Annotated in this window: 44 protein-coding genes (1 of these 44 cut by a window edge); 25 read left to right on the top strand and 19 right to left on the bottom strand. The window is 61.0% G+C overall.

Going from position 1 to position 42,825, the window contains the following annotated elements:
• The first annotated feature begins 26 nt into the window (after nucleotides 1-26).
• From KKO72_RS11955 to KKO72_RS11920, 8 genes are all read left to right on the top strand, one after another.
• Complete coding sequence (locus KKO72_RS11955; RefSeq protein ID WP_214938527.1) at nucleotides 27-407, top strand: hypothetical protein; 381 nt, start codon at nucleotides 27-29, stop codon at nucleotides 405-407.
• Between the two features lie 23 nt (nucleotides 408-430).
• Entirely contained in the window at nucleotides 431-808 is a 378-nt protein-coding gene (locus KKO72_RS11950; protein ID WP_214938525.1) for a phage holin family protein, read from the top strand.
• The gene (locus KKO72_RS11945; RefSeq protein ID WP_214938523.1) at nucleotides 805-1,251 is read left to right on the top strand and encodes a hypothetical protein; all 447 of its coding nucleotides are present in this window, start codon (nucleotides 805-807) and stop codon (nucleotides 1,249-1,251) included. The genes KKO72_RS11950 and KKO72_RS11945 overlap by 4 nt, the downstream gene beginning before the upstream one ends.
• A 7-nt stretch (nucleotides 1,252-1,258) precedes the next feature.
• Entirely contained in the window at nucleotides 1,259-2,341 is a 1,083-nt protein-coding gene (locus KKO72_RS11940) for an AI-2E family transporter (protein WP_214938521.1), read from the top strand.
• Between the two features lie 93 nt (nucleotides 2,342-2,434).
• Nucleotides 2,435-3,088 (top strand): BON domain-containing protein, encoded by a 654-nt coding sequence (locus KKO72_RS11935; protein ID WP_214938519.1) that lies wholly within the window; start codon nucleotides 2,435-2,437, stop codon nucleotides 3,086-3,088.
• 93 nt (nucleotides 3,089-3,181) lie between these two features.
• On the top strand, nucleotides 3,182-4,087 hold the full coding sequence (locus KKO72_RS11930) for a DnaJ C-terminal domain-containing protein (RefSeq protein WP_214938517.1): 906 nt from the start codon (nucleotides 3,182-3,184) through the stop codon (nucleotides 4,085-4,087).
• Entirely contained in the window at nucleotides 4,084-4,425 is a 342-nt protein-coding gene (locus KKO72_RS11925) for a chaperone modulator CbpM (RefSeq protein ID WP_214938515.1), read from the top strand. Before KKO72_RS11930 ends, KKO72_RS11925 begins: the two co-directional genes overlap by 4 nt.
• Before the next feature lie 10 nt (nucleotides 4,426-4,435).
• Nucleotides 4,436-7,084, top strand: coding sequence for a cation-translocating P-type ATPase (locus KKO72_RS11920; RefSeq protein ID WP_214938514.1), 2,649 nt, complete (start codon nucleotides 4,436-4,438; stop codon nucleotides 7,082-7,084).
• Between the two features lie 187 nt (nucleotides 7,085-7,271).
• Here the strand turns inward: KKO72_RS11920 and KKO72_RS11915 are convergent, their stop codons facing one another.
• Nucleotides 7,272-7,817, bottom strand: coding sequence for a DUF5680 domain-containing protein (locus KKO72_RS11915; protein WP_214938512.1), 546 nt, complete (start codon nucleotides 7,815-7,817; stop codon nucleotides 7,272-7,274).
• Nucleotides 7,814-8,263: a GNAT family N-acetyltransferase gene (locus tag KKO72_RS11910; protein ID WP_214938510.1), complete on the bottom strand. Its 450-nt coding sequence runs from the start codon at nucleotides 8,261-8,263 to the stop codon at nucleotides 7,814-7,816. Before KKO72_RS11910 ends, KKO72_RS11915 begins: the two co-directional genes overlap by 4 nt.
• Nucleotides 8,264-8,682: 419 nt before the next feature.
• On the opposite strand from KKO72_RS11910, the gene nhaD reads away from it, so the two are divergent.
• Nucleotides 8,683-9,996, top strand: a complete 1,314-nt coding sequence (nhaD, locus tag KKO72_RS11905) for a sodium:proton antiporter NhaD (RefSeq protein WP_251140608.1) — start codon at nucleotides 8,683-8,685, stop codon at nucleotides 9,994-9,996.
• 259 nt (nucleotides 9,997-10,255) lie between these two features.
• Nucleotides 10,256-10,690, top strand: a complete 435-nt coding sequence (locus KKO72_RS11900; protein WP_214938508.1) for a DUF2846 domain-containing protein — start codon at nucleotides 10,256-10,258, stop codon at nucleotides 10,688-10,690.
• A gap of 138 nt (nucleotides 10,691-10,828) precedes the next feature.
• On the opposite strand, the gene KKO72_RS11895 is transcribed toward KKO72_RS11900, so the two are convergent.
• Genes KKO72_RS11895 through KKO72_RS11885 form a run of 3 tightly spaced genes read right to left on the bottom strand, consistent with a single transcriptional unit; the run spans nucleotide 10,829 to nucleotide 16,483 of the window.
• Complete coding sequence (locus KKO72_RS11895) at nucleotides 10,829-12,313, bottom strand: TolC family protein (protein ID WP_214938506.1); 1,485 nt, start codon at nucleotides 12,311-12,313, stop codon at nucleotides 10,829-10,831.
• An 8-nt stretch (nucleotides 12,314-12,321) separates the two neighbouring features.
• Nucleotides 12,322-15,375 (bottom strand): efflux RND transporter permease subunit, encoded by a 3,054-nt coding sequence (locus KKO72_RS11890; RefSeq protein WP_214938504.1) that lies wholly within the window; start codon nucleotides 15,373-15,375, stop codon nucleotides 12,322-12,324.
• A gap of 10 nt (nucleotides 15,376-15,385) precedes the next feature.
• Nucleotides 15,386-16,483: an efflux RND transporter periplasmic adaptor subunit gene (locus KKO72_RS11885; protein WP_214938502.1), complete on the bottom strand. Its 1,098-nt coding sequence runs from the start codon at nucleotides 16,481-16,483 to the stop codon at nucleotides 15,386-15,388.
• A 277-nt stretch (nucleotides 16,484-16,760) separates the two neighbouring features.
• On the opposite strand from KKO72_RS11885, the gene KKO72_RS11880 reads away from it, so the two are divergent.
• The 9 genes from KKO72_RS11880 to KKO72_RS11840 all read left to right on the top strand — a co-directional run bounded on the left by KKO72_RS11880 (nucleotide 16,761) and on the right by KKO72_RS11840 (nucleotide 23,008).
• Nucleotides 16,761-17,819, top strand: a complete 1,059-nt coding sequence (locus KKO72_RS11880) for an AraC family transcriptional regulator (RefSeq protein ID WP_214938487.1) — start codon at nucleotides 16,761-16,763, stop codon at nucleotides 17,817-17,819.
• Between the two features lie 98 nt (nucleotides 17,820-17,917).
• Nucleotides 17,918-19,483: a methyl-accepting chemotaxis protein gene (locus KKO72_RS11875; protein ID WP_214938485.1), complete on the top strand. Its 1,566-nt coding sequence runs from the start codon at nucleotides 17,918-17,920 to the stop codon at nucleotides 19,481-19,483.
• A gap of 114 nt (nucleotides 19,484-19,597) precedes the next feature.
• The gene (locus KKO72_RS11870; protein WP_214938483.1) at nucleotides 19,598-20,089 is read left to right on the top strand and encodes a GNAT family N-acetyltransferase; all 492 of its coding nucleotides are present in this window, start codon (nucleotides 19,598-19,600) and stop codon (nucleotides 20,087-20,089) included.
• A gap of 56 nt (nucleotides 20,090-20,145) precedes the next feature.
• Nucleotides 20,146-20,436 carry a YciI family protein gene (locus KKO72_RS11865; RefSeq protein WP_214938482.1) on the top strand — a complete coding sequence of 97 codons (291 nt, stop codon included), beginning with the start codon at nucleotides 20,146-20,148 and terminating at the stop codon, nucleotides 20,434-20,436.
• Nucleotides 20,437-20,490: 54 nt separating this feature from the next.
• Nucleotides 20,491-20,949, top strand: coding sequence for a BON domain-containing protein (locus tag KKO72_RS11860; RefSeq protein WP_251140607.1), 459 nt, complete (start codon nucleotides 20,491-20,493; stop codon nucleotides 20,947-20,949).
• Between the two features lie 108 nt (nucleotides 20,950-21,057).
• Entirely contained in the window at nucleotides 21,058-21,447 is a 390-nt protein-coding gene (locus KKO72_RS11855) for a VOC family protein (RefSeq protein WP_214938478.1), read from the top strand.
• A 9-nt stretch (nucleotides 21,448-21,456) separates the two neighbouring features.
• The gene (locus tag KKO72_RS11850; protein ID WP_214938477.1) at nucleotides 21,457-22,107 is read left to right on the top strand and encodes a class I SAM-dependent methyltransferase; all 651 of its coding nucleotides are present in this window, start codon (nucleotides 21,457-21,459) and stop codon (nucleotides 22,105-22,107) included.
• 42 nt (nucleotides 22,108-22,149) lie between these two features.
• Nucleotides 22,150-22,509 (top strand): nuclear transport factor 2 family protein, encoded by a 360-nt coding sequence (locus KKO72_RS11845; protein ID WP_214938475.1) that lies wholly within the window; start codon nucleotides 22,150-22,152, stop codon nucleotides 22,507-22,509.
• A 64-nt stretch (nucleotides 22,510-22,573) separates the two neighbouring features.
• On the top strand, nucleotides 22,574-23,008 hold the full coding sequence (locus KKO72_RS11840) for an N-acetyltransferase (protein WP_214938473.1): 435 nt from the start codon (nucleotides 22,574-22,576) through the stop codon (nucleotides 23,006-23,008).
• Between the two features lie 138 nt (nucleotides 23,009-23,146).
• Here the strand turns inward: KKO72_RS11840 and KKO72_RS11835 are convergent, their stop codons facing one another.
• Genes KKO72_RS11835 through KKO72_RS11825 form a run of 3 tightly spaced genes read right to left on the bottom strand, consistent with a single transcriptional unit; the run spans nucleotide 23,147 to nucleotide 24,261 of the window.
• Nucleotides 23,147-23,608, bottom strand: coding sequence for a DoxX family protein (locus KKO72_RS11835; protein WP_214938471.1), 462 nt, complete (start codon nucleotides 23,606-23,608; stop codon nucleotides 23,147-23,149).
• A 3-nt stretch (nucleotides 23,609-23,611) separates the two neighbouring features.
• Nucleotides 23,612-23,818: a hypothetical protein gene (locus KKO72_RS11830; protein WP_214938469.1), complete on the bottom strand. Its 207-nt coding sequence runs from the start codon at nucleotides 23,816-23,818 to the stop codon at nucleotides 23,612-23,614.
• 14 nt (nucleotides 23,819-23,832) lie between these two features.
• Complete coding sequence (locus tag KKO72_RS11825; RefSeq protein WP_214938467.1) at nucleotides 23,833-24,261, bottom strand: DUF2383 domain-containing protein; 429 nt, start codon at nucleotides 24,259-24,261, stop codon at nucleotides 23,833-23,835.
• A gap of 325 nt (nucleotides 24,262-24,586) precedes the next feature.
• Between KKO72_RS11825 and KKO72_RS11820 the strand changes: the two genes are divergently transcribed.
• Genes KKO72_RS11820 through KKO72_RS11810 form a run of 3 tightly spaced genes read left to right on the top strand, consistent with a single transcriptional unit; the run spans nucleotide 24,587 to nucleotide 27,181 of the window.
• Nucleotides 24,587-25,582 (top strand): diacylglycerol kinase family protein, encoded by a 996-nt coding sequence (locus KKO72_RS11820; protein ID WP_214938465.1) that lies wholly within the window; start codon nucleotides 24,587-24,589, stop codon nucleotides 25,580-25,582.
• Nucleotides 25,579-26,397, top strand: coding sequence for a metallophosphoesterase (locus KKO72_RS11815; protein WP_214938463.1), 819 nt, complete (start codon nucleotides 25,579-25,581; stop codon nucleotides 26,395-26,397). Before KKO72_RS11820 ends, KKO72_RS11815 begins: the two co-directional genes overlap by 4 nt.
• Nucleotides 26,387-27,181 carry a phosphatase PAP2 family protein gene (locus KKO72_RS11810; RefSeq protein ID WP_214938461.1) on the top strand — a complete coding sequence of 265 codons (795 nt, stop codon included), beginning with the start codon at nucleotides 26,387-26,389 and terminating at the stop codon, nucleotides 27,179-27,181. The genes KKO72_RS11815 and KKO72_RS11810 overlap by 11 nt, the downstream gene beginning before the upstream one ends.
• A 313-nt stretch (nucleotides 27,182-27,494) precedes the next feature.
• Here KKO72_RS11810 and KKO72_RS11805 read toward each other — a convergent pair whose 3' ends face one another.
• Complete coding sequence (locus KKO72_RS11805) at nucleotides 27,495-28,688, bottom strand: TCR/Tet family MFS transporter (protein ID WP_214938460.1); 1,194 nt, start codon at nucleotides 28,686-28,688, stop codon at nucleotides 27,495-27,497.
• 55 nt (nucleotides 28,689-28,743) lie between these two features.
• On the opposite strand from KKO72_RS11805, the gene KKO72_RS11800 reads away from it, so the two are divergent.
• Complete coding sequence (locus tag KKO72_RS11800; protein ID WP_214938458.1) at nucleotides 28,744-29,382, top strand: TetR/AcrR family transcriptional regulator; 639 nt, start codon at nucleotides 28,744-28,746, stop codon at nucleotides 29,380-29,382.
• 125 nt (nucleotides 29,383-29,507) lie between these two features.
• Here KKO72_RS11800 and KKO72_RS11795 read toward each other — a convergent pair whose 3' ends face one another.
• The 10 genes from KKO72_RS11795 to KKO72_RS11750 form a co-directional block, all read right to left on the bottom strand.
• Nucleotides 29,508-29,909, bottom strand: coding sequence for a hypothetical protein (locus tag KKO72_RS11795; protein WP_214938456.1), 402 nt, complete (start codon nucleotides 29,907-29,909; stop codon nucleotides 29,508-29,510).
• A gap of 342 nt (nucleotides 29,910-30,251) precedes the next feature.
• The gene (locus tag KKO72_RS11790) at nucleotides 30,252-31,487 is read right to left on the bottom strand and encodes an OFA family MFS transporter (RefSeq protein ID WP_214938454.1); all 1,236 of its coding nucleotides are present in this window, start codon (nucleotides 31,485-31,487) and stop codon (nucleotides 30,252-30,254) included.
• Nucleotides 31,484-31,951 carry a cyclic nucleotide-binding/CBS domain-containing protein gene (locus KKO72_RS11785; protein WP_214938452.1) on the bottom strand — a complete coding sequence of 156 codons (468 nt, stop codon included), beginning with the start codon at nucleotides 31,949-31,951 and terminating at the stop codon, nucleotides 31,484-31,486. The genes KKO72_RS11790 and KKO72_RS11785 overlap by 4 nt, the downstream gene beginning before the upstream one ends.
• A gap of 10 nt (nucleotides 31,952-31,961) precedes the next feature.
• Nucleotides 31,962-32,765: a pyruvate formate-lyase-activating protein gene (gene pflA / locus KKO72_RS11780; protein ID WP_214938450.1), complete on the bottom strand. Its 804-nt coding sequence runs from the start codon at nucleotides 32,763-32,765 to the stop codon at nucleotides 31,962-31,964.
• Nucleotides 32,766-32,777: 12 nt separating this feature from the next.
• Entirely contained in the window at nucleotides 32,778-35,021 is a 2,244-nt protein-coding gene (pflB, locus tag KKO72_RS11775; protein ID WP_371736873.1) for a formate C-acetyltransferase, read from the bottom strand.
• 365 nt (nucleotides 35,022-35,386) lie between these two features.
• Nucleotides 35,387-36,607: an ABC transporter permease gene (locus KKO72_RS11770; protein ID WP_214938448.1), complete on the bottom strand. Its 1,221-nt coding sequence runs from the start codon at nucleotides 36,605-36,607 to the stop codon at nucleotides 35,387-35,389.
• Nucleotides 36,607-37,350, bottom strand: coding sequence for an ABC transporter ATP-binding protein (locus KKO72_RS11765; RefSeq protein WP_214938446.1), 744 nt, complete (start codon nucleotides 37,348-37,350; stop codon nucleotides 36,607-36,609). The genes KKO72_RS11770 and KKO72_RS11765 overlap by 1 nt, the downstream gene beginning before the upstream one ends.
• The gene (locus tag KKO72_RS11760; protein WP_214938445.1) at nucleotides 37,347-38,714 is read right to left on the bottom strand and encodes an efflux RND transporter periplasmic adaptor subunit; all 1,368 of its coding nucleotides are present in this window, start codon (nucleotides 38,712-38,714) and stop codon (nucleotides 37,347-37,349) included. The genes KKO72_RS11765 and KKO72_RS11760 overlap by 4 nt, the downstream gene beginning before the upstream one ends.
• Nucleotides 38,711-40,096 (bottom strand): efflux transporter outer membrane subunit, encoded by a 1,386-nt coding sequence (locus tag KKO72_RS11755; protein WP_371736872.1) that lies wholly within the window; start codon nucleotides 40,094-40,096, stop codon nucleotides 38,711-38,713. The genes KKO72_RS11760 and KKO72_RS11755 overlap by 4 nt, the downstream gene beginning before the upstream one ends.
• A gap of 156 nt (nucleotides 40,097-40,252) precedes the next feature.
• On the bottom strand, nucleotides 40,253-40,777 hold the full coding sequence (locus KKO72_RS11750; RefSeq protein WP_214938441.1) for a hypothetical protein: 525 nt from the start codon (nucleotides 40,775-40,777) through the stop codon (nucleotides 40,253-40,255).
• Between the two features lie 322 nt (nucleotides 40,778-41,099).
• Between KKO72_RS11750 and KKO72_RS11745 the strand changes: the two genes are divergently transcribed.
• A complete protein-coding gene (locus tag KKO72_RS11745; protein WP_214938439.1) occupies nucleotides 41,100-41,342 on the top strand; it encodes a hypothetical protein in 243 nt (80 codons plus the stop codon).
• A 9-nt stretch (nucleotides 41,343-41,351) separates the two neighbouring features.
• Nucleotides 41,352-42,825 carry the start of a GH36-type glycosyl hydrolase domain-containing protein gene (locus KKO72_RS11740; protein WP_214938437.1) on the top strand. 6,893 nt of this gene lie beyond the right edge of the window, so the window shows 1,474 of its 8,367 coding nt (coding positions 1-1,474); the start codon lies at nucleotides 41,352-41,354; the stop codon falls past the right edge of the window.

The raw sequence follows: 42,825 nt of genomic DNA, 5'->3' as shown, positions 1-42,825 counted from the left end.
CCACCCACCTATTTAAAGGAACCCCCATGTCCATGACACCTAGCAACGACACATCTGGCAAGCTGATTGACCAGGCCTCCCAGTCTGCGGATCACGCCATCCGCGCCACCCAGCAAGCCGCCAACCAGGCCGTTGACAGTGCGGGCAATGCACTGCAAGACCTGCGCAAACAGACCACACCGGTGCTCGAGCGCGCCAGCGAACAGGTGAGCGCGATGGCCCACCGTGGCCTGGACAGCGTGCGTGAAACCAGCCACCAGTTGCGTCTCAAGGCCGAACACGCCTCGGACAGCACCGTGGGCTATATCCGCCAGGAACCGGTCAAAGCGGTGCTGATTGCCGCAGCCACCGGTGCCGCCCTGATGGCGCTGGTGAGCCTGGTGGCCCGCTCGCGTCACCACGACTGAATAGACCGACAGCGCAACAACTGATGAGCCCGCTTCTGGCCCTGCTGGCCACCCGACCACAACTTCTGGTGGACCATGCGCAGGCATACGCTGCGCTGTTTTCCGAGGAGTTGGGCCTGGCCCGCGTCACTTGGCAGCGCCAGCTGCTGTTGTACGCTGCGGCCTTGTGTGCCCTGGGTGTGGCGGCGGTGCTGGCGGGTGTGGCCACCATGCTGTGGTTTGCCACAGCGGCGCCCACGCAAGCCCTGTGGGTGTTGCTGGTTGTGCCCGCCGTCCCCCTGCTGGTGGCGGTGGTCTGCCTGCTGCTGGCACGCCAACCAGCGCCATCCGCCGCCTTTGCCAACCTGGGCCGCCAGATCAACGAAGACGTGGCGATGTTGCGCGCAGCAGGTGAGCCATGAGCCTGCAAGCCAGCCCCTGCGAACGGCTAGCGGCCTCACGTGAACGTTTGCGCCTGGCTTTGCAACAAAACACCCATACCGCTGCCAGCGCCGGCAGCCAGCCTGAGAGCCTGCTCGGTGGCCTGCTGAGCCATTTGCAAACCGGCCCCGGTGCTGGACTGGTGCTCGATGTGTTGCAAGCCTGGTGGCAAAAACAACCGATGCGCGTGGCCTTGCTGCTGGCGCTGGAGACCACCAAGCTGCTGGTTCAGCCCATCGCCCAACGTCATCCGTACACGCTGGTGCTGGCCGCAGCGGCGGTGGGTGGCCTGACGGTGATGCTGCGGCCCTGGCGCTGGATTTCAACACCCGCCCTGCTTGCTGGTTTGATGCCACAGATCCTGTCCGAGGTCATGAAACACCTGTCACGCAAGCCGCCAGCCAGCGGCACAGCCCCCCCATAACCGGTCCATGCACCCAGAACCCACACCGCTGACACCTCGCGACAACAAGCGCGCCCTGCCCACTCTGCTGTTGCTGGTCTCAGCGGCGCTGATGCTCATCCTGCTGCCGTTTTATGGTGCCCTCATGTGGGGGGTGATCATTGCCTTGTTGTTCACCCCTTTGTTTGTCTGGCTGCTGCCCCGGGTGGGCCAACGGCCCAGCGTGGCGGCGCTGCTGACCATGCTGGTGGTACTGGTGATTGTGGTGCTGCCGCTGGCGCTGATTGCCGCGTCCTTGGTACAAGAGGCCGCGCTGGTGTACAGCCAGTTGCAAAGTGGTGAACTCGACCCGGCGCTCTACTTTCGCGGTCTGTTCAACGCCCTGCCCAACTGGGCCACCAGTGTGCTCGACCGTTTTGGACTGGTCAGCTTCAACACCCTGCAGCGCCGCCTCACCGCCACGCTGACGCAGGGAGCACAAGTCATCGCCACGCAGACCTTCAGCATCGGGCAAAACACCTTTGAGTTTGTGGCCAGTGTGTTCATCACCTTGTATCTGGCGTATTTCCTGATCCGCGACGGCCAGAGTGTGAGTGTGGCCCTGCGCCGCGCCCTGCCGCTGGCCCCAGAGCACAAAACGGTGCTGCTCGACACCTTCAGCACCGTGGTGCGCGCCACCGTCAAAGGCAACCTGCTGGTGGCAGCCATCCAGGGTGCGCTGGGTGGCCTGGGATTCTGGGCGCTGGGTGTCAGTGCTGCGGTGTTGTGGGCGGTGTTGATGGCTTTTTTGTCGCTGCTGCCATCGGTGGGTGCGGCCCTGGTCTGGGCGCCGGTGGCGGTCTATTTTTTGCTGGTGGGTGAACTCGGCAAAAGTGTGGCGCTTGTGGCCTATGGCATGCTGGTGATCGGCCTGGTGGACAACCTGCTGCGCCCGATGCTGGTGGGCAAAGACACCCGCTTGCCCGACTATGTGGTGATGATCACCACGCTGGGCGGCATGGCGGTTTTTGGCATCAACGGTTTTGTGCTCGGGCCGGTGATTGCCGCGATGGCCATGGCGACATGGCAGATCCACATCAGCAACCAGAACAGCACGTTGCCAGAAAGCTAAGACACAAATCCCCCGGCTGCGTGTCGTGGCGCACAGATCAGACCCCAGGTGAGTCTGACACTGGTTGACTATCAACAAGTTTGAAAGCAAGCTATGAAAACCGACAGCCAACTACAACATGACGTGATGGAGGAACTGGGCTGGGAGGCGTCTGTCAACGCGGCGCAAATTGGCGTCTCGGTGAAAGACGGCATTGCCAGCTTGTCGGGTGACGTTGGCAGTTTTGGCGAGAAATGGGATGCCGAGTCGGCTGCCCAGCGCGTAGGTGGCGTCAAAGGTTTGGCGGTAGACATTCGGGTCACTCTGCCCGGATCGGACAAGCGCAACGACGCCGACATAGCACAAGCAGTAGAAAACGTCCTGCAATGGACCAGTTTGTTGCCACTCGATAGCGTCAAGGTGCTGGTTGAGAACGGTTGGGTCACCCTGGCAGGTGAGGTCGACTGGGACTACCAGCGCCGTTCAGCCACCAGAGCGGTGCGCTACCTGATGGGGGTGACCGGTGTCAGCGACCAGATTGCCCTGAAACCAGCGGTGTCTCTGAGTGTGGTGAAGGACGATATTGAAGCCGCCTTACGTCGCCGCGCCAAGGACGATGCCAAAGACATCACGGTGCAGGTGAGCGGCACCGACGTCATCTTGAGTGGCACCAGCCACAGCTGGGCCGAAAGTGAACTGGCCCGCAACGCTGCCTGGAGTGCACCCGGTGTGCGCCAAGTGGTCAACAACATCACGGTGACGCATTGAATTGAACTGGTCAAAACCTGAGCCCGGACGCACCACGACCAGCGCAGGTAGGGGTACGTTCTTCAGCGTTGGGACCAGGAGCACAGTGACACCATGAAATACAAAGACTATTACGACACACTGGGGGTGCCGCGCGACGCCGATCTGGACCAGATCAAAAAGGCCTACCGCAAGCTGGCACGCACCCACCACCCCGACATGTCCAAGGCGCCAGACGCCGAGGCCCGCTTCAAAGAAGCCGCCGAAGCCTACGCCACGCTCAAAGACCCGACCAAACGCGCCGCCTATGACGAGCTGGGCCACCCGCAGCCGGGCGCCGAGTTTTCACCCCCGCCGCAATGGCAACACGATTTTTCAACCGGTGGCCAGTCGTTTGAAGACATCGACCTGGCCGACCTGCTGGCAGCCATGGGCCAGGGACGCCGGGGCGCGGGACGGACCACCATGCCGATGAAAGGCCGTGATTTCGAGACCAGCATCACGATCCCGCTGGCCGACGCACGCCAAGGCACCACCGTCAAACTCACTCTGAAAGACGGCGCAGGTGCGCGCGAACTGGAAGTCACCATTCCGCCCGGCGTGCGGCAAGACCAGAAACTGCGCCTGCGCGGCAAAGGTGGCCCGGGCCAGCATGGCGCACCCGATGGCGACATTTACCTGCACATCAGCCTGGCACCGCACCCCATTTTCCGGCCCGACGGGCTGGATCTGTACTTTGACCTGGCGCTGACTCCCTGGGAGGCCGCTTTGGGTGGCGGGGTGGAGGTACCCACGCTCGATGGCCCGGTGCTGCTGACCATTCCTGCGGGCACCCGTTCGGGACGCAAGCTGCGCCTGCGCGGGCGCGGTCTGCTGGCGGGCCAAAGCGACATTTACGCCCTGGTTCACATTGACGTGCCAGCCACCCTGAGCGCGGCAGAACGCGCGCTGTTCCTGGAGCTGGCGCGTATTTCACACTTCAATCCACGCGCCACCACGCCCAAGGAGAACCCGACATGACACAAGCAACAGCCCAGTGGCGCGCAGCCGACAGTCTGGAGACCATCAGCTTGGCCGAGTTGAGCCATTGCTGCGGCATGACCGAGGCCGAGCTGGATGAGTTGGTGGAGTACTGTGCGCTGCTGCCGGTCAGCCCTGCGACACCCGAGCGCGTTTTCAGCGCCCAGTGGGTGATGCCGCTGCGTCATGCCGCCAAGTTGCGGGTGGACTATGACCTGGACCTGTTCACTGTGGCCATTGTGCTGGACAAGCTGACGCGTATTGAAATACTGGAGCGTCAGGTGCATTCACTACAAGCCCAACTGCCTTCTCACCTGCGCTCCGACATGGGTTGTTGACCGGCACACCATGTCCAACCCGATCCCATGGCACCAGCGCGAAACCCAAGAACTCCTGACCGAACAATCGGTCGACCCGGCCCAGGGTCTGAGTCAGGATGAGGTCACCCATCGCTTAGAGCGCTTTGGTCCCAATGCGCTGCAGAGCCAAACCCGACGCGGGCCCTGGCGCTTGCTGCTGGCCCAGTTCACCGACTTCATGGTGCTGGTGCTGCTGGCGGCCGCCGTGGTGTCGGGCCTGATTGGGGACCTGATCGACACAGTGGCGATTCTGGTGATTGTGTTGCTCAACGCGGTGATCGGTTTTGTGCAAAGCTGGCGCGCCGACCGCGCCATGGCGGCGTTGCAGGTGCTGGCCACCGCCCAGGCTCAAGTGCTGCGTGACGGTCAGGTGCAAACGGTGCCCTCCCCGACCCTGGTGCCGGGCGACATCGTGCTGCTGGAGGCCGGCAACCAGGTCCCGGCCGACATGCGCCTGATCGACATCGCGCAACTGCAGGTAGATGAATCGGCGCTGACCGGCGAGTCCGTCACCGTGGCCAAACAGCCCCATGTGCTGCCGAGCGACAGCAGCAACGCACTGGGTGACCAGCTCAACATGGTGTTCAAAGGCACCACCGTCAGCCTGGGGCGGGCACGCGGGCTGGTGCTGGCCACCGGCATGGCCACCGAGCTGGGCAAGGTCGCGCAGTTGCTGGACCAGGACGACCGCAGCACCCCGCTGCAAAACCGGCTTGCAGCCTTTGGCAAGCGTCTAGCCCTCGTGGTAATTGGCATCTGCGTCATCATTTTTGTAGCAGGTGTGTGGCGCGGTGAAGCCCCGCTGCTGATGGCCCTGACCGCCATCAGCCTGGCGGTGGCCGCCATTCCCGAAGCCTTGCCCGCAGTGGTCACGGTGCTGCTGGCACTGGGGGCCAAACGCATGGTGGCGGTGCACGCCCTGGTGCGGCGTCTGCCGTCGGTGGAAACCTTGGGCTCGGTCACTACCATTTGTTCCGACAAAACCGGCACCCTGACCCAAAACAAGATGTTTGCCGAACAACTCTGGGTCCAGGGCGCCGCATGGTTGCCTGGCGCGCCTGACCCGACGCCGGAGGTTCTGGAAGCCTTGCGTGCCGCCGCCCTGTGCAACGATGCCCACCACAATCCCGGCGACAACAGCGCCGAGGCCTGGCAAGGCGACCCGACCGAAACCGCGCTGGTGCTGGTGGCACAAGGTGCTGGGCTGGACAAAACCCAGCTTGAGACCGACTTGCCACGTCTGCAGGAGCTGCCGTTTGACTCAGACCGCAAACGCATGACCACGCTGCACCGCAGCGGCGAGCGTTTTATCGGCTACACCAAAGGTGCACCCGAGTCGGTATTGGCCTGTTGTGATGCGCAGTGGGCTACGGATGGCGCCCAGCCGCTGGACCCCCAGGTCGTGATCGACCAGGCCAACACCCTGGCGGCACAAGGCCTGCGTGTGCTGGCCCTGGCGCGACGCGATTTTGCAACTCTGCCCGAGGGTGATGCCTTGGCTGGGGTCGAGAGCCAGCTACAGTTTCTCGGGCTCATTGCCCTGATTGACCCGCCCCGGGAAGAGGCCGCCGCCGCCGTGCGCGACTGCATCAGCGCGGGCATCACCCCAGTGATGATCACCGGCGACCACCCGGCCACCGCGCGGGCCATTGCCCAACGACTCGGCATCGTGCCGGACGATCAGGCCGAGATACTGACCGGGCAAGACCTGACCGATCTGGACGATGCCGCGCTCCTGAATCGTGTGGCCAAGGTGCGGGTCTACGCCCGGGTCGACCCGGCGCAAAAAATCCGCATTGTGGAAGCCTTACAAGCCAGCGGTCAGATCGTTTCCATGACCGGTGACGGTGTCAACGACGCCCCGGCCCTCAAACGCGCCGACATTGGTGTGGCCATGGGACAAGGCGGCACCGACGTGGCGCGTGAGGCGTCCAGCATGGTGCTGCTGGACGACAACTTCGCAACCATCGTGGCGGCTGTGCGTGAGGGGCGGCGCATTTTTGACAACATCCGCAAGTTCATCCGTTACGCCATGACCGGCAACTCGGGCGAAATCTGGACGCTGTTCCTGGCCCCGCTGCTGTTGCTGCCGATCCCGCTGCAGCCGATCCACATCCTGTGGGTGAATCTGGTGACCGACGGCCTGCCGGGCCTGGCGCTGGCGGCCGAACCGGCTGAGCGTGGTGTCATGCAGCGCCCACCGCGCGCGCCAGACGAAAGCCTGTTTGCCAACGGCATGTGGCAACACATCCTGGGTGTCGGGCTGCTGATTGCTGTCCTGTGTCTGGGTGTGCAGGCCTGGGCCTTGTCGACCGGCCACGCCCACTGGCAAACCATGGTGTTCACCGTGCTGACCCTGTCCCAGATGGTGCATGTGATGGCCATCCGCTCCGAGCGCGACGCGCTGTGGACACAAGGCCTGGGCAGCAACAAACCTTTGCTGGGTGCGGTGTTGCTAACCTTCTTGCTGCAAATGGCGACCATTTATGTGCCGGTGCTCAACCCGATCTTCAAAACCCAGCCCCTGAGCCTGATGGAGCTGGGCATCTGCCTGGGCGCGGCAGCGGTGGTAGGGGTGGTCGTGGAGATGGAGAAAGCCTGGCGCAGGCGGTCGGCCACACCTCTTGCCATAACCTGATCACGACGAGTCACTTTTATTTGAATAGCAGCCAGTCCTTATTGAATAAGGGATAGAGGCAAAAAAATGCTGAGACTACTCCGAATCAATGCTCTGCTGAAAGTGCACCCGCTCCTGCGGACCAAGCCGTACCGCTCAGCCGTTGGTGCTCCGCTTGAACCAGGGTCATCGGGCCGAGGCCACAAATTCATGCAAGGCAACCACCGCTGAACCGAAGTTCGTATAGCGGCAATCCGTTCTTGGCAATTGTCTCGCTGCCATGAAACCATTCAAGTGAACCTTTGACTTGGCAGGTGTAGAGCATGTCGTCAGACTGAAGTGTGGACGGGCCGCGAATTGGAATGATCTCATTCGGGTCCAGCAATGCTTTACGCAGGAAGGCGTAGATGGGCTGGGCAGAGTCTGGCGCCACGTCAGGAGACAAACCACCGGCATAACCCATCGACCAGATAGCACTCCCGCCGGAATAGACGACCTCGTGACCAACGAAGCGGAGCATTCCGAAATAAATATCCCGATAAAGAAACCTGCCTTCACCATATTCAAGCTGCTTCGCATCTTGCAGAACTGGGGCAACAGACGCTTGGTCTCCCTGAGCGGCGTAGGTCGCGGTTTTTGCAGTGCGGAGAAATCGACCGAACTCGTGCGGTAGTGTGCTCATGGGTGAGATGCCCTTTGCCTGAGTTAGGCCGAACCGCGAAGCAGCTGTGACTCCAGTGAACTGCTGGGTCATCGGATCGCCAGCGCCATGTCCACCCGATGCATGCCTGCACCCCAGCCGTCTGGGATGAATCCGTTGATCACGGCGCCAAACTTGGTGAAGAACGGCGCGGACTTGTGGCTCGCGGCGATCTCCACCAACTCCAGCCCGAGGGAAATGGCGAGCCTGATCAAGCGGGCCATCACCGCCGAGCCAATGCCCATGTCTTGAAAGGATGGGTGCAGCAGCAACCAGCTCACACTGCGGCACAGACGTCCATGGCCCGTCAACCCAAAAGCACCCACCACCTGGCCCTGGACCTGACACAGCTCGTAACAAGCCGAGCCGGTGTCAAGAAAACTCGCATAGTCAAGACGCTCACCCGGCGCAAAAAATTCCGGGCAGTTGGCATCAAAAAGGCCCAGGCAGGTCTCTCTCTCGTTGCGCGAATAGGGCCTGAAGTGAACTTGGATGTCCATAACTTTGTTGATGGTGTCAGAGGTAAGTCAAGTTGGTGCACGCCTGAGCATTCTGCAAACAATCTGCTTGCCGCCAAGAGGTGCTGGCTGGCATCGCCTGTCTGCCCATTCTCAGTGGCTCGGCCCGATTTGGATATCCCCCGTTTGGGGGAAGTGTTGCAAAAAACGCGGATGTGTCTCTGCACCCGCTCCCACAAACAACGCTATTTCTGAAATAGCTGCCAACCCTTATTCCAAAAGGGCTGGAGGCCAATTTCTTATGCAAGGGCTTGGCAACGCCGGGCACGATAGAGCTCAGCCGTTGGCCAAACTTTGTGTGCTCAAGTGCATCTAGAATGCGCCCCGGGTGTTTACATTGCGTGTTGTGGTGTAGCAGGTTGTTAGCGCTGGTCGGGCCGCCACGCGGAGTAACTTCGACCATGTCTCTTGCACCCCAAACCGTCGCCCTGGTGGCCCCGGCCCTGATTGCCGTTTTTGTGGTGGCCTACGCGGCCATTGCGCTGGAACACCCCCTCAAAATCAACAAATCGGGCTCGGCCCTGGTTGGCGCTGGCCTGATGTGGACGCTGTACGCGCTGTCGGTGGGTGACCACCACCTGGTGGGTGAACAGCTCAGTGAGTCGCTCATGAGCACGGCACAGATCGTGTTTTTTCTGATGGGGGCGATGACGATTGTGGAGGTGGTGGACGCCCACAACGGTTTTGAGGTGATCACCTCACGCATCAAGACCGCCAAGCTGTCCACGCTGATGTGGCTGGTGGGCTTTGTCACGTTTTTCCTGAGTTCCATCCTGGACAACCTGACCACCACCATCGTGATGATTTCACTGATGCGCAAGCTGCTGGCCAAACGCGAAGACCGCCTGTTTTTCGCCGGCATCATCGTGATTGCCGCCAACGCGGGTGGCGCCTGGTCACCCATTGGTGACGTGACCACCACCATGCTGTGGATTGGTGGGCAGATCACCAGCCTGGCGATCATCCAGGGCGTGTTGCTGCCCTCACTGGTGAGCCTGCTGGTGCCACTGGCGATCGTGGCTTATATGCTGCGTGGCCGGGCTGCGGTGGCACCCGCCAAGGCGGCTTCAATGGCCGGTTCACACACCACCCTGTTTGAACGCAATCTGATGTTTTTCCTGGGGTTGGGCATTCTGGTGGCGGTACCGGCGTTCAAGACACTGACCCATTTGCCACCGTTCCTGGGCATCTTGTTTGGCCTGGGGCTGTTGTGGGTGGTGGGTGACATCGTGCATCGCCGCAAGGAAGACGAGGCCAAACAGCATTTCACCCTGGTCCATGCCCTGAGCAAGATCGACATGGGCTCGTTGGTGTTTTTCATCGGCATCTTGCTGGCGGTGGCCACGCTGGAGCACACCCACGTGCTGACCTCGCTGGCACAGTGGTTGAGCCAGGCCGTCGGGCGCCAGGACATCATCGTGATGATCATCGGCCTGGCCAGCGCCGTGGTCGACAACGTGCCGCTGGTGGCCGCATCCATGGGCATGTACAGCCTGGAGCAGTTCCCGCAGGACCATTTCTTTTGGGAGTTCCTGGCCTACTGCGCAGGCACCGGTGGCTCGATCCTGATCATTGGCTCTGCCGCCGGGGTGGCCGCCATGGGGCTGGAAAAGATCCAGTTTTTCTGGTATCTCAAGAAAATCGGTGCTCTGGCTCTGGTGGGTTATCTGGCCGGCGCTGGGGTGTATTTGTTGCAGTACCAATTGATGCATTGAGGCCAGCCGCTGCAGCTGGCGCTGCAGTTTTTTTGGGTTGTATTCAGCCTGTTTGACCTGGCGCAAAGAACCTCGCTTTAGCCCTCAGGATGCCACTGACGGCCCATTTTGCCCCGACAAAAGCCCCCTATCATCCTGCGGCCAACCACGGATGGCCAAGTCGTTTGTTCGACGCGCATCCACCCACCGATGACGATGCTCATCCTCAACGTTGCCAGCGTGGTTATCTATTTTCTCAACGACCCAGAAAGTATTTCGCATGAAGAAGTTCATTGCACTCGCCGCCGTCACCCTCAGCCTGGTTGGCTGCGCCTCCGTCAACATGGGTGATGCCAAACAGGACGCCTCGGCCAAGAAGTTCACAGCCCCTAAGGACAATACCGCTGTCTACATTTACCGCAACGAATCCATGGGGGGCGCAGTGAAGATGGATGTCGAACTGGATGGCAAACCCATCGGTCAGACCGCCGCCAAAACCTTCCTGTACAAAGAAGTGGCACCAGGCAAACACACGCTGAGCTCAAAGGCAGAAAACACCGACTCTCTGGAGATCGACGCCAAACCCGGCGCACTGCTCTACATCTGGCAAGAGGTGAAGATGGGCGTGTTGTATGCACGCACCAAGCTGCACCTGGTGGATGCAACACAAGGTCAAAAAGGCGTGCTGGAAAGCAAGCTCGCCAACACCAAGTAAACACCGCTGCCCCCTGCAGAACAAGGACTGGGTACTCTGACGGCTTTGGGGGCGGCTGACTTGTCGCCATCAGCCTGTCCCAGGTGTTTGAGGCTACGCTTGCGTTGAGGCTCACGGAGCTTGTCCACCCAAGCACGCTTACCGCAGGGACACCACCTCCTCTGGCTGCCAGGCACCCAAGGCCAACTGCACTTGGGAAAAACTCTCGATGGCGGTCGCCTGGGCGACCAGGGTGGCGCGCTGGGCTCGCAACTGCTGCACCCAGTGGTCCTGTGCCAGGCTGCCTGGCTCCAGCCCGGCACGGGCTCGCACACCACTGTATTGAGCGGTGGCCCGGGCCGCTTGTTCTGCTTGTTGTGCGCGCTGCAGCATCAGCTGGGCGGCCACCCAGCCACGCAAGGCGGACTCGCTGTCCTCCAGCGCTTTGAGCACCGTCTGCTCCAGACCATGCCAGGCGCGTTCACTGCCTGCCTGCGCCGCTGCGGCCTGAGCTTGGATGCGGCCCATGTCGAGCCAGTCCCATTGCAGCACCGGTCCGGCGGCATAACGCAGTGCACCCGCGCTGCCCAGCTTACCCGCCAGAGCGTTGGCTCCGACGTTAAGGTTGAGGCTCAGCCGTGGCAGGTGGGCCCGCTCAGCCAGCACCACGTTGCCCAGGCTGGCGCGCAGCAAGGCGTCAGCCCGGGCCACGTCGGGCCGATTGGCCAGCAGGTCATTGGGCTGCACCAGACCGGCCGAGCCTGGCACCGCTGGCAAATCAGCGACAGCCAGCAGGGCTTGCCAAGTCGCATCGGTTTGGGTCGGTGCGCGACCTGCCAGCGTGGCCAGAGCCGCTGCGGTGACGTGTGTCAATGCCTGGGTCTGGGCCTGCTGCGCCCGCAGTTGCGCCAGCTCAGCTGTCACAGCCAAGGCTTCGCGCTGATCGGCCAGACCGGCAGCCACCCGCGCCTGCATCTGTGTCTGGCGTTGGCCCAAGGCGGTCAACTCCTGGTCCAGTTGCAGGAGTTCCTGCTGGTGCAGGCGCAGTCGCACATACTGGCGCACAACTTCGGCTTGCAACAAGGCAGTGGCCGCATGGGCCTCGGCGCGGGCCGCATCAGCCTGGCGCTCAGCGACGGCGCTGGCCGTGCCAAGGCGGCCAAACAAGTCAAGCTCCCAGGACACCATCTGTCCCACGCTGGCCAGCGACTGTTCGGGTGGACGTGGCAGCCCCTGTTGATAAGGGTCCACCTCTGCGATGGAGGCGCGTTGGCGCTGCACCTGGGCGCTCAGACTGCCTTGGGGCAGGCTCGCCCGCTCGGCCACACCGGCCATCGCACGGGCTTCCTTGACGGCGGCCAACGCGGCCAGACGCACGTGGTTACCTGCCATGGCCAGATCCATCAGCGTATTGAGCCGGGGGTCAGCCAGGTCTTGCCACCAGCTGCGACTGGGCACGCCCAGTTGCAATCCGGCTGCCGCTGCTGCCGGTGTCAACTGCTGTGCCACGCCACTGCGTTGGGTGATGTCGGGCAAGTGGCTGGCTGGCGCCACATTGGCGCAGCCTGTGAGCACAGCCAGCAGGGTTGACAGGCCAAGCAGTGTTGCTGCGCTGCGCGCGATATCAGGGGGGTTCTTCAACATGGTGTTTCTCACAATTGGTTGGCCGACACCCGGTAGGCAACGGCGTACAGTGCCGGGATCAGACCCAGCGTGATCAGGGTGCCCAGCGCCAGACCGCCCATCATCACCACCGCCAGACTGGTCCAGACCACACCACCAAACAGGCCCAGTGGCACCAGCCCCAGGGTACAAACCAGACTGGTCATGACGATCGGACGCAGGCGCTTGGCCGCCGCTTCTTCAATGGCCCGCGCTGCAGGCAGTCCGTTGCGTCGGGCTTCTTCGATGGCGTCGAGCAACAACACGCCGTTGTTGACGATGATGCCCGACAGCGCCAGCAAACCCAGCGTGCCGACAAAGGTCAGCGTGGTGCCGGTGGCGGTGAGCGCCAGCGCTGCGCCAATGCCCACAAACGGGATGCTGGCCAGAATGATCAGACTCTTGCGCAGGCTGTCGAACTGCCACACAAACAGCAGGAACATGGCAACCACGCAGGCAGGCAGCAGCGCCATGATGGTGGCATTGGCGTCGGCGTTTTCCTCGATCTCACCACCCAGAGCGATCTGAACCTTGCCGCTGGCCAGAATCTCGTCCAGCACCGGCTGCACCCGATCCACAATGCCTTGTGCGGTGAGTTGCGGGTTCTTGGCGCTGACGGTCACCGTGCGCTGCTGGTTGTAACGCTGGATCACCGAGGGCTGACTCACCAGGCGCAACTGGGCCACCTGACCCAGTGGCACGCTGCCACTGCCATCGGCTTTCTGGACGGGCAAGGCCGCCAGTTGTTCCACCCGTGTGCGCAGTGCGCCGGGGCCGCGCAACAGCACCGGCAACACGGTGTCACCGTCCCGGTATTGTGAGATGGCCGAACCGGCCAGCAACAGATTCAGGCTACTGGCGATATCGGCACTGCTGACATGCGCAGCCAGGGCGCGGGCCTGATCGACGCGCACGTCGAGTTGGCGAATCTCGTGCTCGGCATCACTGTTCACGTCCACCATGCCTGGCTGGGACTGCAAGGCAGCCAGCAGCTTTTCGGCGGCAGCGCGGTGGCTGGTGCCGTCCGCACTGGTCAGACGCACGACCGCCAGCCCAGCGTCAGATGACCCCATCGAAAACCGTTTTGGTTCGAACTTCACATCAGGAAAGCGCTGAGCCAGGCCACTGCGCAGGAGCTCCATCGCCGCCGCATGGGTGGCGCCGGGAGCCAGCGTGAGCACCGCATAAGCACGGTGTGCAGCAGGTGTGGGCGGGTTCAATGCCAGGATGAAACGCGGGCCACCGTCACCCATGTACAGCGCATGACTGGCCAGCTCAGGGAAAGCCTGCTTGTCACTGAGTGCACGGCTGATCTCATCGGATATGGCAAGTGTTTTGGCGCGGCTGGCGTCAGGGGACAACTCGATGGACATTTGCAACTGCTTGCGCTCGGAAGCGGGCATCAATTCGGACGGAACCTGGGTGAACAACCAGCCTGCCAGCCCCAGCAAAACGACCATGCTACCCACATACAGGGCTTTGTGGCCCAGCACCCAGCGCACCCGGCCACGGTACCACCCGGTGAGCGCCTCCACCACCCTGGCGGTACGGCTCAACTCGACATGGTGTCGTGCAAAACGCTGGCACAGCAGCGGCGTGACCGTCATGGCCAGCAACAGCGACAACAATAAGGCGATGGCCATCACAATGCCCATGCTGCGCAGGTATTCACCGATCTCGGTTTGACTCAGAACCAGCGGCATGAAGGTCAGGATGATGGCCAGTGAGGACACCAGCAGCGGCACAAACATGGTGCGCCCAGCCTCTGCGGCGGCCGTTTCGCGCGGCTCGCCCAGGCTCAGGCGGCGCTCCATGTCCTCGGCCACCACAATCGCGTTGTCCACAAACAGGCCCAGCGCGATGATGATGGCACCAATTGAGATGATGTGCAGGTCAATGCCAGCGAGCTTCATCAGCCCAAGCGCTCCTAGCACCGTGGTGGGCACGATGGCGCCCACGATCAAGCCGGTGCGCAGCCCCAGGAACAGCACCACCACAGCCATCACGATGACGGTGGTCTCGATGAACACCTGGCCCACTTGTTTGAGCTGTTTGGTGACGATCTGCGCCTGATCGGTAATGGGCACCAGCGCCATACCTGCGGGCAGCGTGGACTCCAGACTTTGTACCTCGTCACGCAGGCGCTCGGCAAAACTGACAACATTAAGCCCGGGGTCCATCGACACCGCAATCACCGCTGCGGGCACACCATTCACAAAAGCACCGACCAGCGGTGGGTCTTGAGCTACCCGCTCGACACGAGCGACCTGGCTCAGTGGCACCACGCCGCCGCCGGGCAAGGGGATGGGGGTGTTGCGCAGCTGATCCAGGTTAGCCACATCACCACTGACCGACAACGCAATCTCGGTGCCTGCCACATCCATGGCGCCCGCGGGCGCAAGCACATTGCGCCGGGCCACCGCCTGCGCCACCACCCCTGGGCTGATGCCACGCGCCCCGAGGGCTGGCACATCCAGCAGGATCTGCACCTGCTCGTCGCGGATGCCATGCAGGGACACCCGCTCCACACCTTTGAGCTGCAGCAGCGTATCACGCATGCGACGTGCGTGTTCACGCAGCTCACCTGCGCTGTAACCTGGCCCAGTCAGACCCATGGTGAGTACCGCAACACTGCCAAATTCGTCGTCCACCAAAGGCCCGACCGTGCCCTCGGGCAAGGACGGTTGCAGGTCGTTCATGCGTGTGCGCAGGCGTTGCCAGACGGCTGGCAACTGACTGGCAGAGACGGTTGGATCCAGCTCGACATAGGTGAATACAAAGCCCGGGCGCACCGTGGTTTTGATGCGTTTGACCTCGGGCAGGCCTCGAACGCTTTCTTCGGTCGGGCGCGCTATCAATTGCTCCATGCGCTCCACCGAAGCGCCAGGCACAAAACTCAGCACGGTGGCGGTGCGCACCGTGATTTGAGGTTCTTCAGTGGACGGAAAATCCAGCGCCAGCCACAGGCCAGCCAGGATCAGCGCCAGGGCAGCGAGCAAGGTGAAACGAGGGCGGCGCAAGGCCGCGACAGTGAGGCTTGTCATGGCGCGCCCCTTAGAGTTTGGCCACAACCGGCTGGACCTTCATGCCCGCACGCAAGGCCAGGGCACCGGCGACAACCACCTGCTCACCCGCGTGCAGACCCTGTGTCACCTCAATCCAGTCACCCACCACCGCACCCAGGGTCAAAGTGACCTGCTCCAGGGTTTGCCCGTCGGCAGCCAGCCGCAGGGCGCTGCCGACCTGGCTGGTCTTGCCTGGCAGAACAGCCCGCAACGGCACCTGTACCCCCGCCTGGGCATCACCACGTTTCAGACTGTGCAGCGCGACAGACCAGGTCGAGCCAAGCTGCGCGGCTTCTGGCACGGCCAGCCAGACCTGGCGCACACCGCCAGCATCGAGACGTTCGGCGCTGCGCAGTACCCGACTCGGCCATGTCTCTCCCTGGCCATGCAGGGTGATGGCCTGACCGGGTTTGAGGTTCAGGTTGCCCGGCACCTGAATCACGAGCTCACGTCCACCCCCCTCCACCGCAAGTACAGGTGTACCAGGGCCGGTGGCCTGACCAGGCTCCAGGCTACGCAGGGAAACTACACCGTTGATCGGAGCACGCAGACGGGCCTGCTCGACAGCCCAGGCGGCTTGCTGGCGCTGCGCCTGGGCGGCATTCACAGCGGCCTGAGCGCTGGCCAGCTCCAGCTGAACCGCACCCCATTCGGTAGCGCTGGCGGCGTCGGCCTGCTGTGCCGGGCGCATCCGCTCCACGCGATGCTGCGCTTCTGCCAGCTGGGCTTGACTGCGCTGCAGTTCGGCACTGGCCGCAGCCAGTTGCGCTTGCAAAGGCTGATCGTCCAGACTGGCCAGGACTTGCCCCTGGCGCACCACATCCCCCACCTGCGCAGTCACGCTGGTGACCAAACCGGCCACCGCAAACGACAACTCCGCACGTCGAGCAGCACGGACATCACCGACAAAAGTCTGCAGGGCTTCCTCGCTGCTGCGGGCTGTGGCCACATAGGCTGGGCGGACCGGATCGGCCACTGCAGCAGTATCGCTGTGGGAGCATGCGGACAGGACAAAAGCCAGGGACAGCATGCCAGCCGTCAGCGCAGCTGGGCGGGCTTGCCAGAGGTAATTGGGGTGAATGAACACGGTGCTTTGCTTTCCTAGTGGGTTTTGATGGAGGACCAAAGACGTGTTTTGGCCAGCGGACGCACTGTAGGTGCTGGTTAGGTCGAACATGGGGACCAAACGGGTCATGCATGGTGTTTGTTTCGGCCACAGTAGAGTCAGATGGATTGCCTATACCCTGGCTAGTGACAAATCTGGCCATGCAGGGGGCTATTTCGGACGAATTTTGGTTTCTCCGTTTCCTTACCTGAGCCTTCGGGCATCATGGAGGTGTCCCAGTCACCCTTTCTGGCAAACCATGAAACACCCGACCGAGCGCCAACACGCACAACCGTCATCCGTGCCACCCCAAATGCAAGCCGCGGCCAATATCGTGCCCTACACAGCGCGCTCACTGCTGGGCTTGGTGGAAGACCGCGGGCTGTCGGCCGAACGCATTTGTCGCGGATTGGGCTTCAGCCATCAGGATTTGCAAAACCGCGAGATGCTTCTATCTCACCTTCAGGTACGCAGCTTGATCCTGCGTGCGCAGAAGCTGCTGGGGGAGCCCGCGTTGGGTCTGGCCGCAGGGGGGCGTCAAACGCCGGTGTCATGGGGTCTGCCCGGCCTGGCCATGTTGACTTGCGAGACTTTTGGCGAGGCCATCAGCTACGGCCTGAGTCGGCAGACCGAAGCGGGTGCAATGATGCGCCACCTCTTTGAGGACCATGGCCGTGAAATGCACCTGGAGGTGGTACCCCGCATTTTTGACCTGACGATCGAACCCTTTTTGATCGAGGAATCGTTTGCAGCTGCGCTGTCGGTCAGCCGTTATCTTGTCGGTCCCTCATTTAAGCCGGTACGGGTGGACTTGGCATTCGACGGCGGGGCGCACAAGGAGGTGTACACACACTTCTTTCGCTGCCCGGTTCGCTTTGACGCGGGTTGCAACCGCGTGACCCTGGAGTCACACTGGCTGGGCGCGCGCCTGCCCGGCTACGACCGCATCACCTGCGGACTGATCCGCGAGCAGCTCAATTCTTTGCTCAAGCAACCGGTGGGGCGCCATGATCTGGTGGAGTCCTTGTCCAACCGCATCCGTTTTGGCATCGAAGATCGCCCCAGCCAAAGCGACCTGTCACGCCAGCTGAACCTGAGCGAGCGCTCCTTGCGCCGTCGTCTGGACAAACAGTCGGTCGGTTTTCGTGGGTTGCGTGACGCCGCTCTGTTCGAACGTGCCCGCGATCTGCTGCAGAACTCGTCAAACACTATCGCAGAGGTCGCGCAGGCGGTCGGTTACTCGGATGCCAGAGCTTTCCGACGCGCTTTCAAGCGCTGGTCTGGTGAACTGCCAACGGCTTTTCGCGCCAGGTGTTGACGCCAACCCATTTACCCTCACAATAGCTGCGGTTACTTCCCGGTGCCACGGCGACTGCAAACGACTGGTCTGTTCTTCCCATCCTCAGGAGTCGGTTTATGAACATGGTGTCTTCGTTGAAAATTGGTGTGCGTCTGGCGCTGGGTTTTGCCCTGGTGTTGGCCCTGGTGGTGGTGATCACCGCCTTCAGTGTGGTTCAGCTCAACAGCTTGGCTCAAGCCAGCCAGGACATGATGCAGGAACCGCTGGCCAAAGAACGCTACATCTCGGACTGGAGCCGCAACATCAATGTGGCAGTGATCCGCACCACAGCCGTGGCCAAAAGCAGCGACGCCAGCCTGGTGCCATTTTTTGCAGCCAATGCAGCCGAAATCACCAAAAGCACCAGCGAACTGCTGAAGAAGATCGAACCGCTGATCTCGTCTCCAGAGGAAAAAGCCCTGTTTGCCAAGATCTCCGAGGTACGAAAACTCTACTTGACCAGCCGCGACCAGGTCACCAAACTCAAAAGTGATGGCCAGGTCGAGGAAGCCAACAGCATCCTTGAGAAAGATTACCTGCCCGCAGCCGACGGTTACATGAAGCTGGTGGGTGAATTTCTGGCGGTGCAGCGCCAGAACCTGGACACCCGTGCCAAAGAAATTGCCGACATTGAGCACACCAGCCGCAATCTGCTGATGGCTCTGGCCATGAGTGCCCTGGCTTTGGGTGCGCTGTGTGCCTGGCTGCTCACGGTGGGCATCACCGGACCGCTGAAAAACTCGCTGGCGGTTGCCACCCGGGTGGCCGAGGGGGACCTGAGCGCCGACATCCAGGTGGTAGGCCAGGACGAAACAGCGCAGTTGCTGCAAGCCCTGTCTACCATGAAGAACCAGTTGGCGGGCATTGTGAACCATGTACGCCAAGGCTCCCAAGGGGTGTCGGTGGCCAGTGCCGAAATTGCCCAGGGCAACAACAACCTGAGTGAACGCACCGAACAACAAGCCAGCGCGCTCGAAGAAACCGCCGCATCGATGGAGGAGCTCAGTGCCACGGTACGGCAAAACGCCGACAACGCCCGCCAGGCCAACCAGTTGGCGCAAAGTGCCAGCACGGTGGCGATCCAGGGCGGTGAGGTGGTCAACCAGGTGGTGGCCACCATGAAGGGCATCAACGACAGCTCGCGCAAGATCGCCGACATCATCGGCGTGATCGACGGCATTGCCTTTCAGACCAATATCCTGGCCCTGAACGCTGCGGTGGAAGCCGCCCGCGCTGGTGAACAGGGTCGCGGTTTTGCGGTGGTGGCCAGCGAGGTGCGCAGCCTGGCTGGCCGCTCGGCCGACGCGGCCAAGGAAATCAAGAGCCTGATCACCGACAGTGTGCACCGTGTCGAACAAGGCTCCGCGCTGGTGGACCAGGCCGGTGTCACCATGGCCGAGGTGGTCAGCTCGATCCGCCGCGTGAACGACATCATGGGGGAGATCAGCGCCGCCAGCTCCGAACAAAGTCAGGGCGTAGCCCAGGTCAGCGAGGCGGTGACCCACATGGACCAGGCCACCCAGCAGAACGCCGCCCTGGTGGAGGAAATGGCCGCTGCGGCCAGCAGCCTCAAATCTCAGGCGCAGGAGCTGGTGGAGGTGGTGTCGGTCTTTAAACTCTCGACCAACCCCCAGATGGGTTGACCTGAGCAACCGTGACGCCAAACGCTATTCCATATGTAGCTACTTCCCCTTTATCCATAAGGGCTAGAGGCACATTTCTTTATCATCCTGATTGACCTGGCAGGCCACACATCCATGGACATGCACCTCTACCCAGGTTATCTGCCTGGCACCATCGGCAGAATCGCCGAATTACACGCGTCGTTTTATGCCGAACACAGTGGGTTCGGCGTGGCGTTCGAGGCCAAGGTTGCCTCTGAACTGGCCGAATTCTGCGTCAATATGGATCCCACCCGCGATGGGATGTGGCTGGCCGTGGCATCCGGTGAGATCCTGGGCTCAATCGTCATTGATGGTGCAAAGGCCGAAGACAAAGGCGCGCATCTGCGTTGGTTCATCGTCTCTGACAAGCTGCGTGGCTCAGGCGCGGGCAAGCAGCTGCTGAGCGCCGCCATGGATTTCTGTCGCAGCAAGTCATACCGCAAGGTGTACCTCTGGACTTTTGACCAACTCCATGCGGCGCGGCATCTGTACGAAAAGTACGGTTTCCAGCTGGCCAAAGAGCAACTTGGCCATCAGTGGGGCATGGAAGTGAATGAGCAACTGTTTATCAAAAGTGAAGTCTGATGGCTTCAGTGGGCGCAAGCACCTATTCTCTAACCAAACACATAAAGAATCACGTCATGTTTGTCATTTTGCTGAACTACATCAAGCCACTCTCTGAGGTTGACTGTTTTGTGGCGGAACACAGGGCCTATCTGGCGTCTCACTACGCCAGCGGTCACTTTTTGATGTATGGGCGCCAGGAGCCGCGCACGGGCGGGGTCATCTTGGCCAAAGCGCCAACCCGAGCCGAGATTGAGCGCATCATTCAGAACGACCCGTTTCATCGGGAACAGATTGCTGAGTACAACATCGTTGAGTTCTTACCCTCCATGACGGCCACCGAGCTGGACAGTCTCAAGGAAGGTTGATGTAAGCGCTGCTCGCAGCAACTGCTAACCGTCTTTTTTCACATGCGTTTGACCATGACACGCTGGCTGCCGTGCACCCTTACCGCTTTGTTCACCGTCACAGTTGGCGCCCAAGAAGACGACCGAGCCAACTACTTCAACGACCCGTTCCTGCAAGTCACCGACGCCATACCAAGCTGCCCGAAGCAAGAGAAGCCCAAGATCACCGTCGCGCAGCGGCAAGCCGAAACGCATTGGCGTGCGGAGCGTGGCACCAGTTGCTACCAGTCAGGCCGTTGCCGACTGTCAAACGCCTACCTGTATGACCAGGAGATCATCCCGCGTGTTAAAAAGGCGATCCTGGCCGACGGTCGGTTTGCCAACACCAGCATTTGGGTCGAGGGTCAACGCCGCTGGGTCTGGCTCAAAGGCTGCGTGGCCAGCGAAGAACAGAGTCTGCAGATCGAGCAACTGGTCCGCAATATCGATGACGTCGAGGCCGTCATCAATGCGCTGGTCACCGTGCCACGATGAGAGCGCTATCACGGTACTCAACAGCGTCAACCACACACCGAACAGATCAAAGCTTGCCCGCCACCGGGAGCGCTTTTTCGTCAAGCGCCACATCGAACAAAGCCCATCATGAAAATCGACCACATCGCCCTCTGGACCAACAACCTTGAACGCTGCAAGCAGTTTTATGTGTCGTACTTCGGTGCTACGGCAGGCAGCGGCTACACCAACCCCAAGAAGGGTTTTACGTCTTGCTTCCTGAGCTTCATCGACGGTGCCCGGATCGAAGTGATGACAACCACAACGCTTGATCCGGTTGTGATTGAGCCGGGTGCCCAGCGCATGGGCTTGACACACTTTGCTGTCTCGCTCGGTTCAGAGCAGCTGGTGAATGCGCTGACCCAGCGCCTGAAAAACGATGGCTACCCGGTGCTGGATGGCCCGCGGCGAACCGGTGATGGTTACTACGAAAGTGTTGTGCTGGACCCAGACGGCAACCGCATCGAGATCACGGCCTGAGTGGTGCCTATGCACGGCAACTACCTGATCTACGACGCCTTGTACGAAGAAGCCCGGCAACATGGCTGGCACGGATGGGGTGGCAACAGCCGCATCGCATCTGGGCCAGAGCAGGTGCAGCGCATTCTTCAGAAACCCTATGTTCCCCACAACGGCCGCGTCCTGGAGTTGGGTTGCGGAGAGGGCCATTTGTGTCGGCTGCTGGCCGCCCGGGGATTTGATGTCATAGGAGTCGATGTTTCTAAGGTCGCCATTGACTGGGCGCGTGAGAAACTGTCAGAGTTTCCTGTTCAGTACATTCATGCAGACCTGAGTCAACCCGGCGTGCTTGAGGGCAAGACCTTTGATTTGATCGTGGATGGCAATTGCCTGCACTGCATCCTTGGCGCGGATCGCGTGGTGTTCTTAAACAATGTCTATCGCCTGCTGTCACACGATGGCATCTTCTTCGTCAGCAGCTTATGCGCCCGTGATGCGGAGTCAGTCACCACGCAGCGTGAAGGTCAAGCCTACCGTTTTGTCCCGAGCGTTGAATATTTGTTACAAGAGCTGGACCAAGCACAGTTGGCGGTTGTGGAATGGGACGTTCAAGAGCGCGATGGCTTCCATCACATCCATGTGTTCGCTAAAAAAGAGGCTGCCACCAAACCATTGGCTTAGGTGGTCGCATTTATCTTGTTATGTATTTTTGAAGCTTTTACGATGCCCACTACCCCACTCGAAGTGATCCAGCGCCAACTGGCGGCCTACAACGCCAAAGACATAGACGCCCTGTTAGCCACCTATGCGATGGATGCCGAGCAATACACCCTGCACGGGGAACGCCTGGCCAAGGGGCATGAGGACATACGCGCCCGCTTTGTGACACGATTCTCGGAACCCGATCTGCATGCCCGCTTGTTGTCTCGCACCGTGATGGGCCAGATCGTTGTGGATCTGGAGTTGATCACCCGCAACTTCCCTGAAGGGCTTGGCACCGTGGAAATGTTGTGTGTATACGAAGTCAAAGATGGCCTCATCCAAAAGGTGTCATTTGCCACGGGCGACAAGCGACTGAACTGACTGCTGACAGCTGTGAACCGGTTGTTGCGGCCACAGACAGAACATCCACCCACTTGTAGACGACATGACATACACACTCGCAATCACCGATGTGGCGGACGAGAGCATTCGGCAAGCCATTCTTGCGCCACTGCGGGCCTACAACGACAGCCAGGCTGGCCCCAGCCAAGGCAGGCCACTCGTCATCCAGGTGAAAGACGAGATGGATGCAACCCTTGGCGGACTGTGGGGCTATACAGGGTATGGCTGGCTCTTCACCCAACTGCTGGTGGTCCCGGACAGCCTGCGCGGCCAGGGCATCGGAACCCAACTCATGCAGCTTGCAGAAACCGAGGCCATCACGCGAGCGTGTCACAGCGCCTGGCTCGACACCTTCGAGTTCCAAGCGCGCGGCTTTTATGAACGTTTGGGCTACAGCTGTTTTGGTGAACTGCCCAACTACCCGGTGGGGTTCTCGCGGTACTTCATGAAGAAAAATCTCGCGGCGTTGAACACGTGATATACGGCCTGTTCTGTCAACAACATAGGCAAGCGCCCAGGGCCAAGACGCATATGAAACAAAGGCAAGGGTATCGGGCCAGCACCAAGGCTCGGGATCGCTATCAGACTTGATAGCGATCTTTTTGCAACCCGCTTGTTAGGCGGCTGCCGTCGTCTGCAATCGAACCGAGGGCTGCACAGATGCGCGTTTGAATTCTGTGATGGCAACCGCCAGTGCCGCGACACCCCAAAAAACGGGGTATTCATAACCGCCGGTATTCCAGGTCCACCCAAAGCCTTTCACAACTTGTAGCGCGTAAACAGCCATGGCCATCACAAAAGCGGCACCAAGCGCTGCCCACCGGGTGCACAGCCCAAGTACGAGCGCCATACCTGTAACAAGTTCGGCACAGGCTGCCATGTAGGCCCAGACTTCTGGGGGGTTGAAGCCAGCCTTGCCAAAGAAGGCAATGGTTCCTGCCGTTAGGCTACCAGCCACAAATTTGCCAGCGAAATGCGGAAGCATGAACAGACCACAGATGATACGAACGACGTTGTGGCTGTCAGACAAATCGAAATTCTTCGCCTGGATACGGAAGTCTTCTCTCTTTACAAACATGGTTTATCCTAAAAACTGGTTGAGTTGAGATTGATTCTCGTTGACGATGTTATCTGTGAATTGACTTACATCAAGATAATGCCTCTTTGCTGATGAGAGGTGCACGCCTAAGAGCCAACAACCCGTGGAACGCTCAGCCAACATCGCGCCTTCTTGACCAGCTAGGGTCAGCCCAAGGACACCAGAAAACTTGTCCCGGCGCGAAGTCATGGTTGCATTCTTGTTCAGTTTTTGGGCAAACGAGCAATCTCGGTGGTGATCGCATCCATTTGTGTTCTCAGCAATTGCGCCACAGAGGCGTTTGCACACACCTGGTCCTTCTGGAGCGCTTTGCCGTATTCATTGCGCAGTGACTCCTCACCATCACGCACCGCTGGCAGGACATCGCGGTCCAGATCGGTCAGCCAATCCCGCAAAATCACCACAACTTTGTTCACGGTACCCTGCAAGGAAGAGTCGTCCTGGCCTGACTCGCGCAACAGTTCGAGTTCAGCCACTTGCTCAGCGGCATGCTTTTCGTGCATCGCGATGAGCCGAGCGAGCACCGTCTGGATTTCGGGCTCTGCCCGCGCCGACATCTCCCGGTACCCTTTTAAAACGTCGTTGGTGGCGGTGTGAATGTCATGCAATGCGTCAGTCGTTCGGTTGCTCATGGTGGCTCCTGTATGTAAAAAAATGATTGTCAAAGCAGCCCGTTGCAGTCGCCTGCGCAAGACCAGAGTGCCTGTCCGTTCAATAACACCAGCGGCGGCATCACGAAGTGATTGCTGCCGTGTCTTACCGCTACCAACAGCGGTCGACGAAACAGGCTGAGATGTCAGTTTCACGGCCCAATGCGGAGGGGTCTGTTCGATGACGTACACAGGCGTTGGACAGTGAGATGCGCTGCCCAAATTGAATAGGGTTGCTCCAGCGCAGCGTCTGACTTGCCTGCACCTATCAGGCACACTGTCGTGCCCACGCAGACCCAATCTCGCCATGCCCATCCCAGAATGCCCGCTCTTGCCTGTTCCCGACATAGATGATGCGGCGCACTTGCTGTTTGTCATCAACGCCGCTTCGGGCCGCCATGATGCGGATGTGACCCGTCAGGTCATTGAGACAACGCTGCAGGCCGCCGGAAGAACCGGTGAGCTGTTGTTTGCCCGCCCCGACGAACTGGCACGTGTCGCCCAGCGGGCCGCCCGGACCGCCGCCGAACGGCGCACGGCGGTGATTGCAGTGGGGGGCGATGGCACGATCAATTCGGTGGCGCAAGCCGCGCACGCCCAGGGCTGTCCCATGGGTGTGATGCCGCAAGGCACTTTTAATTACTTCGCCAGGACACACGCCATCCCCACCGACCCTGCGGCGGCAGCGCAGGCTTTGCTGGGTTGCGAGCCCGTGGCGATACAGGTGGGTTTGATCAACGACCGGGTTTTCCTGGTCAACGCCAGCGTCGGCCTTTACCCCCAGTTGCTGGAAGACCGAGAGGCTTACAAGGCCCGCTTTGGCCGCAGTCGGCTGGTGGCCTTCGGCGCTGGTCTGGTGACCTTGCTGGGTCGGCATCACCAGCTGCGGCTGCGCATTGAACTCGGCCCCAACGCGCGTGAGATCACCACCCCCACCCTGTTTGTTGGCAACAACCGGCTGCAGCTGGAACAAGTGGGTTTGTCCCAGGCAAGTTCACTGGACGAGGGCTGTATTGCGGCGGTGATGCTGCGCCCCATCGGCACGGTGGCCATGCTGGGGCTGATATGGCGTGGGGCCATGGGCACGCTCGGTGAGGCCGACACGGTGGAGAGCTTCAAGTTTCAACGCATGCGCGTCAAACCCAGGCGGGCATGGGGGAGCCGCACGGTGAAAGTGGCGTTCGACGGCGAGGTGAGCCGGATGCCCATGCCGCTGCAGTTCCAGGTGTCCCCCAAACCGCTGTACCTGCTCAAGTCGGCGGCCGAACCAGCGGTGTCCGATGCCGAACAGGGTCACGCATGAGTGTTCTGCTGCAGATCTCCGACGCCCATTTCGGCACCGAACAGGTCTCGGTGGTTGAAGCGCTGGTGGCTTTGTCGCAGCAACAACAGCCCGATGTGCTGGTGCTCTCAGGCGACATCACCCAGCGTGCCCGGGCTTGCCAGTTCCGCGCGGCACGCGCCTTGGTCAATCGGCTTGGCAAACCGGTATTGGCTATTCCGGGCAATCACGACATCCCGCTTTTCAACATAGGTGCGCGCCTGCTGCACCCCTATGCCCAGCACTGTGAAGCTTTCGGCGAAGAGCTGGAACCTGTGCACACTTCGCCCGAATTGCTGGTGCTGTGTATCAATACAACACGCTGGTATCGGCACAAAAACGGGGAGGTCTCGCCCGCGCAGATAGAGCGGGTGAGCAAGCGGTTGGCCAGTGCCGAACCAGGGCAATTACGTGTGGTGGTGGTGCATCACCCGGTTGCTGTGCTGCGCGCCGTTGATGTGCAAAACCTGCTGCGTGGCCACGCCGCCGCACTGCAGCGCTGGGCCGCCGCTGGCGCCGACCTGGTTTTGGGTGGACACATCCATCTGCCATACGTGATCGCCCTACCCGACCTGACGCGGCCCATGTGGGCAGTGCAGGCGGGCTCCGCGGTGTCGTCACGCGTGCGCGACGGCGTGCCGAATTCGGTGAACCTGCTGCGTTGGGGCAGCGACGCGCCTGCGGGGCGCTGCCTGATCGAGCGCTGGGACTACGCAGCCTCCAGCCAAACCTTCGTTCGCACGGCTGTCAACGACGTTCAACCGGCACGCACCGGTAAACCAGCCGATGTGGACTGACGCCGAGTGGCTCGCGCAAGTCGCGTTCTGGGCGGGCCAACACGCGCTGCCGATCAGTCTGGTGCTGCAGGCACTTTTGCTGACAACCACCTGGGCGGGCTGGTGGCTGCTGCGGCCAGGCACCCTTCTGCGCGAGCCAAGAGTTCAAGGGATCCTGCACACCGCACTTGGCATCACCACCGCGCTGATGGGTGCGGGCGTTTTCACGGTGCTGGCCAGAGCGCTGCTTATGGGCCCTGAATTGGGCTTGGTCGACCAGGTGTTCGCCGACGCGTTGCGCACCCATGTGCCGCCGTTGGCACTGCCGGTGTTTGCGTTGCTCACACACTTTGCCGACACGGCCGTGCTCACCGGCCTGGGTATCGGCGTGGCGATGGCGCTTTTGGCCCGGCGGCGACCCGGGCTTGCCGTCGGTTGGGTGGCTGCAGTGGGCGGCAACAGTTTGCTCAACCACAGCCTCAAGCAGGTGTTTGCCCGCACCCGACCGCTGGATGCCGACGGGCTGGCGCTGGCACCAGGATTCAGCTTCCCGAGCGGACACAGTTCCGGCGCGGTGGTCGCCTATGGCATGTTGGCTTATCTGGCGCTGAGGTTATTGCCGCCCAGGTGGCACCTGCCAGCGCTGCTGACGGCCGTAGGCATCGCCTTCTCGGTCTGCGTCAGCCGACTATTTTTGCGCGTACATTTTGCAAGTGACGTTATCGCCGGTTGGATGTCGGGCAGCACGTGGCTCGCACTGTGCATCCTGGGTGTGGAGCTGCTACGTCGTTCCGCCAAGGGCTGAGGCGAGGCTGGGCCCCATCATCACTGCCCGTTGGGTAGCCTCGATGTTTGTAAGTTGGCACACGGGGGGTTCTTGATGACTGCCACAGCTCGAGTAAATCGGAAAGCTGGCTGATACGTTTGGGGTCTGAAACGTGTACCCGCAGTGCAGCGCAAGCAGTCATCTGTGATGGACTGCTGGACGGCAAGTCCGGGCCAGTTGCCGTCATTCGCGAGTGGCCGCTATATGGTCTTGAAATTGGCTCTGTTATGAGTCAGTTGCGGAATGGGCAAGACGACCGCTCTGGCGCAGTCCATTTTCACAAAATGGCGTGCTATATCGCTGGAACTGCTGCTGGCTTACCAAAACGCAGGCCAAGCACCAGTGGCACCATGATCGCGTAAACGACAAGAGCCGACAGCCAGATGGCACCGGGCCATTGCGCTTTGACAGCGAAATACACACTGGAGAACGCCAGCGGGCAGACGATGGACGCCAGACTTACGGCCGATGCGAGCACCCCTTGAAACTGGCCCTGCTGGCTCTCATCAACCTGCCTTGTCGCCAGCGACTGCAGAGCGGGTGCGCCAATGCCGCCGAGGGCAAAGACCGGCATGATGGCGAAGATCATCCAACTCTGTGTGGCGAAAGCCATCACGATCAGCGCCATGCACGCGCTCACGATGCCGGTCAGAATGGTCCCGCGTTCGCCCAGCAATTTCACCGCTGGGCCAGGAAGAAAGGCCTGGGCCAGCGTCTGACAGACACCAAAGGTGCCAAGCGAAAGTCCAATCCAAAGTCCATTCCACTGGAAGGTGTCATTCCCCCAGAGCGCCCAGCAGGTCCCATAGACTTCACCTGCAGCGCTAAAAATGAAGAAGATGACGGTGATGGGCAGCAGGCGCTTCTCCGAGAACGCCCAACGCAGTGGTCGCAACGGGTTCAGCGCCGCTAGATCGATTTTCTGATGGCTCGGTGCACGCGACTCCGGAAGCATGAAGAACGCCAGCAGGAGATTGCAGGTGTTCAAGACTGCCGCTGCGATGAAGGGCAGCCGCAGCCCATAGTCACCGAGTGCGCCACCGAGTACGGGGCCGATGATGAAGCCTATGCCAAACATTGCGTTCAAAAGGCCAAAGCGGCGCGCGCGCTTGTCCTCCGGAGAAATATCGGTGATATAGGCGGTCGCCACAGAAGTGTTGGCACTTGTCAGGCCAGCAATCGCACGGCCAAGCAGCAACATCCAGAGATTCGACGCCAAGGCCAGGAACAGGTAGTTGATGGCCGCACCAGCGAGCGAGATCAGAAGCACCGGTCTTCGGCCAATCCGGTCGCTGAGTGAGCCGAGCACCGGTGCAAAAATGAACTGCATGGCTGCGTAGAGGGCCATCATGATGCCAATGTAGGGCGCCGCGCTTTCAGCATGGGTGACGCTCTGCAGCAGCGAAGGCAGAATCGGAAAGATGAGGCCGATGCCAATAGCATCCAAAACAATGGCAGTGAAAATGACGATAAGCGATTTATTCATGTACTTGAAACTAATATGTACTAAGTACATTAAATGTACTCGATACAATTAATCTATGTCAATCCCCTCCGACCGTCGCTCTCGAAAGCGCCTTGCCACGCGACAAGAGATTTCCAATGCCGCCACGCGCCTCTTCTGGGCGCGGGGCTTTGATCCGGTGACAGTGGATGAAATTGCAGAGGCTGCCGACGTAGGGCGGATGACGGTGTTCAATCACTTCCCCCGCAAGGAGGACATGTTTTTTGACCGCGAAGAAGAGGGCAGCGAAACTTTGCGCAAAGCCTTGCGTCAGCGTGATCCCCGCGTTACTCCGATTGAGACCCTGCGCCTGCTCTCACATCGCTTGGTTGCCGAACAGAGCCCTTACCTTAGTTTTACTGCCGAGGGTCAACGCTTCATAACGACCATTGAGGGCAGCGAAACTCTGAAAGCCCGGGCCAGAGCGATTCGTGATGAACTCTCGCAAGTCGTCACAGTGGCGCTAGCCGAATGCGCTGGGCGAGAATTCACCGATTCAGCAGCGCACTTGGCCGCTAACCTGTTCATGGCGACGTGGACCGTGGCGTTTATTCAGGCGCACCAAGCCTTTCGGCAGAAGGCAGATGCGGAGGAAGCAAAGGCACTTTTTCTGGCGATTGTTGATCAGGGAATCATCGGGCTGAAAGCTGCGATGGCGGGTACACCTTACGCCTAGACAATTAAGTTTGGCGGCCTCGAATTTGTGAAGCACGAATTACGTTTCGGGCCAGTTGGAGTCATCGGTCAATGACTGCTTTGGGCGTCATTCGTTGGCAAAGGCTTTTCCCTATAGGGGGCAGGTCACTTCAACCACTTGAAGAAAATGAAGAACGCGAGGAATAAGACTATCCATATGCCCACTTTCGCACGCAAAGAGCCAAGCACCATGGGTTTTTCCGCCCCCCAAAACTTCTTCAAACTTGCACTGAATTCGGTGTTGTAGTCCGCAAGCAGATTGTTAATGACCACTTGCTCGTCTAGAAGTACTTCCATGACGCTATGTCGCAACTCAAGTCGAGTACGCACTTGAATTTTTACACCGTGGGCGGTGAAAGTTGCGGTTTTGCCAAGAAGTGACCACTGATCTAGGACTAGTGAATCATCTACGTAGTAGCGCTCCGATCCTAGCCAATCGAGTTCTACTCGGCACTCGTGAATTCCATCGGACGCAGTAAACGGGAAGTGGAGGATTGGTGGTTTCATACGACCTAATGTTTAAGCTGAACCGCGAACTACCGGTTAGGGCTCTTTGCCGAGGCGTCTACAGACTGGAAGAAGCCAATCAGTCCTGTTCGGCTGTTCATCGTACCTCCTTGGAAGGCCAGTCCTGGATGTCCGCTGTCAGGCAATGAGTCTGGGCCAACCGGATTCCGCTTTGGGTCGCGGCCAGGCGATGGCAATCGACATGCCTGTGACTCCTGTCAGCCTGAACCTGACTTTCGTTCTGAGCCTACTGCCTCACAACAGTAGCTACAACAACGGTAGCTGCCAGCCCTTTTGGGAAAAGGGCTACAGGCCAAAAAGGCTTGTAACCCTCAGCAAAGTTCAGGCCTTCTTGACCGAGTTGCGCAGGCCCAGGGACACCAGGAAACCAGCCAGCAAAAAGGCAGCGCCCACGTAGAACGCGTAGGTGGAGGCATTGTCCGGGTAGTTGTCGCGCAGCCAGGCCACCAGTTGCGGGCCCACAATGCCGGCCGAGCCCCAGGTGGTCAGGATGGCGCCGTAGGCGGTGGCCATTTTCTTGGCGCCGAAGGTGTCCGACACAAAGGCCGGGATGGTGCCAAAACCGCCGCCATAACACAGCAGGATGTAACACACCAGCACCCCAAACACCCAGGGGCTTTGCACAAAACCCAGCGTCAGGAACGCGGCAAACTGGCTCAGCAACATGATGCGAAACGCGCTGACACGGCCCAGCTTGTCGGACAGGCTGCCCCAGGCAAAACGCCCGACTCCGTTAAACAGCGCGCTGAACGCAATCAACGTGGCGCCATAACTGGCCAGCTGCTCGGGTGTCAAGCTGGCGTCCTGGCGTTGCCACAACTCCTGCACCATGGGTGACTGAAAACCGATGAACATGATGCCCGCCACGGTGTTGCAGAACATCAGCAACCACATGGTGGCAAACCGGCGCGAGGTCAACAAAGCGCGGGTGCTGGCAAACTGCACCTCACCCTCGCCCGAGCCGTAACCACCGCCCTGGGTGCTGCCACTCGGTGGGTCTTGCAAGGCCCAGGCAATCGGTGTGGCCAGCAGCAAAAAGGCCACACCCAGCACCGCAAACACCAGCGGAAAGCTGTGATCCAACAGTTGCAGCAACATGGGTGCGATCAACTTGGACATGATCATGGCACCCAGGCCAAAACCCATGATGACCATGCCGGTAGCCAGGCCCTTTTTGTCCGGAAACCATTTGGCCACGGTGGCCACCGGGGGCACATAGGCCAGCCCGATGCCAGTGCCGCCAATCACGCCATAACCCAGGTACAAAAACGGCAAGGACTTGAAGTACAGCGCCAGTGCCCCCAACAGGTAACCACTGCCAAACAGCACAATGCCCAACACCGCCAGTTTGCGCGGGCCATAGACGGGCAACTTGTTGCCACCTACCGCAGCGCCCAGGCTCAAGAACAGGATGGTGGTGCTGAACACCCAGGCCACCTGGGTGTTGCTCCAGCCATAGGCCTCGATCAGCGGGTTTTGGAAATAACTCCAGGCGTAGACCGTGCCAATACACATCTGCAAAGCCGTGCCGAGCACGGCCATCCACCAACGGTTCATGCCATATCCTTGTTTTTTTGCGGTCCCAGGATGTCGGCCAAGTTGCCTTCCTGGTGAAAAGAGTCTTCGATCAGGTTCAGGATGTGTTGCAACAGGTCACGTGAATAAATCACGCCCAACGGGTGGCGGTAAGCATTGATCACCGGCAGGTGGCGAAAGCCACGTGTGCGGATGATCTGGATACATTCCTCCAGCGGGGTGTCTTCGGTCACAGCCACCGGGTTGGGGGTCAGCACCATGCTCACGGTGGTGCTTTCGGGGTCGCGACGGCGTGCGACCACACGCTGCAAGATGTCGCGCTCCGACAAGATGCCGACCAGGCGGTCGTTGTCCACCACCAGCAGCGCACCCAGATTGGCCTGCACCATGCGGTCAGCCGCTGTGAGCACGGTTTCATACGGTGTGACGGTGGTCAACCGCCGTTTCATCAATGCCGCAGCGGGCCCCAGCTTCATCGTCGTCATGGCTATCTTTCTAGACGTCCACCGTCAAGTTGTACTTGCGAAAAGTCTCCACCACCTCTTGCACCTGCGCGGCGCTGGGTGATGGTGTGTCCTTGAGTTCATAGTTAAAACCCATGCGCTCCCATTTGTACTCGCCCATCTTGTGGAACGGCAGGATTTCTACCTTTTCGATGTTGGTCATGGGCGCCAAAAACTGGGCCAGACCTTCCACATTGGCGGCCGAGTCAGTCACACCGGGCACCAGCACAAAACGGATCCAGGTCTTCTTGTTGATGCTGTTCAAGTACTCGGCAAAACGCAGCGAGGGTTCCCGCGGCACACCGGTCAGCCGGGTGTGGGTGTCGGGATCAAAGGCCTTGATGCACAACATCACCAGGTCCACGTGTTGCACCACGTCGGCGGCCACACTCTGGTGGGCAAAGCCCGAGGTATCGAGCGTGGTGTGGATGCCCAACTCCTGGCAGCGGCGAAACACCTCGCGGGTGAAGTCACGCTGGATCAGCGGTTCACCCCCGGTGAGGGTGACCCCACCGCCGGTGAACTTCATGTAAGACCTGTACTTGGTGATCTCTGACATCAGCGCGTCCACACTGATCTCACGCCCGTCACGCAGGGCCTGGGTGTCAGGGTTGTGGCAGTACAGGCAGCGCAGCGGGCAGCCCTGCGTGAACACCACAAATCGGATGCCCGGGCCGTCCACCATGCCACCACTCTCCAAAGAGTGGATTCGGCCGGTGAGCGGCGTGGATTCGGATGGCGCCAAGACGTTGGTCGCCATCCTGGCCCGCATATCGGCCAGATGGTGCGTCGACATCAACCGCCCCGCTTAGATACGCTCGTGCAGGGTGCGGTTGATCACATCCAACTGCTGTTCACGCGTGAGCTTGATGAAGTTGACCGCATAGCCCGAGATACGGATCGTGAGCTGCGGGTACTTCTCAGGGTGCTCCATCGCGTCCTTGAGGGTCTCCACATTGAACACGTTGACATTGATGTGGTGGCCACCATCGGTGAAGTAGGCGTCCAAAATGCCACACAGGTTGTCCACGCGCTCCTTGTCGAGTTTGCCCAGCGCTTTGGGAACGATCGAGAAGGTGTACGAAATGCCGTCAGCCGCGTACTCGTAGGGCAGCTTGGCCACCGAGGCCATCGAAGCCACCGCGCCGTTGTGATCCCGCCCGTGCATCGGGTTGGCACCCGGCGCAAAGGGTTCACCGGCCTTGCGACCGTCTGGCGTGTTGCCGGTGGCCTTGCCGTACACCACGTTGGAGGTGATGGTCAGGATCGACTGGGTCGGTTTGGCGTTGCGGTAGCAATCGTGTTTGCGGATTTCGGTCATGAAGCGAGTCATGATGTCCACCGCAATCTGGTCCACACGGTCGTCGTTGTTGCCGTACTGAGGGTATTCACCTTCAATCTCGTAGTCCACCGCCAAGCCCGCTTCGTTGCGGATGATCTTGACCTTGGCATATTTCATCGCCGAGAACGAGTCCGCCACCACCGACAGACCGGCCATACCGCAGGCCATGGTGCGCAGGATGTCGCGGTCGTGCAGCGCCATCTCCAGACGTTCGTAGCAATACTTGTCATGCATGTAATGGATGACGTTGAGCGTGTTGACGTACAGGCGAGCCAACCATTTCATGAACTGCTCGTAGCGGTACATCACCTCGTCGTAGTCCAGGTAGTCACCGGTAATCGGTGAGAACGGTGGGCCAACTTGCTCGCCGGATTTTTCGTCAATACCGCCGTTGATCGCGTACAACATGCACTTGGCCAAGTTGGCGCGGGCACCAAAGAACTGCATCTGCTTGCCAATCGTCATGGCCGAGACGCAGCAGGCAATGCCGTAGTCGTCGGTGTAGAGCGGGCGCATCAGATCGTCGTTTTCGTACTGCAACGAGCTGGTGTCGATAGACACCTTGGCGCAGTACTTCTTGAAATTGGCTGGCAGGCGCTCGGACCACAACACCGTCAGGTTTGGCTCCGGCGCGGCACCCAGGTTGTACAGGGTGTGCAGGAAGCGGTAGCTGGTCTTGGTGACCATCGGGATGCCGGCTTGCGACATACCGCCCAGGGCTTCGGTGACCCAGGTCGGGTCGCCCGAGAACAGCGCGTTGTATGCTGGCGGACGCAGGAAACGCACCATCCGCAATTTCATGACGAAATGGTCGATCAGCTCCTGTGCGGCCGACTCGGTGAGTTCACCGTTGACCAGATCGCGCTGGATGTAGATGTCCAGGAAGGTCGAAACCCGACCCAGCGACATGGCGGCACCGTCTTGTTCCTTGATCGCGCCCAGGTAGGCAAAATAGGTCCACTGAATGGCTTCACGGCCATTGCTGGCAGGCTCGCTGATGTCAAAACCATAACTCTTGGCCATGGTGATGAGTTCTTTGAGCGCGCGGATCTGCTCAGCGGTTTCTTCACGCTTCTGGATGGTGTCGCTGTCCATCACGTCAAAGTCGAGCGAGGTCAGCTGCGCTTGTTTGTCTTCAATCAGGCGGTTCACCCCGTACAGAGCCACGCGGCGGTAGTCACCGATGATGCGGCCGCGGCCATAAGCGTCGGGCAGGCCGGTGATGATGCCGGAACTGCGCACCGCCATCATCTTCTTGGTGTACGCATCGAACACGCCGTCGTTGTGGGTCTTGCGGTATTTGAAGACACGTGCGGTCTCAGGATCCATCTCGCGGCCATAAGCCTTGAGGGCGCTTTGCACCGTGCGGATGCCACCAAACGGCATGATGGCGCGTTTCAAAGGAGCATCAGTCTGCAGACCCACAATCTGCTCCAAACCTTTATTGATGTAACCGGGACCGGAGGCGTCAATGCCCGCGATCACTTTGGTTTCCACGTCCAGAATACCCTTCTGGATCTCTTCCTTCATGAGTTCCTTGACCTGGCCCCAGAGTTCGTCGGTACGTGGTGTGGTGGGTGCCAGGAAAGCGCTGTCGCCGGTGTAGGGCGTGAAGTTGTCCTGAATGAAGTCGCGCACATTGATCTCGCGCGTCCATTTGCCCTGTTTGAAGCCGTCCCACACAGACATTTTTTTGTCCGGGGTGCTCATTGCCAACTCTTTATCCACTGAACCCATCGTTAACTCCTTTTCAAGAAATTGAAGGTGTGAGATATCTGCCCGGCCACGAGAGCCCTGGGTGCTCCGCCTGAGCTGGCTGCTCGGCACGCGGAAAAAGACTGTATCACCGGGAGATCCAACGGCATTTTTATTTCACCGTATGAAGTTTATTGTCGCTTAATGGAAGTTTTACACAAGCCACCCCAAACCACGAAACCCAATTTCGCTTGATCAGGATCAATATTAATTAAAAAATAATTAACACTCCATGTCTGGTATGTCTGGCCCGACATCTTGTAACAGGCCACCAAGACCATACGACTTGTTGGGTCAGCATGTCCCCATGGTCAGCACCATTACTCGTGCCGCAGCGCCTCGATCGGGTCCATCCGCGCCGCACGCCGGGCCGGGAAATAGCCAAACAACACACCGATGCCCGCCGAAAAAACCAGCGCCAGCACATTGATGGCGACATCAAAGACATAGGGCACCGCCATGTAGAGTGACAGCCCATAAGACGCGGCGGTAGCAATCACCACACCAATGACGCCGCCAAGTGCCGACAGGACCACCGCTTCTATCAAAAATTGTAGCAACACCTCCCCTTCCAGTGCGCCCACAGCCAGGCGCAGGCCAATTTCACGGGTGCGCTCGGTGACACTCACCAGCATGATGTTCATGATGCCGATGCCACCCACCAACAGGCTCACAGCGGCCACCGCGCCCAGCAGGTTGGTCAACACCCCCATGGTGCTGGACAAGGTTTCGGCCAGTTGCTGGGTGTCAAAAATGTTGAAGTTGTCGTCGTCCCCCGTGGCCAGTTTGCGCCGCTCGCGCAGCAGCTGGCGCAGGCTGGCCTTCAGCGGAACACTGTCCGCGCCGTCCTGCATCGACACCGACAGGATGTCCACCTTGCGGCTACCGGTCACACGCCGCTGCAGCGTGTGCAAAGGCACCACCACGGCGTCGTCCTGATCACCCATGCCGCTCTGCCCTTTGGCTGCGAGGATGCCAATCACACTGCAGGAGAACTGCTTCACACGCAGTTGTTCACCCAGGCCGGTCAGACCCACCGTGCCACCAAATATTTCGCGCCGAACCGTTTCGCCAATCACACACACAGCGGCGCCACCGAGTTGCTCGTCAGGTGAAAAAGTTCGCCCAGCGGCCAGCTTCCAGTTGCCGGTGTTGAACCACGCGTTGGTGCTGCCGGTCACCGTGGTGACCCAGTTGCGGCCATTGCCCACCACCGTGACGCTGGCGCGGCCCTGGGGCGACACCGCCGCCACCCCGCCAATTTGGGACGCGATGGCCGCAGCATCACTCTCGGTGAAATGCGGCACTCCGCCAGCCGCACTGCCACCACCACCCGGTCCACGCTGGCCGGGCATGATCAGCAGCAAATTGGTGCCCAGGCCTGAGATCTGCGCCTGGATCGCGGCGGTGGCGCCGTTGCCCAGCGTGACCATGGTGATCACCGCGCTGACACCAATCACAATGCCCAGAATCGTCAGGAACGAGCGCAACATGTTGCGCTGTACCGAACGCAAGGCCAGTAAAAAAACGCTGTACAACATCAGGTGCTCTCGCTGGTGGCCAGATCAGCTGGGGCGGCGGTGACCGGGTTGGCATTCACCTCGTCCCGGGCCAGGCGGCCATCCAGAAAATGCACCATGCGCCTGGCATAAGCCGCCATGTCGGGTTCATGGGTGACCATCAGCACGGTGATGCCGTGGTCACGGTTGAGTGCCAGCAGCAGGCCCATGATCTCGTGGCTGCGCTGGGTGTCCAGGTTGCCGGTGGGCTCGTCGGCCAGCACCACCGCTGGCTCGGTGACGATGGCGCGTGCAATCGCCACCCGCTGCTGTTGGCCACCTGAGAGCTCAGCCGGGGTGTGGCGCTCCCAGCCCCCCAGGCCGACGGACTGCAAGGCCTTGGCTGCTGCCACCCGGCGTGTGCTGGCGCTGTCGCCACGGTACAGCAGAGGCAGCTCCACGTTTTCCTGCGCCGAGGTGCGCGCCAGCAGGTTGAAGCCCTGGAACACAAAACCCAGGTAACGGCGGCGCAGCCGCGCCCGCTGGTCACGCGTGAGTGACTCAACATGGGCACCCTTGAACAGATACTGGCCGCTGGTGGGGGTGTCCAGGCAACCCAGAATGTTCATGGCGGTGGACTTGCCTGAGCCGCTGGGGCCCATGATCGCGACGAACTCACCGGCGGTGATGTCCAGGTCGATACCTTTGAGCGCCAACAGCTCCGAGGCTCCGCTGCCGTAGCGTTTGGTGACAGCACTCAGCTGGATCAGTGCCGGGGCCGTCACTTGAGGGCCGTCTTCTGATCGGTGATCACCGCCATGCCGGCCACCAGCTCACCCCCGGTGATCTCGGTCATGTGACCATCGCTGATGCCCGGCGTCACCGCCACGGCCACCGGCACTCCGTCCTTGGGCAACACCCAGACTACTTTGGCCAAAGCGGTGCTGGCACCAGCGGCCGCTGATTTGCGGGTGTTGTTGCCCGGCATACGCGGTGTGAAGCTGGACATCACACCGCCTTTGGCCGCCTCTGGGCTGGCCGCCACCGTGGGGGTAAAGCGCAGTGCGGTGTTGGGCACCAGCAGCACGTTGGTGCGTTGTGTGGCGGTGATGGTGGCGGTCGCGGTCATGCCCGGGCGCAGGCTCAGGTCGGCGTTGTCCACATCCAGATAGGTCAGGTAGGTGACCACGTTGTCGGTGATGGTGGAGCCAAAGCCCACGCGGGTGATACGCGCCGGGAACTGGCGGCTCAGGTAGGCGCTGACGGTGAAGTTGGCGCTCTGCCCCAGTTTGACCGCGCTCACATCGGCCTCGTCCACATACACCCACAGGCGCAGTTTGCGCAGGTCCTCGGCCACGGTGAACAGGGTGACCGCCTGCAGCGAGGCAGCCACCGCGTTGCCGGGGTCCACCGTGCGCGTCAGCACCACACCATCGGCCGGGGAGCGGATCGAGGCTTTGGACAAATTGGTCTGGTCGGTGGACAACGCCGCCCGGGCGTCGCGTACACCGGCCTGGGCACTGGCGTCGTCTGCACGGGCGCGTTTCAGGGTGGCGCGGGCGCTGTCGAGTTCGGCTTTGGACGGCACCTTTCCGCCAGAGAGTTGCGCCACTTCTTCATACCGCCCCAGGCTGGCGGCGGCCTCGGCCACAGTGGCCTGGGTCTGCTCAACCTTGGCGCTGGCGGCCGACAGCGTGGCCTGGGAGCGCAGGATCTGGTCACCCAGTTTGGCGGTGTCGAGCACCAGCAGCACCTGGCCTTTCTTGATCTGGTCGTTGACATCGACATTGACCTTGAGCACCGTGCCCGAGAGTTCGCTGCCAATGTTGATGGAGCGGGTGGGTTGCAGGGTGCCGTTGGCGGTCACCGTGAGGGTCAGGTTGCCACGCCCAACGGTCTGGGTGTTGTAGACCGGCGCGGCGTTGGCGGCTTTGCGTGCCTGCCACCACCAGATGCCCCCCATCAACAACAGCAGCGCCAACACACCCGCCCACACCAGCGGGCGGCGGTACCAGGCCCGCTTGAGTGGTTCGTCCAACAAGGTGGCCGGGTCCACCTCGGCACCGGGCTCCGCTGGGTTGGCGCCAGGCGGCTTGGCGGCGCCAGCAGGAGGTGGCGTTGCAGGGATGGGGAGCTTCGGATCGGTCATGACGGTGGTGTTTGGGTGAGATGGAAGGCGGGTGCGGCTGTGGTTTCCAGGCTGTCGGGCAACCAGCCGCCGCCCAACGCCTTGTACAGACGCACATGGTCAGCACTGACCGTGGCGCGGGCCACGGCCAGACTGTCCTGGGTAGCCAGGCGGGTGCGCTGGGTCTCCAGTACCGTTTGAAAATCCACCAGCCCACTGCTGTAACGCTGGTTGGCCAGGCTGGCAGCGATGTCCGCGGCCGCAAAAGCGTTCTGCAGGCGCAACTGGCGTTGCTGGTCACCCTGCAGCGCCACCAGGGCGTCTTCCACCTCGGTCAAGGCGGTCAACACTGTGGCCTGGTAACTGGTGTTGGCCTGGGCCAGCGCCGCTTGTTGTGCCCGCAGTTGGGCCCGGCTTGCGCCCCCATCAAACACCGGCCACGACAGAGTGGCCAACACGGCGGCGGCCACCGAGGCACCATCGGTCAGCGCGCTCATCGTCAGCGCACTCAGTCCCAGCGAGCCACCCAGCGTGAAGCTGGGCAGACGTGCCGCGTCGGCCTGGTTCACACGGGCGGCAGCGGCAGTCACCTGGAACTCAGCGGCAGACACATCACTGCGTTGGCGCAAGGTGTCTGCCGGGAAAGCCAGGGCCAGGTCATCCGGCGCCAACGGCAACGGGCCGACGGCGGCCAATACCGTTGACAGCGCAGCTGGCGGTTGCCCAGTAAGCACAGCCAGTGCATGGCGGCTTTGTTCAAGGGTGGTTTGCAGGCTGGGGATCTGGGCGGCGGTCTGTTCCATCAAAGCACGGGCCTGCTCGGCTTCGAGCGAAGTGACCAGCCCGGCCTGCAGCCGCCAGCGGGTGAGTTGCAGGGTTTCCTGCTGGCTGGCCAGGTTGGCCTGGGCGATGGCCAGACGCTCCTGGGCGCTGCGCAGGGCCAGGTAGTCCAGCGCCACCTCGGCAGCGGTTGACACCTGCACCTGACCGAGGCTGGCGGCGCTGGCCAAGGCGGTGGCATCCAGGGCCTTGACCGCGCTGCGGTTGGCACCAAACACATCCAGCTCCCAGCTGGCGTCGAGTCCAAGCTGGAAGGTACTGCTGGTGACATCCACGCTGCGGCCACGCCGGGCCGACACCGAGCTGCCCAGTGTGGGCCACAAGGCTGCGCCGGCCACATCACGCAGGGCACGGGCCTGTTGCAGCGCCGCCTGGGCACCGCGCACGCTGGTGTTGGCGGCCAACGCTTGTTGGATCAGTTGGCTCAGCAACGGGTCATCAAAACGTTGCCACCAGTCGGCCAGTGTGTTGGGAGCCAGATCGGATGTGATGACTTGCCCAGCGGCGCCAGACCAGGCTGCTGGCAACTCAAAACCCAGCGGATCGACTGCGGGTGTGTGCACCGAGGCACAGCCGTACACAACCCATGGCAGCAGTCCAACCCACAGTCGCCGTGACCACGGCGTAGCCTGGGTCGAGTGGTGCCAGGCCCAGCAGACCAGAGTTTGAGGGCTTTCAGGCCTGTAGCCCTTATGGAATCTAGTCATAAAACTATCAATTCAGCAGCAAACAGCCAACTGAACCGTCGGCAAAAAACGCTCGGCGCGGGCGGCAGCAATGACGTCTGCTGCGGCAGTCGCCATCTGGTCTGCGGGCAAGGCGTCCTGCAGCCAGCGGTTGGGCCGTGCAAACCAGCTGGCCACCTGCCAGTCGTCATACAGCCCCACCAGCTCCGCCAACACCTCGGCCAGACCACTCTGGCGGCTCATGTCGGCACGTTGGAACTGGAACACCGGCAACCAGATGCGCGACAGCCACTCGAAACTGAGCACCTGGCGGTGTAGCACCCAGCCCGCCAGGGTGTGTACATCGGTGCCACTGTGCGGCCTGCAACGGGCGGCCACATCTGGCGCACGCAACAAACCACCGCTGTGGCGGTAGGCTTTGAGCATGTCCATGAACTGCTGGTCAGACGCGGTTGGCAAGGTCAGCGGCGGTGCCAGAGGCGTTCCGACTGAAACCAGTCGAGGCACCTTGCGGTAGCCCATCTGTGCCTGGGTTGCGACCTTGTCCAGTTCAGCCATGCTGCTCTCCCATAGAAGAGCCTGACCTTAGTGAGGCGGTGTGGGGAGGTCTGTACGCTGGGCAACACAGGCGCATCAGCATCCCGGATCGCTTCAATAAACATAGCAACAAGCCCTTTTTACAAAAGGGCCATCTGCCAGTCTGTTACATACCATCTGGACAATATCCAGTGGCGCCCGGCACCCCGGGTGCAGCAGTGTTCGGCAGCGCACAGACCCCAGCCGCAGTGCTGGGCACACTCCAGCCCAAGACCTCCCAAGCCCTTGACGGCGCACCCCAGCGGCGCGACGTCATCCGTCCAACATAACCCAGGGCCTCAGCATGATCCACTTCACTTACCCAGCCCAAGGCTGGAGCACCGCCTCCAATGGCCTCGTTGCCGACACCTCACCGGGTGAACTGGAGGCGCTGGGCGAACACCTGGACAGCTGCCAGAACAAACACCGGCATTTGCTCAGCCTGCACTGTGCCGCACAGAAGCTGCGCGGTTTCATGGCTGCACGTTTTGTCACCACAGTGGTCTTGGTGGTCGTTTTTCTGGGCGTGAACATCTGGTTGTTCTAGGTCAGCGCCATGGTGCGCAATACCTTGCCCACGCTGCTGCCGGGCGCGCCAGCGGCGCTGTGCCAATTGCTCGACAGCGCCCGCGGACCGATCCAGGTCCCGATTCGCTCCGAGATCTTTGGCCCACAACGCTTTGCCCAGCATGGCCGCAGCCTGGCCGAGACCCACCGGGCGGCACGCGCCACGGCAGGCTCGGCACGGTTTTTCCCGCGCATCCAGGCCAATGTGGTGGCCCTGCGCGAAGCCCACCAGTACCTCGGAACGCTGGCCAGCACCGGGTACGACATCAGCCCGGCCGCCGAATGGCTGCTGGACAACTTTCACCTGGTTGAAGCCCAGATCAAGGAGATCCGCGAGGGTCTGCCACGCAGCTACTACCGCGAGCTGCCACTGCTGCAGGACGAGCCGCTGGCCGGCCTGCCCCGCATCTACGGCGTGGCCTGGGCCTTTGTGGCCCACACCGACGGCGCCTTTGACGAGTCCCTGCTGGTCGAGTACCTGTGTGCCTACGAAGAGGTGCGCCAGCTCAACCTGAGCGAGATGTGGGCACTGCCCACCACCTTGCGGGTGGTGCTGCTGGAAAACCTGCGCCGCCTGGCCGAGAGCATCGCCACCCACAAGGCCGCGCGCGAAGCCGCCAACCTGTGTTTTGATGCCATCGACAAGCTGTCTGTGGAGGCACTCAATGACCTGTTGGCCCAGCTCAACACACGCGGTGTGGGCCGGGTGTTTCTGCTGCAGATGGCACAGCGCCTGCAAGACCAGCGCATTGGCCGCCTCGGCAACGAGCAGGCCAACATCCATGCGTGGCTCAACAACGCCCTGCCCGATTTGGCCAGCCTGCAAGCCCAGCAAGGGGCCGACCAGGCCGCCGACAACCTGAGTGTCAGCAACGCCATCACCTCACTGCGCGCCATTGGTGACGCCGACTGGCCCGACATCATTGCCCGCACCAGCGCACTCATGCGCCTGATGCTGACGCAGCCGGTATTTGCCTTGGAGGACAACACCACCCGCGACCAGAGCCTGCACGCCGTCGAGCAGCTGGCGCGGCGCAGCGGCAAGAGCGAAGTGCAGGTGGCGCAACAGCTGCTGGCCCAGATGGCTGGCGCGGGTGACCTGCACCCGCCCGGCGCGGTGGCCATGCACTGGCTGCTAGGCACTGGCCAACCCCAGCTGCTGCAAGCCCTGGGGCTGAGCGACTGGCGGGCCCGGGCCTGGCTGCTGGTGACACGCCACCTAGCGCTGCCGCTGTATCTGGGCACCCTGCTGCTGGTGCTGGGTGGACTGCTGTGGCTGCTGTTGCGCCACCACCTGAGCACCCCCGACTGGGGCCTGCTGCTGGTGGCGCTGCTGGCCTTGTTTCCGGCGTCCGAGGCGGTGGTGGCGGTCATCAACCGGCTGATCAGCGAGCTGGTGCGTCCGCAACACCTGCCGCGCTTGGCGCTCGCTGACGGCATACCGGCGGCACACCGGGTGCTGG

The sequence above is a fragment of the Rhodoferax sp. U11-2br genome, assembly GCF_018619435.1.
Taxonomy (GTDB): domain Bacteria; phylum Pseudomonadota; class Gammaproteobacteria; order Burkholderiales; family Burkholderiaceae_C; genus Rhodoferax.
This window is presented reverse-complemented; position numbering and strand designations above follow the sequence as displayed.

Coding starts and splice junctions, on each gene's coding strand:
- KKO72_RS11955 (WP_214938527.1), top strand. CDS start 27: ATGTCCATGACACCTAGCAACGACACATCTGGCAAGCTGATTGACCAG.
- KKO72_RS11950 (WP_214938525.1), top strand. CDS start 431: ATGAGCCCGCTTCTGGCCCTGCTGGCCACCCGACCACAACTTCTGGTG.
- KKO72_RS11945 (WP_214938523.1), top strand. CDS start 805: ATGAGCCTGCAAGCCAGCCCCTGCGAACGGCTAGCGGCCTCACGTGAA.
- KKO72_RS11940 (WP_214938521.1), top strand. CDS start 1,259: ATGCACCCAGAACCCACACCGCTGACACCTCGCGACAACAAGCGCGCC.
- KKO72_RS11935 (WP_214938519.1), top strand. CDS start 2,435: ATGAAAACCGACAGCCAACTACAACATGACGTGATGGAGGAACTGGGC.
- KKO72_RS11930 (WP_214938517.1), top strand. CDS start 3,182: ATGAAATACAAAGACTATTACGACACACTGGGGGTGCCGCGCGACGCC.
- KKO72_RS11925 (WP_214938515.1), top strand. CDS start 4,084: ATGACACAAGCAACAGCCCAGTGGCGCGCAGCCGACAGTCTGGAGACC.
- KKO72_RS11920 (WP_214938514.1), top strand. CDS start 4,436: ATGTCCAACCCGATCCCATGGCACCAGCGCGAAACCCAAGAACTCCTG.
- KKO72_RS11915 (WP_214938512.1), bottom strand. CDS start 7,817: ATGACCCAGCAGTTCACTGGAGTCACAGCTGCTTCGCGGTTCGGCCTA.
- KKO72_RS11910 (WP_214938510.1), bottom strand. CDS start 8,263: ATGGACATCCAAGTTCACTTCAGGCCCTATTCGCGCAACGAGAGAGAG.
- nhaD (WP_251140608.1), top strand. CDS start 8,683: ATGTCTCTTGCACCCCAAACCGTCGCCCTGGTGGCCCCGGCCCTGATT.
- KKO72_RS11900 (WP_214938508.1), top strand. CDS start 10,256: ATGAAGAAGTTCATTGCACTCGCCGCCGTCACCCTCAGCCTGGTTGGC.
- KKO72_RS11895 (WP_214938506.1), bottom strand. CDS start 12,313: ATGTTGAAGAACCCCCCTGATATCGCGCGCAGCGCAGCAACACTGCTT.
- KKO72_RS11890 (WP_214938504.1), bottom strand. CDS start 15,375: ATGACAAGCCTCACTGTCGCGGCCTTGCGCCGCCCTCGTTTCACCTTG.
- KKO72_RS11880 (WP_214938487.1), top strand. CDS start 16,761: ATGAAACACCCGACCGAGCGCCAACACGCACAACCGTCATCCGTGCCA.
- KKO72_RS11875 (WP_214938485.1), top strand. CDS start 17,918: ATGAACATGGTGTCTTCGTTGAAAATTGGTGTGCGTCTGGCGCTGGGT.
- KKO72_RS11870 (WP_214938483.1), top strand. CDS start 19,598: ATGGACATGCACCTCTACCCAGGTTATCTGCCTGGCACCATCGGCAGA.
- KKO72_RS11865 (WP_214938482.1), top strand. CDS start 20,146: ATGTTTGTCATTTTGCTGAACTACATCAAGCCACTCTCTGAGGTTGAC.
- KKO72_RS11860 (WP_251140607.1), top strand. CDS start 20,491: ATGACACGCTGGCTGCCGTGCACCCTTACCGCTTTGTTCACCGTCACA.
- KKO72_RS11855 (WP_214938478.1), top strand. CDS start 21,058: ATGAAAATCGACCACATCGCCCTCTGGACCAACAACCTTGAACGCTGC.
- KKO72_RS11850 (WP_214938477.1), top strand. CDS start 21,457: ATGCACGGCAACTACCTGATCTACGACGCCTTGTACGAAGAAGCCCGG.
- KKO72_RS11845 (WP_214938475.1), top strand. CDS start 22,150: ATGCCCACTACCCCACTCGAAGTGATCCAGCGCCAACTGGCGGCCTAC.
- KKO72_RS11840 (WP_214938473.1), top strand. CDS start 22,574: ATGACATACACACTCGCAATCACCGATGTGGCGGACGAGAGCATTCGG.
- KKO72_RS11835 (WP_214938471.1), bottom strand. CDS start 23,608: ATGTTTGTAAAGAGAGAAGACTTCCGTATCCAGGCGAAGAATTTCGAT.
- KKO72_RS11830 (WP_214938469.1), bottom strand. CDS start 23,818: ATGACTTCGCGCCGGGACAAGTTTTCTGGTGTCCTTGGGCTGACCCTA.
- KKO72_RS11825 (WP_214938467.1), bottom strand. CDS start 24,261: ATGAGCAACCGAACGACTGACGCATTGCATGACATTCACACCGCCACC.
- KKO72_RS11820 (WP_214938465.1), top strand. CDS start 24,587: ATGCCCATCCCAGAATGCCCGCTCTTGCCTGTTCCCGACATAGATGAT.
- KKO72_RS11815 (WP_214938463.1), top strand. CDS start 25,579: ATGAGTGTTCTGCTGCAGATCTCCGACGCCCATTTCGGCACCGAACAG.
- KKO72_RS11810 (WP_214938461.1), top strand. CDS start 26,387: ATGTGGACTGACGCCGAGTGGCTCGCGCAAGTCGCGTTCTGGGCGGGC.
- KKO72_RS11805 (WP_214938460.1), bottom strand. CDS start 28,688: ATGAATAAATCGCTTATCGTCATTTTCACTGCCATTGTTTTGGATGCT.
- KKO72_RS11800 (WP_214938458.1), top strand. CDS start 28,744: ATGTCAATCCCCTCCGACCGTCGCTCTCGAAAGCGCCTTGCCACGCGA.
- KKO72_RS11795 (WP_214938456.1), bottom strand. CDS start 29,909: ATGAAACCACCAATCCTCCACTTCCCGTTTACTGCGTCCGATGGAATT.
- KKO72_RS11790 (WP_214938454.1), bottom strand. CDS start 31,487: ATGAACCGTTGGTGGATGGCCGTGCTCGGCACGGCTTTGCAGATGTGT.
- KKO72_RS11785 (WP_214938452.1), bottom strand. CDS start 31,951: ATGACGACGATGAAGCTGGGGCCCGCTGCGGCATTGATGAAACGGCGG.
- pflA (WP_214938450.1), bottom strand. CDS start 32,765: ATGTCGACGCACCATCTGGCCGATATGCGGGCCAGGATGGCGACCAAC.
- pflB (WP_371736873.1), bottom strand. CDS start 35,021: ATGAGCACCCCGGACAAAAAAATGTCTGTGTGGGACGGCTTCAAACAG.
- KKO72_RS11770 (WP_214938448.1), bottom strand. CDS start 36,607: ATGTTGTACAGCGTTTTTTTACTGGCCTTGCGTTCGGTACAGCGCAAC.
- KKO72_RS11760 (WP_214938445.1), bottom strand. CDS start 38,714: ATGACCGATCCGAAGCTCCCCATCCCTGCAACGCCACCTCCTGCTGGC.
- KKO72_RS11750 (WP_214938441.1), bottom strand. CDS start 40,777: ATGGCTGAACTGGACAAGGTCGCAACCCAGGCACAGATGGGCTACCGC.
- KKO72_RS11745 (WP_214938439.1), top strand. CDS start 41,100: ATGATCCACTTCACTTACCCAGCCCAAGGCTGGAGCACCGCCTCCAAT.